58 protein-coding genes and 4 pseudogenes (1 of these 62 only partly in view) are annotated in these 55,086 nt (G+C 60.4%); 16 read left to right on the top strand and 46 right to left on the bottom strand.

Annotation, left to right across the window (positions count from 1 at the left end; translation table 11 throughout):
* The 11 genes and pseudogenes from AC3FOF_RS38035 to AC3FOF_RS37985 all read right to left on the bottom strand — a co-directional run.
* Positions 1-66, bottom strand: the beginning of a protein-coding gene (locus AC3FOF_RS38035; RefSeq protein WP_488729563.1) for a DUF3440 domain-containing protein. 1,158 nt of this gene lie to the left of the window's left edge; 66 of the gene's 1,224 nt are visible here — the first part of the coding sequence; it begins with the start codon at positions 64-66; its stop codon lies off the left edge, out of view.
* A 1,497-nt stretch (positions 67-1,563) separates the two neighbouring features.
* A complete protein-coding gene (locus AC3FOF_RS38030) occupies positions 1,564-2,130 on the bottom strand; it encodes a phasin family protein (RefSeq protein WP_488729562.1) in 567 nt (188 codons plus the stop codon).
* Positions 2,131-2,391: 261 nt separating this feature from the next.
* Positions 2,392-2,631, bottom strand: coding sequence for a hypothetical protein (locus tag AC3FOF_RS38025; RefSeq protein ID WP_488729561.1), 240 nt, complete (start codon positions 2,629-2,631; stop codon positions 2,392-2,394).
* A 129-nt stretch (positions 2,632-2,760) separates the two neighbouring features.
* Entirely contained in the window at positions 2,761-3,258 is a 498-nt protein-coding gene (locus AC3FOF_RS38020; RefSeq protein WP_488729560.1) for a CzcE family metal-binding protein, read from the bottom strand.
* 345 nt (positions 3,259-3,603) lie between these two features.
* Complete coding sequence (locus tag AC3FOF_RS38015) at positions 3,604-4,371, bottom strand: class I SAM-dependent methyltransferase (RefSeq protein ID WP_488729559.1); 768 nt, start codon at positions 4,369-4,371, stop codon at positions 3,604-3,606.
* Positions 4,372-4,656: 285 nt separating this feature from the next.
* The gene (locus AC3FOF_RS38010; protein ID WP_488729558.1) at positions 4,657-5,055 is read right to left on the bottom strand and encodes a hypothetical protein; all 399 of its coding nucleotides are present in this window, start codon (positions 5,053-5,055) and stop codon (positions 4,657-4,659) included.
* A gap of 821 nt (positions 5,056-5,876) precedes the next feature.
* On the bottom strand, positions 5,877-6,071 hold the full coding sequence (locus tag AC3FOF_RS38005) for a heavy-metal-associated domain-containing protein (protein WP_488729557.1): 195 nt from the start codon (positions 6,069-6,071) through the stop codon (positions 5,877-5,879).
* Positions 6,072-6,347: 276 nt separating this feature from the next.
* Positions 6,348-6,597: pseudogene (locus AC3FOF_RS38000) on the bottom strand (MerR family DNA-binding transcriptional regulator).
* A gap of 67 nt (positions 6,598-6,664) precedes the next feature.
* Complete coding sequence (locus AC3FOF_RS37995) at positions 6,665-6,826, bottom strand: glutaredoxin family protein (RefSeq protein ID WP_488729569.1); 162 nt, start codon at positions 6,824-6,826, stop codon at positions 6,665-6,667.
* A 91-nt stretch (positions 6,827-6,917) separates the two neighbouring features.
* On the bottom strand, positions 6,918-9,491 hold the full coding sequence (locus tag AC3FOF_RS37990; RefSeq protein ID WP_488729556.1) for a heavy metal translocating P-type ATPase: 2,574 nt from the start codon (positions 9,489-9,491) through the stop codon (positions 6,918-6,920).
* Between the two features lie 528 nt (positions 9,492-10,019).
* Complete coding sequence (locus tag AC3FOF_RS37985; protein ID WP_488729555.1) at positions 10,020-12,551, bottom strand: heavy metal translocating P-type ATPase; 2,532 nt, start codon at positions 12,549-12,551, stop codon at positions 10,020-10,022.
* Positions 12,552-12,668: 117 nt separating this feature from the next.
* Here AC3FOF_RS37985 and AC3FOF_RS37980 point away from each other — a divergent pair, with 117 nt between their 5' ends.
* On the top strand, positions 12,669-12,902 hold the full coding sequence (locus AC3FOF_RS37980; RefSeq protein ID WP_488729554.1) for a hypothetical protein: 234 nt from the start codon (positions 12,669-12,671) through the stop codon (positions 12,900-12,902).
* Here AC3FOF_RS37980 and copD read toward each other — a convergent pair.
* Genes copD through AC3FOF_RS37960 form a run of 4 tightly spaced genes read right to left on the bottom strand, consistent with a single transcriptional unit; the run spans position 12,891 to position 17,254 of the window.
* Positions 12,891-13,808 carry a copper homeostasis membrane protein CopD gene (gene copD, locus AC3FOF_RS37975; protein WP_488729553.1) on the bottom strand — a complete coding sequence of 306 codons (918 nt, stop codon included), beginning with the start codon at positions 13,806-13,808 and terminating at the stop codon, positions 12,891-12,893. The two genes, AC3FOF_RS37980 and copD, sit on opposite strands and share 12 nt — an antisense overlap.
* Positions 13,809-13,815: 7 nt before the next feature.
* Positions 13,816-14,202, bottom strand: a complete 387-nt coding sequence (gene copC, locus AC3FOF_RS37970; protein WP_276265297.1) for a copper homeostasis periplasmic binding protein CopC — start codon at positions 14,200-14,202, stop codon at positions 13,816-13,818.
* 38 nt (positions 14,203-14,240) lie between these two features.
* Positions 14,241-15,383 (bottom strand): copper resistance protein B, encoded by a 1,143-nt coding sequence (locus tag AC3FOF_RS37965; RefSeq protein WP_488729552.1) that lies wholly within the window; start codon positions 15,381-15,383, stop codon positions 14,241-14,243.
* Positions 15,384-15,400: 17 nt separating this feature from the next.
* Positions 15,401-17,254: a copper resistance system multicopper oxidase gene (locus AC3FOF_RS37960; protein ID WP_488729551.1), complete on the bottom strand. Its 1,854-nt coding sequence runs from the start codon at positions 17,252-17,254 to the stop codon at positions 15,401-15,403.
* 203 nt (positions 17,255-17,457) lie between these two features.
* Between AC3FOF_RS37960 and AC3FOF_RS37955 the strand changes: the two genes are divergently transcribed.
* Entirely contained in the window at positions 17,458-18,144 is a 687-nt protein-coding gene (locus AC3FOF_RS37955; RefSeq protein ID WP_276265300.1) for a heavy metal response regulator transcription factor, read from the top strand.
* Positions 18,141-19,553, top strand: a complete 1,413-nt coding sequence (locus tag AC3FOF_RS37950; protein WP_488729550.1) for a heavy metal sensor histidine kinase — start codon at positions 18,141-18,143, stop codon at positions 19,551-19,553. Before AC3FOF_RS37955 ends, AC3FOF_RS37950 begins: the two co-directional genes overlap by 4 nt.
* 158 nt (positions 19,554-19,711) lie before the next feature.
* Here the strand turns inward: AC3FOF_RS37950 and AC3FOF_RS37945 are convergent, their stop codons facing one another.
* Together AC3FOF_RS37945 and AC3FOF_RS37940 are read right to left on the bottom strand one after the other, a co-directional pair.
* Complete coding sequence (locus AC3FOF_RS37945) at positions 19,712-21,250, bottom strand: Fic family protein (protein ID WP_488729549.1); 1,539 nt, start codon at positions 21,248-21,250, stop codon at positions 19,712-19,714.
* 536 nt (positions 21,251-21,786) lie between these two features.
* Complete coding sequence (locus AC3FOF_RS37940) at positions 21,787-21,987, bottom strand: hypothetical protein (RefSeq protein WP_488729548.1); 201 nt, start codon at positions 21,985-21,987, stop codon at positions 21,787-21,789.
* Between the two features lie 289 nt (positions 21,988-22,276).
* Here AC3FOF_RS37940 and AC3FOF_RS37935 point away from each other — a divergent pair, with 289 nt between their 5' ends.
* Together AC3FOF_RS37935 and AC3FOF_RS37930 are read left to right on the top strand one after the other, a co-directional pair.
* On the top strand, positions 22,277-22,519 hold the full coding sequence (locus AC3FOF_RS37935) for an antitoxin (protein ID WP_488729547.1): 243 nt from the start codon (positions 22,277-22,279) through the stop codon (positions 22,517-22,519).
* Positions 22,516-22,908: a type II toxin-antitoxin system VapC family toxin gene (locus AC3FOF_RS37930; protein WP_488729546.1), complete on the top strand. Its 393-nt coding sequence runs from the start codon at positions 22,516-22,518 to the stop codon at positions 22,906-22,908. The genes AC3FOF_RS37935 and AC3FOF_RS37930 overlap by 4 nt, the downstream gene beginning before the upstream one ends.
* A gap of 352 nt (positions 22,909-23,260) precedes the next feature.
* Here AC3FOF_RS37930 and AC3FOF_RS37925 read toward each other — a convergent pair whose 3' ends face one another.
* The 7 genes and pseudogenes from AC3FOF_RS37925 to AC3FOF_RS37895 form a co-directional block, all read right to left on the bottom strand.
* The gene (locus tag AC3FOF_RS37925) at positions 23,261-23,611 is read right to left on the bottom strand and encodes a hypothetical protein (RefSeq protein WP_488729545.1); all 351 of its coding nucleotides are present in this window, start codon (positions 23,609-23,611) and stop codon (positions 23,261-23,263) included.
* A 13-nt stretch (positions 23,612-23,624) separates the two neighbouring features.
* On the bottom strand, positions 23,625-24,674 hold the full coding sequence (locus AC3FOF_RS37920) for a hypothetical protein (RefSeq protein ID WP_488729544.1): 1,050 nt from the start codon (positions 24,672-24,674) through the stop codon (positions 23,625-23,627).
* A 360-nt stretch (positions 24,675-25,034) separates the two neighbouring features.
* Positions 25,035-25,211 (bottom strand): hypothetical protein, encoded by a 177-nt coding sequence (locus tag AC3FOF_RS37915; protein ID WP_488729543.1) that lies wholly within the window; start codon positions 25,209-25,211, stop codon positions 25,035-25,037.
* Between the two features lie 129 nt (positions 25,212-25,340).
* The gene (gene hfq, locus AC3FOF_RS37910; RefSeq protein ID WP_488729542.1) at positions 25,341-25,631 is read right to left on the bottom strand and encodes an RNA chaperone Hfq; all 291 of its coding nucleotides are present in this window, start codon (positions 25,629-25,631) and stop codon (positions 25,341-25,343) included.
* Between the two features lie 266 nt (positions 25,632-25,897).
* Positions 25,898-26,152: an Ig-like domain-containing protein gene (locus AC3FOF_RS37905; RefSeq protein ID WP_276265305.1), complete on the bottom strand. Its 255-nt coding sequence runs from the start codon at positions 26,150-26,152 to the stop codon at positions 25,898-25,900.
* Positions 26,153-26,210: 58 nt separating this feature from the next.
* Positions 26,211-26,501: pseudogene (locus tag AC3FOF_RS37900) on the bottom strand (addiction module antidote protein).
* Positions 26,502-26,538: 37 nt separating this feature from the next.
* A complete protein-coding gene (locus AC3FOF_RS37895; RefSeq protein WP_488729541.1) occupies positions 26,539-26,964 on the bottom strand; it encodes a DUF2442 domain-containing protein in 426 nt (141 codons plus the stop codon).
* A 147-nt stretch (positions 26,965-27,111) separates the two neighbouring features.
* Between AC3FOF_RS37895 and AC3FOF_RS37890 the strand changes: the two genes are divergently transcribed.
* Positions 27,112-27,447: a helix-turn-helix domain-containing protein gene (locus AC3FOF_RS37890; protein WP_488729540.1), complete on the top strand. Its 336-nt coding sequence runs from the start codon at positions 27,112-27,114 to the stop codon at positions 27,445-27,447.
* 304 nt (positions 27,448-27,751) lie between these two features.
* Here the strand turns inward: AC3FOF_RS37890 and bcsP are convergent, their stop codons facing one another.
* The 8 genes and pseudogenes from bcsP to AC3FOF_RS37850 all read right to left on the bottom strand — a co-directional run bounded on the left by bcsP (position 27,752) and on the right by AC3FOF_RS37850 (position 33,443).
* Positions 27,752-27,922: a cellulose biosynthesis protein BcsP gene (bcsP, locus tag AC3FOF_RS37885; RefSeq protein ID WP_488729539.1), complete on the bottom strand. Its 171-nt coding sequence runs from the start codon at positions 27,920-27,922 to the stop codon at positions 27,752-27,754.
* A gap of 122 nt (positions 27,923-28,044) precedes the next feature.
* Positions 28,045-28,842, bottom strand: coding sequence for a hypothetical protein (locus AC3FOF_RS37880; RefSeq protein ID WP_488729538.1), 798 nt, complete (start codon positions 28,840-28,842; stop codon positions 28,045-28,047).
* Positions 28,843-29,126: 284 nt separating this feature from the next.
* Positions 29,127-29,339, bottom strand: a complete 213-nt coding sequence (locus AC3FOF_RS37875) for a hypothetical protein (protein ID WP_488729537.1) — start codon at positions 29,337-29,339, stop codon at positions 29,127-29,129.
* A 299-nt stretch (positions 29,340-29,638) separates the two neighbouring features.
* Complete coding sequence (locus AC3FOF_RS37870) at positions 29,639-29,971, bottom strand: DMT family transporter (protein ID WP_488729536.1); 333 nt, start codon at positions 29,969-29,971, stop codon at positions 29,639-29,641.
* Between the two features lie 210 nt (positions 29,972-30,181).
* Positions 30,182-30,364, bottom strand: a pseudogene (gene hfq, locus AC3FOF_RS37865) (RNA chaperone Hfq); the annotation flags it as partial.
* A 279-nt stretch (positions 30,365-30,643) separates the two neighbouring features.
* On the bottom strand, positions 30,644-32,362 hold the full coding sequence (locus AC3FOF_RS37860) for a M12 family metallopeptidase (protein WP_488729535.1): 1,719 nt from the start codon (positions 32,360-32,362) through the stop codon (positions 30,644-30,646).
* 480 nt (positions 32,363-32,842) lie between these two features.
* Complete coding sequence (locus AC3FOF_RS37855) at positions 32,843-33,019, bottom strand: hypothetical protein (RefSeq protein WP_276265311.1); 177 nt, start codon at positions 33,017-33,019, stop codon at positions 32,843-32,845.
* 187 nt (positions 33,020-33,206) lie between these two features.
* The gene (locus AC3FOF_RS37850) at positions 33,207-33,443 is read right to left on the bottom strand and encodes an RNA chaperone Hfq (RefSeq protein ID WP_488729534.1); all 237 of its coding nucleotides are present in this window, start codon (positions 33,441-33,443) and stop codon (positions 33,207-33,209) included.
* Positions 33,444-34,908: 1,465 nt separating this feature from the next.
* Here AC3FOF_RS37850 and AC3FOF_RS37845 point away from each other — a divergent pair.
* A complete protein-coding gene (locus AC3FOF_RS37845) occupies positions 34,909-35,484 on the top strand; it encodes a hypothetical protein (protein ID WP_488729533.1) in 576 nt (191 codons plus the stop codon).
* Positions 35,474-36,808 (top strand): DUF2135 domain-containing protein, encoded by a 1,335-nt coding sequence (locus AC3FOF_RS37840; RefSeq protein ID WP_488729532.1) that lies wholly within the window; start codon positions 35,474-35,476, stop codon positions 36,806-36,808. The genes AC3FOF_RS37845 and AC3FOF_RS37840 overlap by 11 nt, the downstream gene beginning before the upstream one ends.
* Positions 36,809-37,064: 256 nt before the next feature.
* Here AC3FOF_RS37840 and AC3FOF_RS37835 read toward each other — a convergent pair whose 3' ends face one another.
* The 5 genes from AC3FOF_RS37835 to AC3FOF_RS37815 form a co-directional block, all read right to left on the bottom strand.
* Entirely contained in the window at positions 37,065-37,370 is a 306-nt protein-coding gene (locus AC3FOF_RS37835) for a HigA family addiction module antitoxin (protein ID WP_488729531.1), read from the bottom strand.
* A gap of 13 nt (positions 37,371-37,383) precedes the next feature.
* Entirely contained in the window at positions 37,384-37,662 is a 279-nt protein-coding gene (locus AC3FOF_RS37830; RefSeq protein WP_488729530.1) for a type II toxin-antitoxin system RelE/ParE family toxin, read from the bottom strand.
* A gap of 100 nt (positions 37,663-37,762) precedes the next feature.
* Complete coding sequence (locus AC3FOF_RS37825) at positions 37,763-38,371, bottom strand: hypothetical protein (RefSeq protein ID WP_488729529.1); 609 nt, start codon at positions 38,369-38,371, stop codon at positions 37,763-37,765.
* 141 nt (positions 38,372-38,512) lie between these two features.
* Complete coding sequence (locus AC3FOF_RS37820; RefSeq protein ID WP_488729568.1) at positions 38,513-39,478, bottom strand: ParM/StbA family protein; 966 nt, start codon at positions 39,476-39,478, stop codon at positions 38,513-38,515.
* 98 nt (positions 39,479-39,576) lie between these two features.
* Positions 39,577-39,819, bottom strand: a complete 243-nt coding sequence (locus AC3FOF_RS37815) for a hypothetical protein (protein WP_488729528.1) — start codon at positions 39,817-39,819, stop codon at positions 39,577-39,579.
* Between the two features lie 296 nt (positions 39,820-40,115).
* Here AC3FOF_RS37815 and AC3FOF_RS37810 point away from each other — a divergent pair.
* From AC3FOF_RS37810 to AC3FOF_RS37795, 4 genes and pseudogenes are all read left to right on the top strand, one after another.
* Positions 40,116-40,748: pseudogene (locus AC3FOF_RS37810) on the top strand (BRO-N domain-containing protein); the annotation flags it as partial.
* 263 nt (positions 40,749-41,011) lie between these two features.
* On the top strand, positions 41,012-41,287 hold the full coding sequence (locus AC3FOF_RS37805; RefSeq protein ID WP_488729527.1) for a hypothetical protein: 276 nt from the start codon (positions 41,012-41,014) through the stop codon (positions 41,285-41,287).
* Between the two features lie 15 nt (positions 41,288-41,302).
* Positions 41,303-42,433 (top strand): integrase domain-containing protein, encoded by a 1,131-nt coding sequence (locus AC3FOF_RS37800; RefSeq protein ID WP_488729526.1) that lies wholly within the window; start codon positions 41,303-41,305, stop codon positions 42,431-42,433.
* A 42-nt stretch (positions 42,434-42,475) separates the two neighbouring features.
* Positions 42,476-43,099, top strand: coding sequence for a hypothetical protein (locus AC3FOF_RS37795; protein ID WP_488729525.1), 624 nt, complete (start codon positions 42,476-42,478; stop codon positions 43,097-43,099).
* 246 nt (positions 43,100-43,345) lie between these two features.
* Here the strand turns inward: AC3FOF_RS37795 and AC3FOF_RS37790 are convergent, their stop codons facing one another.
* From AC3FOF_RS37790 to AC3FOF_RS37765, 6 genes are all read right to left on the bottom strand, one after another.
* Positions 43,346-44,395 (bottom strand): porin, encoded by a 1,050-nt coding sequence (locus AC3FOF_RS37790; RefSeq protein WP_488729524.1) that lies wholly within the window; start codon positions 44,393-44,395, stop codon positions 43,346-43,348.
* A 196-nt stretch (positions 44,396-44,591) separates the two neighbouring features.
* On the bottom strand, positions 44,592-45,137 hold the full coding sequence (locus AC3FOF_RS37785) for an SLOG cluster 4 domain-containing protein (RefSeq protein WP_488729567.1): 546 nt from the start codon (positions 45,135-45,137) through the stop codon (positions 44,592-44,594).
* A 40-nt stretch (positions 45,138-45,177) separates the two neighbouring features.
* On the bottom strand, positions 45,178-46,002 hold the full coding sequence (locus AC3FOF_RS37780) for an ABC transporter permease (RefSeq protein WP_488729523.1): 825 nt from the start codon (positions 46,000-46,002) through the stop codon (positions 45,178-45,180).
* A gap of 9 nt (positions 46,003-46,011) precedes the next feature.
* Entirely contained in the window at positions 46,012-47,118 is a 1,107-nt protein-coding gene (locus AC3FOF_RS37775; protein WP_488729522.1) for an extracellular solute-binding protein, read from the bottom strand.
* Between the two features lie 36 nt (positions 47,119-47,154).
* Positions 47,155-48,192 (bottom strand): ABC transporter ATP-binding protein, encoded by a 1,038-nt coding sequence (locus AC3FOF_RS37770; protein ID WP_488729521.1) that lies wholly within the window; start codon positions 48,190-48,192, stop codon positions 47,155-47,157.
* Positions 48,193-48,200: 8 nt separating this feature from the next.
* Positions 48,201-49,052, bottom strand: coding sequence for an ABC transporter permease (locus AC3FOF_RS37765; protein WP_488729520.1), 852 nt, complete (start codon positions 49,050-49,052; stop codon positions 48,201-48,203).
* Between the two features lie 170 nt (positions 49,053-49,222).
* Here AC3FOF_RS37765 and AC3FOF_RS37760 point away from each other — a divergent pair, with 170 nt between their 5' ends.
* The 3 genes from AC3FOF_RS37760 to AC3FOF_RS37750 all read left to right on the top strand — a co-directional run bounded on the left by AC3FOF_RS37760 (position 49,223) and on the right by AC3FOF_RS37750 (position 50,683).
* Positions 49,223-50,116 carry a LysR substrate-binding domain-containing protein gene (locus tag AC3FOF_RS37760; protein ID WP_488729519.1) on the top strand — a complete coding sequence of 298 codons (894 nt, stop codon included), beginning with the start codon at positions 49,223-49,225 and terminating at the stop codon, positions 50,114-50,116.
* A gap of 118 nt (positions 50,117-50,234) precedes the next feature.
* Positions 50,235-50,429, top strand: coding sequence for a hypothetical protein (locus AC3FOF_RS37755; protein ID WP_488729518.1), 195 nt, complete (start codon positions 50,235-50,237; stop codon positions 50,427-50,429).
* 14 nt (positions 50,430-50,443) lie between these two features.
* A complete protein-coding gene (locus AC3FOF_RS37750) occupies positions 50,444-50,683 on the top strand; it encodes a hypothetical protein (protein ID WP_488729517.1) in 240 nt (79 codons plus the stop codon).
* 27 nt (positions 50,684-50,710) lie between these two features.
* On the opposite strand, the gene AC3FOF_RS37745 is transcribed toward AC3FOF_RS37750, so the two are convergent.
* The 3 genes from AC3FOF_RS37745 to AC3FOF_RS37735 all read right to left on the bottom strand — a co-directional run bounded on the left by AC3FOF_RS37745 (position 50,711) and on the right by AC3FOF_RS37735 (position 53,885).
* Entirely contained in the window at positions 50,711-51,610 is a 900-nt protein-coding gene (locus AC3FOF_RS37745) for an SMP-30/gluconolactonase/LRE family protein (protein ID WP_488729516.1), read from the bottom strand.
* An 80-nt stretch (positions 51,611-51,690) separates the two neighbouring features.
* Positions 51,691-52,650, bottom strand: coding sequence for a Bug family tripartite tricarboxylate transporter substrate binding protein (locus tag AC3FOF_RS37740; protein WP_488729515.1), 960 nt, complete (start codon positions 52,648-52,650; stop codon positions 51,691-51,693).
* Between the two features lie 77 nt (positions 52,651-52,727).
* Positions 52,728-53,885: an alpha/beta hydrolase gene (locus AC3FOF_RS37735; protein WP_488729514.1), complete on the bottom strand. Its 1,158-nt coding sequence runs from the start codon at positions 53,883-53,885 to the stop codon at positions 52,728-52,730.
* Positions 53,886-54,258: 373 nt separating this feature from the next.
* Between AC3FOF_RS37735 and AC3FOF_RS37730 the strand changes: the two genes are divergently transcribed.
* Positions 54,259-55,076 (top strand): IS5 family transposase gene (locus tag AC3FOF_RS37730; protein WP_488728592.1). Its coding sequence is split into 2 segments (ribosomal slippage): positions 54,259-54,607 and positions 54,607-55,076, totalling 819 coding nucleotides; the frame shifts between segments, so codons are not numbered across the junction.
* Positions 55,077-55,086: the final 10 nt, after the last annotated feature.

Here is a 55,086-nt window from a genome sequence, read left to right as displayed (position 1 = left end):
GAAGATCAGCCGTATCCGGGATTTGGCGGCTTCATAGACATTGATGTCGTAATACTGCTTCGTCACTATCACCCCGTACGTCGCATCGACCCGAGTCGAGGCGACCAATGTAAGCGGGCGCTCGAATGCGGCACGGCCCGGACAGGTTCGTCAACTCCTGACGCAATAATAACGGAACGTTACTCGTATTACAAACGCTTACAAAATCTTTGTGTTCCTGGTTTGATGACCATGGGTGGGCTGCCAACAATCGAAGGCCATGCTGACGCATAGGCGTGTTATTCTGCAAGGAGGTGGCGATTGAGGCATATGTACCGATACTTTCGAGAAGGCGGACGCAGTTATGGCGGTGCATGCATGAACCAATACCCATCCAAGGGCACTCGCTCAGACAATGGTAAGCGGCTACTTGGCGTATCACGCGCTTGCAACGAAGTCTCGGGCGCCCGTGGCATTTCGCTATCGCGTCACCAATCTTTGCCGGCGCTCGCTGCGGCGATGCAGCCAGAAAGATGCCATGACGCGGGCGCCGATGGCCTGACTCGCCGATGACTGGCTCCTGAAACCTCGAAGCCTTCATCCATGGCCCGGCGACAGATTCACCGTCGAACATCCAAGGTGAGAGCCCGATGCCTGAATTGGGCACGCCGGGATCTGTGCGAGGGGTGTCAAGTAATGGGCATTCCTACCGCGATGAACCGGAGTATCCAACGCATTGCCGCCTCTACGAGATGGCATTCGCTCCCAGGAAAGAGGGGCTGGGCCCAATGGACAGTTGAAAACTCATCGCTTGCGGTGCGACGACGCCCTGCGTCGTGCGTAGCGCGGATAGCGGGCGCCCAGCATGTCCGCTATCGCCTGTGGACGGCACCCGTCTTCTGGCGGGCACTCGAGCAGATGCGTATCCGCGCAGAAATGCAGGATCTCCTGCAGCAATCCTTCGCGGGGCGCGGGTGGGAAATTCAGGTGTCGGGCCTTTGTCCGTTGGCGGTAGCCCGCATGCGAGCCACCTCAAGCCTAATCCACGCCGCTTGAGGTGCGGCAGGTCAATACATTCTGTCTAGGTGTGCCGGCCAGCGTGGCGGCGAGGGCCTTGGCTTGAAGCTGCAGGGACTTCGTGTTTGTCATCTCGGGAGATATCCTCAGTCGGCTAGTTGACTGACATCTCCGAGTATCATCTGCGATGCGGCCGCTGCAAGCCGATGCCACCTCCGGCAGGGTTAGAGGAATTTCATCTCTTCCCATTCGGGGATGGCTTTTCGCAGCGGTCCGGCACGGACGCTGCGGCGTGTTCTCATTCGCCCTCATTGGAGGGCACAACAGCGGCTCCATATTCCGTTGCCACCGGTCTTCGCTCCTTTCTGCAGGTGCGCTGACTCGAAATGGTCCTGCGCCACGATCATCATTGCGATGTCCTCCAATGCGCAGGTCTGCGTGTTGGGCAGCAACCAAGTTGCGAAAGCGCGAGACGTCCCCGCCCCGCGGCCGGCCAACAGCATGTCTCAAGTCTCTTATTCTTCCGCAGCACGCAATGATATACGGAACTGCGCATTCCGTAGCGAGTTACGCCTTAGCTACCCGGGACGTCTGCGCCGTACGATGCCGCACGGCCCTGGTCGCCGCATCTGCAGCGGTATCGAAACCGTTCTCGGCAACCTGTACCGCTTGCTTGGTCGTCGACTGCACGGTTTCGTACAACGTAGTGGTTGCTTTGATAGCGGTTTGCACGGCAGCGAACACCGCCTCGGAGCCCGCAGGCCCTGCGTTTCCAACGCTTTCCACTAGGCTCTGGACTCCACGCTTGTTGGCCTCGTAGTGGGCTTCGGCGAGCTTGTCGAACTCGGCCCTTGTCGATGCCGCGATCTCGCGAAAATGGCGGCGATATGACAAGGACCTTTCAGCTATCGGTTGCAGTAGCTCGACGTGCAGTGCCATCAACTCCTGTGGGTCTTTGACCGACAAGGCCCGCTTCATGCCTTCCCGTGTCTCTGCTAACGTGGACCTCATGGTTTGGAGATTCAACTCAAGCAGTCTCTCAAAGCCATCGAAGGCCTTGCTCGTCAGACTAGCCAAGGTTTCGAAACTTGCCTTTTGCGCTTCCACGATTTTCTCTGGGGAAAACTGATTCATCTTTCATCTCCTTAGAACCTGTTTCAAAAAGAGAAGCTGGGCATTGCTAACTTGAAGGCGAACCTGTTAACCCCGTCCGTTGTGACGACAGGAGAGACGGGATGGCAAGCCTATCATCGACGACGAACTGTTGGGCACTGATCGAACCGACGCCAGCGGCACGCCGATCGCGGTCATCCTGACCGGGGCGAACCGTAACGACACTGCCTCATTTGCTGGCGCACCCTTCAGCGCGAGGAGCCTTCATCGTGAAATGAATTCTTAGGCGCCGTCGCTGAAGGTATCCCGAGAGCCCGCGGTGTGGTTACCACCATCCGTGAACGGATCACGGGTGCCCATCGCGTGACCACCGTCGGTGAACGGGTCTCGCGTGCCCATCGCGTGCCCCCCAACGGTAAAGGGATCGCGCGGCGAATTGACGCCAGCATTCGCGATGCCCGCGACGCCGCCAAGGGTCGCCACGATCAGTGCCACCAGAGCAGTTTTCTTCAAACTACGCATTCTATTACTCCTTGTTTCGATAGTGGCTCAGTGAGCCTGCACTTGCAGTGTAGAAAGATGTGCCCCACCAGGGCCTGACGATAGAATTACAAATGTGTCATGTTGGTACTCCTGGCGATCTGGCCTTCATTAGCCAGCCGTATAGAGCTTGCTACGCTCGATATAGACGCGCACGCCTTGAGCGTTGGGCATAGCCGGGAACAGGACGCCAAGATCCACGGATTTGCCGTGAATGAATTCGGCGAATGTCCAGGTGGCCTCCTGCGCGCCGCTGCGGAAGGTCACCGTGTCGCCCGACGCTACATTGACATACTTCAGGCCCGGGGCGAGCGTCACCGCGCGCGCGGCCGTGTTCGCCGGCGCCAGGCTACCGAAGAGCGCCGCTTGCGGCCCCAATGTCGTAACGGACTGCGCCGCGGTCATCGTGGGCGCCGCGCCGGAAACGGTGCGGGGTGCCGGCGTGCCGGCTGGTTCGGCGGCTTGCCGCCGCACGTGATCTGCCCAGTTGTCCCCGGCATTGGTTCTGGTCTGGTCCGTGCTCCACGCAGGGGGACTCAGAAGAATGGAAAGGGCCGACAGCGCCATTGCGGTAGAGACGGTCTTCCTGGTGTTCATGATGCGCTCCATAACGTTTCGAGGTGTAACCTCTTAAGTGTCATGATAGGGAGCCAACACTCACGCGGACGTTACCTGGGAATTACATCCACGTAAGCTCCCCGCATCCTCCGTCTCCCCAGAAATGGGTACGTCGGCGGGATCAAGGTCAAGAAACTCCGTTGCCAGAAGACGAGGGCGTCGGCCCGCCCGCGACGCTGCCGTGGTGGCACAAGCCAAGGCAACCCGTAACAACTCAAGGTGGTGCGCCCGCTCTCGCGCCACAGACGTGTGCCAGGCGATCGATTGAAACGCGGCCCGCGGAGTTCTCGTCGTTGACGCCAAACTCCGCAGCCCACGCGTGGTATTGCGTTCCCGCTACGAAGTCCAGCCCTTCTTCTTGGCCACCAGCAGCAGCGAGCCGCCTGCCGGGAAGCGCAAGCCGGCGCGTATCAGGTTGTGCTCGAGGGTGCAAACACCCCCTAGCACGCCGTTCATGGCCGACCCAATGCGAAACCCGTCGTCCATGGCATCGCCGGGCGGCTTGGCGCGCTGCCACACCCGGGAGATGGCCATCGCGGGCAGCAGCAGCGTCATGAAGGAGGTGACGGCCACAATTTCGAACCCGGCCGCCTCCACTTTCTTCACCAGTTCTTGGCGGGTATAGCGCCGCTTGTGCTTGGCCGCATCGTCCACATGGCTCCACAGCGACGGATGCTGGGGTACTGTCAATACGATCCCGCCATCGTTCCTGCACGCACGATACATCTCGGCCAAGACCTGGGCATCTTCCTCGACGTGTTCGATGACGTCAAACGCCCCCAGGACGTCGAAGGCGCCGCTATAGGGAATTGCACGGGCATCCATCTGCAAAAACAGGGCTTTGCATTTGCGCTGCCCCGTCTTCAGCGCGCGCAACGATGCCTCGCCGCCCACCAGGCGAGCACGCGGAAACCGGGCCTGGACCGCCCGCAGGTTCTCTGCGGTCCCGCAACCGACGTCCATGAACGAGCGCAGGTTCGGAAAGTAGCGCTGCAGCGCATCCAGGATCAGTTTGCGGCGATAGGCGAACCAGAAGTGTGTCGCTTCTAGCTTCTCGTATTCGACAAAGAGCGGCTCGTGAAAGCCATCATGGTCAACCATCATGGTGGGTGCCAGACAGAGCATGCCGGCAAGAACACGGGGCTGCCAACCGCACGCGGTGCACGCCCACACGTCAATCTTGAGCGGGGCCTTACATTGATTACAGATGCGCATCGCTGTCTCCGATATCGTGCGAGCGCGACTGTCAGATCGCACGCCGCACCATAGTTACCCTGCATTGCCATCGTGCATGGACGAGCAGGCAGGTGTGTTTCGCCTTCAGTCATAGGCCGAAGGACGATATCTACGAACGTGGGAGGTAGCCGCCCCAAAACCGCGTGGGCGGCGTCAGAGATGGCGGGAAGGCGGGCGCAGCAACGTCTCGGGCGTTGTGCTGGCAAATATCGAGAGGAGCGATGCAGGCAGCATGCCGTTCGCTGGTAACGCTTGCGTTCCCGCGAAGACAAAGATGGCTAGTGTCAAGGCTGCCGAGCAGGCAGAACAAGCATGGCAACCGCGCGCCTTGCCGCGTTCCTTGCTTGCCGGACAGTGATGCGACTTCGTATCGCAGTGTGCGTCAGTCTCGTCGGCGCTCGCCTTGCCAGCGGCGTGGATGGTGGTGAGCGTTGCGAAGAGAGCAGAGCCCTGCCGCAGCACGGTCAGTTCGTCGCACGAAAGGGTAGCCACCGCGCCAACGTTCTGAATTGGCAATGCAAATACAACGAGCCAAAGCGACAGGTAGCGCAACAGTCTTCTCATCCGGCGGCATCAAGCATCAATTGATTGCGGAGTTTATAGAAGCCGCCTGTCAGTCGAATGACGGGGACATGACAGACTCGGCGACCCTCCCGAGTCGAAGCCGCCGCGGCTCAAGTCGCAGCAGTAGCGCTGTGACGGGTGCCGTGGACTCTTGCTAACCCACGGCGGCGTCACGGTAAGCATGAGAAGGAAGCCAAGAAGCGACGCATTGTGCGACGGAGGGCATGCGGATTTTGCCTGATTAGCATCACGCTGCGGCTATCTCGCGTCGGCGTGCCGGTGGGCAATCGACAGGCGCGTGCCGGTGTTCAGTGGCCGCGAGAACCGTAAGCGCCATTGTGGCGACGACGCTCTGATTAGATGACTGGCGCACCATGGTCGGATAATGGTCGCGCGTATGAAACGCGATACTCCGTGCCAGAATCGGTTGCCGCAAAGAGGACCGATGTGTGAGCTCTGCTGCAACTATCAACGGTCCGGCACTGACTGCCAACTGCGGCGTCAGTGATCTACGTCGCGCTGCTGCCCGGCGGCACGGCTCCCCTTTGCGCTCAGCCCTAGTGGCCTAATCGGCCTCGCGCAAGTAGCTGAAAACCACCGAATGCGGCTGCAGCGCGGCCCTAAGTCCACCATGGCTAGCACCGCACTGCTGGCGTGATTGGCTGATCCGCCGCCTTGTCGGTGAAAGCGATCAGCAACTCTCCGCGAATGGCGGCGGTGCCGCAATGCCTTTCACCGCCACGCCGATCGCTAGAAGATGCTTGATGTGCATGAATATCCCTCTCCGATCAATCTGTCATCGCTTCGGGTCACTGCTTGTCCGGGTACCCGGCCTCGCTAAGAGCCGAGAGGAAAGCGCTCTCGTCCAAGGCGCTATCGACCCGAACTTCACGCGCGGGCGGGTCGGTTTCGATGCTGGCTTGCGGGTCGACGCTCAGCAGCGCCTTGGTGACGGACTTGGCGCAGCCGCCGCAGGCCATGTTTGGAATGTAGAAACGAAGCATCTTGATCTCCTGGTTGGTTACTGTGTCCGACTAATATGGGCTTTGACAGCGTGGTCATGTCAAACGTTTTTCGGCGAAATTTCTTACTTCGACTTCAATGGTGAGATTCTGGCCCCCGCGTTTGAGCGAGCTCGAGAAGGGATGACCATCGGAGAGCGTTGACCTCGATTGGATAAGAGCGAGGCTGAGAAAGCTGATGCGGGTTCACCTCGGCTCACGAATGAGTCACCGTGGCGGCGTGGCGAGGCGGGTGTGTCGACCCCAAACCGAGGCGTCCTAAAGGATCGGGCAATTCGGGCGGTCACTACCGTGGTAGCGATTGGCCAGGTGCTCGAGCGTTTGCGCCATCGCTTAAGCCAAGGTCGCGTGCGCGACGGATGAAGCGAAGGCTATGCACGTCCGGCGAGCTGTAATGTCGGTAGCCGGCATCAGAACGAATGGCTTTCGGAATCAAGCCAATCCGTTCGTAGTAGCGAATCATCTTCGCCGAGACGCCGGAGAACTTGGCTGCTTGACCGATATTCATCGTTCATTCCTCCTGGGGGACCAATCAGAACCCACCCGCAATCCGGGGGCTTGCCTACGCGCCGATGCTACCTTCTCACCCACCAAGATGATCGGTGCGACACGCACCCGGTGCGCGCCTTGGCTTCCGCCATGATCTCGGGGCCGGAGAGATCGCGTTCTTCGAATGCGATCCCCTCTCTCGCGAGCCAAGCCTTCAGCGTCCGGCAGTCGGGGCAAGTCGGTGTCATGTAGATGATGACTTGGGGATGAGATGCGCTAGCCATGACGGCCTCCTCCTTCTTGTTTTGGTGTTCAGTCAGGCGGCGTTTCGGCCCGGGGTCAATGGTCATTCACCAGGCGTGACTGGGGCGATGCCGTCCCGCTCCCCGGCGTCTCGGTGCCGGTTTCGACCGTCATGGGTGCCCGCAAGCGCTTGAGCCGGAGCGCGTTGCCGAGCACGAAGACACTGGAGAGCGCCATCGCGGCTGCGGCAAAGATCGGCGAAAGCAAGGTGCCGTTCACCGGGTAGAACGCGCCCGCCGCGACCGGGATCAGCACGGCGTTGTAGGCGAAGGCCCAGAACAGGTTCTGCTTGATGTTGCGGATCGTCGCCTGGCTGAGTGCGATGGCATTCGGCACGCCACGCAGGTCGCCCGACATCAGCACCACGTCAGCCGCCTCGATCGCCACATCAGTTCCCGTGCCGATGGCGAGCCCAACGTCCGCTTCGGCGAGCGCCGGCGCATCGTTGATACCGTCGCCCACGAAGGCGACCCGCGCGCCATGGACCCGGAACTTCTTCAGCGCTGCGACCTTGCCGTCGGGCAAGACCTCGGCCGCGACCTCATCGATGCCAAGCTGCCTGGCGATCGCCGCGGCCGTCGCCGCATTGTCGCCGGTGATCATCGCGACCTTGAGTCCAAGCGCGTGCAGCGCCTTGATCGCCTCGGGCGTCGTCTCCTTGATCGGATCGGCGACCGCGATCACCGCCGCCAAGCGGCCGTCGATCGCCGCGTAGAGCGGACTCTTGCCTTGCGCGCCGAGACGCTGGGCGGTCGGCAGCAAGCTCGCCACATCAAGACCGAGCTGCGTCATGAACCGGTCCGCGCCGACGGCGACCGTCCGACCGGCGACCTTGGCCGACACGCCGAAGCCCGGGGTTGCGTCGAAGCCCTCGATGGGTGCGAGCGTGATGTCCCGCTGCTTTGCGGCTACGACGATCGCTTCGGCGATCGGGTGCTCGGAACGGGTCTCAATCGCCGCAACGAGAGCGAGAACTTCGTTGTACTCGAAGCCCTCCGCGGGAACGAGGTCGGTCAGCTCGGGGCGTCCTTTGGTCAGCGTGCCGGTCTTGTCGAGAGCGATGACGCTCACATCGCGCAGCGCCTGCAAGGCTTCGCCCTTGCGGAAGAGAACGCCGAGCTCGGCCGCGCGGCCCGTACCGACCATGATCGAGGTCGGCGTGGCCAGCCCCATGGCGCACGGGCAGGCGATAATGAGAACCGCGACCGCATTGACAAGCGCGAAGGTCAGCGCCGGGTCCGGACCGAAGATCAGCCAGACCAGGAAGGTCAGCGCTGCCGCTGCCATCACCGCCGGGACGAACCACATGGTCACCTTGTCGACCAGCGCCTGGATCGGCAGCTTGGAACCCTGCGCTTCCTCGACCAGGCGAATGATCTGCGCGAGCACCGTATTCGCGCCGACCTGGGTGACGCGGAAACTGAAAGCGCCCGTCTTGTTGATCGTGCCGCCGACGACTTCGGCGCCCACCCCCTTAGCCACGGGCACCGGCTCGCCGGTGATCATGCTCTCGTCAACGTAGGAAGCGCCCTCGATGACCTTGCCGTCGACCGGAATCTTCTCGCCCGGACGAACGCGCACGACGTCACCGGTCGTCACCTGGTCGAGCGCAATCTCGACCGTATCGCCGTTGCGCTCGACGCGCGCGGTCTTGGCCTGAAGTCCGACGAGCCGCGTGATCGCCTGCGAAGTGCGCCCCTTGGCGCGCGCCTCCAGCGTGCGTCCGAGCAGGATCAAGGTCACGATGACCGCAGCGGCTTCGAAATAGACGTTGGCGGTGCCCTGCGGCAGCACTTCGGGGACGAAGGTCGCGACCACCGAATAGCCGTAAGCCGCCGCCGTGCCGACCGAGACCAGCGAGTTCATGTCGGGGGCACCGCGCAGCAACGCCGGTACGCCCTTGCGGAAGAAGCGCAGACCCGGACCGAACAGGACCAGGGTGGCGAGCGCGAACTGCACAGTCCAGCTCGTCTGCTCACCCAGAACACCCATCACCCAATGATGCATGGCGGGAACAAGGTGCGAGCCCATCTCGAGGATGAAGACTGGCAGGGTGAGGATGGCTGCAATGAGTAAAGAACGCCGCAGCGCCCGTGCCTCGCTCTCGCGTCGCTCTGTGTCCCGATCGCCTACATTCGCCGATTCGGCGGACAAGCGGCGGGGCTTGTAACCCGCCTGTTCGACCGCCGCTTCAAGGTCGGCCGTGGAGACGACGCCGGCAAGGTGGCGCACCCGCGCGCGCTCGGTCGCCAGGTTGACATTGGCATCGAGCACGCCCGGGATCTGTGCGAGCGCCTTCTCAACCCGGCCCACACACGACGCGCAGGTCATTTCCTCGATCGCGAGCTCGGTGGTCTCTTCGCGGACAGAGTAGCCGGCGCTCTCGATGGCGCGGACAGCCGCCTGCGCATCGGCCACGCGGGTGAAGGTGATGTCGGCGCGCTCGGTGGCTAGATTGACCGCGGCCATCTGCACGCCGGGGACCGCTTTCAGCGCGCGCTCGACGCGGCCGACGCACGATGCACAGGTCATGCCTTCGACCGGCAGGCTCAGGCGGGTGCCCAAGGACCTGGATGGATTGGCACCTTGTTGGAGGGCAACGGAAGCCATTGAACTACCCCTTGAATGTCTGTGTTGAAGCAGAGCTTAGAGATTCCCACCACGGGAAGGTCAAGGCCTGTGGGTGACTTCTTTCGCGAAGCGCAAGTTTGGCGTGCCGTCGGCCCCGCAACGCCAAGGGGAGCGGGTAATCGAGGCGATCTCTCCAAAGTTCGATGGCCGAGGCTGCGAGGAAGTAGACGGCAATGAGATGGTATGCAGTGGCCAGCGGGGCGTCGACGAGTGGAAACTGAGTGATGATCCCGACAATGAACCATCCCGTGGGGACGGAGAGCATCAGCCAGCGATGGATTCTGGGCCGACCGCTCTCGCTATGCATGCCGCCCCAGACCAGGACGCAGCCCGTGATGCCGAGCAGGAGACGAAGGTGCGCCCATAGCCATTGAGGCAGTGCGGCCCGCTCGCCCAGGGAGGGCAGGGTGGCGCCAACAGCCAATGTGCTGATTCGGCTCCCTTGGCCTCAACTCGAAGGAGCATTGGATTGAGCACAGATGTAAATCGCAGAGTCCTGGGTGGTTACTACTTTGTTCCACGCAGCCGCAGCGCATTGAAGATCACCGAGGCCGAGCTCAAGCTCATCGCCAGCGCCGCGATCATGGGGGACAGCAGCCAGCCGGTGACCGGGTACAGGACTCCGGCAGCAATCGGTACACCAATACCGTTGTAGATGAAGGCGAACATCAGGTTCTGCCGCATGTTGCGCACCGTGTCAATGGAGACTTCGCGCGATGCCGCTATGCCGCGCAGGTCGCCCTTGATCAAGGTGACCTGGCCACTGTTCATCGCCACGTCAGTGCCGGTTCCCATCGCCACACCCACATCGGCCCTGGCCAGCGCGGGAGCATCGTTGATGCCGTCCCCTGCCATGGCGACCACATGGCCTTCTTTCTGCAGCCGCTCCACCAGTGCCAGTTTGTCGGCGGGCTTGACTTCGCCGTGCACTTCATCAATGCCTAGCTTGGCCCCCACGGCCTTGGCGGTGGTGAGTCCATCTCCGGTTGCCATCACGATACGCAGGCCACTCGCGTGCAAGGTCCGGATGGCCTCGGGCGTGCTGGCCTTGATGGGATCGGTTACCGCCAGAATGCCTGCGAATTCGCCATCGACAGCCAGGTGCATGATGCTGGCACCTTCACCGCGCAGGCGCTCCCCGTCGGCTCGCAATGCCGACACAACCACGCCTTCCTGTTCCATCAGCGCTGTGTTGCCCAACGCCAGGCGCCGGCCCTCAACGGTGCCACGCACGCCAATACCACTTCCCGACTCGAAATCGACTGGCTTCGCCAGCTGCAGGCCCTTTGCGCGGGCCGCGTTGACAATGGCATCGGCCAGCGGGTGTTCACTGCCCTGGTCCAGGCTGGCCGCCAGCCGCAGCACTTCATCGGGAGTAAAGCCGGAGGTGGCAATGGCGGTGTCGAATGCAGGCTTGCCCTCCGTGAGGGTGCCGGTCTTGTCCACGATCAGGGTATCGACCTCGCGCATCCTTTCGATCGCGCTGGCATCGCGGAACAGAACGCCTTGTTTGGCGGCGCGGCCAGTGGACACCATCACCGACATGGGCGTCGCCAACCCCAGAGCACACGGACACGCGATGATCAGCACGGCCACCGCGTTGATCAGCCCGAACACCCAGCTCGGCTCCGGTCCGATCAGACCCCAGACCAGGAATGTGGCAATGGCGATCAGCACCACAACCATGACGAACTTGCCCGCCACCACGTCGGCCATGCGCTGCATGGGCGCCTTGGAGCGCTGGGCCGAGGCAACCATCTGCACAATCTGCGACAGCATGGTGGCCGCGCCGACTTTCTCGGACCGCATCACCAGAGCGCCGTTGGTGTTGAGCGTGGCACCGATCAGCTTGTCGCCGGCACGCTTGCTCACTGGCACCGGCTCTCCGGTGAGCATGGATTCGTCGACCGCGCTGCGCCCTTCGGTGACGACGCCATCGACCGGGACTTTCTCGCCAGGACGCACGCGCAGCAGGTCGCCGACATGTACATGATTGAGCGGCACATCTTCCTCACTGCCATCCGCGTTGATGCGTCGCGCGGTCTTCGGTGCCAAGCCCAACAGAGACTTGATGGCCGCGGAGGTCTGGGAGCGTGCTTTCAACTCGATGATCTGGCCCAGCATGGTCAAGGAAATGATGACCACCGCCGCCTCGAAATACACGGCCACGCGGCCCATCGATACGAACGAGTTGGGAAACACGCCCGGCGCAACGGTGGCGACGATGCTATAGACAAAGGCCGCAGCCGATCCCAGGCCGATCAGCGTCCACATGTTCGGGCTGCGGTGGGTGATCGATTGCCAGCCTCGCACGAAGAATGGCCAGCCGGTCCATAGCACCACGGGCAGGGACAGGACCAACTCAATCCAGGTCTGGGTCTGCATGTTGAACCAGCCCAGACGATGGCCAAACATGGCCAGGATGGCGACAACCAGCGTGAGCGGCAGCGTCCACCAAAAGCGCCGCTGAAAATCCTTCAACTCGCTGTTATCTTCCTCGTCCAGTGGAATGATCGGCTCCAGCGACATGCGGCACTTGGGGCAGCTACCCGGATGATCCTGCTGCACCTCGGGGTGCATGGGGCAGGTGTAGATCGTGCCAGCAGGCGTTTGCGCCGGCACGGCCGCGGATTCCGGCTGCGCGTGGTTCCCCGCATGATGGGCATGATGACCGTGGTGATGTGCTCCGCCCGAGCCATGCTGGGCCTCACTTTCAGGCACCAGATGCATCTGGCACTTGGGGCAGCGGCCGGGGTGGTCCTGACGCACTTCAGGGTGCATGGGGCACACATAGAACGCGCCAGCGTGCGGCGCTTCGGCCTGCGCAACGCTCACTACATAGCGCGCGGGATCGGCAATGAACTTGTCTTGGCAGCGCGTACTGCAAAACCAGTAGTGCTTGCCGTCCTGGGTTTCGCGATGAGGCGATTCGGATGTCACGCTCATGCCGCATACAGGATCCTTGGGCTCTCCATCCAGCAATGCGGATTCTTTCTGGGTGCCCACTTGCTCTCCGTGGTGATGCAGTTGATGATTCATGGCTATGCCCTTTGCATTTGCGACGCCGTTTTGATTCTTCACCTTCCTACCGCGTCAATGTCAAGCTTTTTCCGATGAGCCGTTTGCCATTGCCGTCACGATCGACAGCTGGCGCTCATGTTCATGGTCACGTCAACCGTGAGCGAGATCTTGGCCGGCTGCGGACTTAATGGCGCTGGCGGGCTCGCATGGCCGTCCATGCTGCCTGCGGCCCAGACCAGCATCGGCGACAGGCCCAAAGCCAGCAGCAACGGCTTGATCGTCTTGATGGAGCCTCCTTGGCGGTTGCTTAAGAGATTGGCAGGCGCAGCCTTGCTGCGCGGTTCCGGAAAACAGTGGCTACATGCCTGAGGGGGATAGGATGCCGAGCGAGGCGACGAGAGCCAGAATAAGCGTTGCCGCACTGGTCTCGAACATCAGACTGCGGCGCAAGCTAAGAGCGGCGGCGGCATGATCGCCTGCCCGTACGGCATGCTCCAGGCGCGGGCTCAAATGAAAGCGGTTAGCCGCGGCAAGGGCGAGCATGGTAGCGAACAGCGCCAGCTTTGCCACCAGTAGTCCGCCGTATGAGCTCAGTGACAACTCCGGCAAGACTGGACCGACAATCAACCAATAGTTCACGACGCCCGTGCTGACCAAGGTTGCGACGACGACCGTGCCCACCTGGGCGAAGCCGTTGGAGGTGCGGCTCAGTAACGCAACCTTGCCAGGCGTGGCGGACGGTTGGGACAACAGGACGAAGGCGAGCAGAGCGCCGACCCATGCACCGGCGGCCATCAGATGAGCGATATCCGAGCTCAGGTGAATGTAGCGTCGAATGCCATCATTCATGACGCCATGGCCGCCCCAGGCAAGCGTCGACAACGCGATGCCGCCCGCTGCAGCCAGAACGCCGAATTGAAACCCCGGCCGCTTGCGGACAAACAACACGACCAGCACGCAGAGGAGCAGGGCAACGAGCCGCACGGCCCAGGCCGCGCCAAACGCGGTGCCTGTCACGATCATTTCGAAGACATGGCCTTGCAGTTCGGCGTAGGACGCGGCACCGGTCATGGCCTTGGCCATGATGGCAATATTGGCCATCGACAGGATGATGCCCAGGGCCGCAACCATCATGCCGATCGTCAAAAAGCGCGCACCAGTTGGCGACGCCATTTCATCATGGCGCAGTGCGTACAAGCCAAACAGCGGCAAACCAAACAGCGCGGCCAGATCGAAATAGAGTGCGAAACGCACTGCAACAGTTGCCCAGTCCATCGGCGGATCACTTCACGGTGAACGCGATATTGCCGTTAATCGGGTGCGTGTCGGACGACACTGCACGCCAATCGACGCGGTAGCTGCCAGGCGCCAGCGTCTGGGCCGGGGTGATCACCATGGTCTTGGGATCGTCGCTGCCGGAAACCTTGGCGGCAACCTTCATCGACGCATGGTTGGCCATGCCAGGCATGCCGGTCATGACGAGGTTGGCTCCGGAGAACTGGGTCACCAGGTTCTCTGAGAATTTCAGTTCGATCTTCTGTGGCGAAGAAACTTCAGCCTTGTCGGCGGGCGAAGAAGACTCCAGCTTCGGATGCGCGAAGGCAGGGGAACTAGCCAGCACGGCAGCGACGGCCAGTGTGGCACGGATCGTGAAGCGGGGCGCTTGCATGGTGAACTCCAAATAAGAATGTGGGTTGAAAAACGTGGTTAGAACCACATGCGAACGCCCGCTACGAAACGGGTTTCGCCACTTCGGCCGCCTGAGGTGCGAACCATGTCGGCGGTATTGCCAAAGCTTTGGTACCGTTCAATGCCGATATACGGCGCGAACTGACGGCTGACCTCGTAGCGCAGACGCAGCCCCACGGCACCGCTGGACAGCCCGCTGCCCACGCCGACCTCCGGATCGTTCTTTCCGTAAAGATTGGCCTCGACTCTGGGTTGCAGGATCAGGCGCTGGGTAATCAGCAATTCATACTCGGCTGACAGGCGCAGCGCGGTGCGGCCTTCGGTGCCGATATAGCCGGTGGCATCGACCTCAAACCAGTATGGCGCCAGGCCTTGCACACCGAAGGCCAGCCAGTTCCGGGTCGGTCGGCCATAGCCGGCATCGTTGCGGATACCCAACTGTGTGTCCCAATAGGCGGAAATGGCATGGCCCCACAGCAGCTCGGTGCGGGCCTCCGGAATCCTGCGTTTCTCCGATTCACCCTCGGCCTTGATCACGAGGCGGTTAAAGCTGCTGCCGATCCACGCCTGCGCCTCATAGACAGCGGCATTGCTCTCATTTCCCTTGACCCATTCCAACCGGTCAACGAGTACTGAGGCAAACACGTGTTCGTCTGCCATGTGCAGTGAACGGTTTGGACCGATGGCATATTGGCCTACGCCGAGCTGATACCCACCCGAATACCCATGCGGATCGCGCGCGGCCGCAGGTGCGCTGCCACCCTGCATCTGCATGTCGCCATGATCCATGCCTTGCATTTGGCTGTGGTCCATGCCCTGCATCGAACCCATGCCTTGCATTTGGCCGTGGTCCATGCCCTGCATCGAACCCATGCCCTGCATCTGGCTGTGGTCCATGCCCTGCATCGAACCCATGCCTTGCATCTGGCTGTGGTCCATACCCTGCATCGAATCCATGCCTTGCATCTGGGCGTCCGTCGCCGCAGTGCCGCCAACCTTGTCCGAAGACTTCGATTTCGGAGCGGATTTCGCCTCCTGCGCAACGGCGGGCGACGAGGTTTTCGCTCGAACCTCTTCGGAGTGTGAGTGCTGAGCCCAAGCCGCACTCATGCCCGCGGACGCAAGCAAGGCGGCAAGTACTGTTCTTGTTGGTTTATCCATGTGCGTATCGGTAAAGGTCAGGCCACAACCACTTCGCGGAACATCCCGGCGTCCATGTGCAACATCAGGTGGCAATGCCACGCCCACCGGCCCAATGCGTCGGCCGTGACCAGAAAACTGATGCGTTGCGCTGGCTGCACGGCAATGGTGTGTCGTCGGGCCAAGAAGGCGCCATCCGGCGACTCAAGCTCGCTCCACATGCCATGCATGTGCATCGGATGCGTCATCATCGTGTCGTTGTGCAGAATGACGCGCAGCCGCTCGCCGTATTTAAAATGGACCGGAGTCGAATTCCCGAACTCCACCCCATCGAAGGACCAGGAGTACCGCTCCATGTTGCCGGTCAAATGCAGTTCCACTTCGCGCCCCGCACCGCGCTTGTCCAACGGGCCGCCAATGGTATGCTGATCAGCCAGTGTCAGAACGCGGCGTCCGGTGTCGCGCAAGCCAATGCCCGGGTCATCCAGATTGGTGCGCGCCATGTCGACACGCATATCGGTGGTGGCGCCGTACTCGGTCTTGGCGTGCCGAGCCTTGGTGCTAGGCACCTTCAGCGACGCCTCGGTCGCCATGCCTGCCATACCTGTCATGTCCCCGGCAGCATGCTGGCTGTGATCCATGGCTATTGCGTCATGGTTCATGCCGTGCATGGCCATGCTGCCATGGCTCATTCCGCCCATGGCGCCGTGATCCATGCCTCCCATGCTGCCCATCATGTCGGCCATGGTGAGCCACTGCGGCTTATCCACCGCGGGCACCGGCGCCGTCAGCCCGGCCCGGGTCGCCAGGGTGCCACGCGCGTAGCCGGTGCGGTCCATCGACTGCGAAAAAATGGTATAAGCCTCGTCGCGCGGCTCGACCAGCACGTCACAGGTTTCACCTGGTCCGAAGCGGAATTCGTCCACAGTCACCGGTTCAATATTCTGCCCATCGACTTGGACGACCTTGAGCTTGAGGCCAGGAATGCGCACATCGTAGAACGTGTTACCCGCGCCGTTGATAAACCGCAGACGGACCTTTTCGCCCGGCTTGAACACACCGGTCCAGTTGCCGGCGGGGGTGACGCCGTTAGTCAGGTAAGTCAGCGTGGCGCCCGAGAGATCCGCCAGATCGGTCGGGCTCATCCGCATCTCGTTCCACATCTTGCGCTTGGCGAGCGCACTCTTCATTCCCTCATTGGAGACGTCGCGGAAGAAGTCGATAGCCGTCGGTTGGTTGTAGTTGTAGTAATCGCTCTGAACCTTCAGTTTCGAGAGCACCCGCATCGGATCTTCGTCGGTCCAATCCGAGAGCAGCACCGTGTAATCGCGATCGGCTCGCACACCATCCACGCCAGTGGCCGGATCGATGACAATGCCGCCATACACGCCGGTCATCTCCTGGAAGCCCGAATGCGAGTGATACCAATAGCTGCCGGTCTGATCGATCTTGAAGCGGTAGGTGAAGGTCTCGCCCGGCGCGATGCCGGCAAAGCTGATGCCTGGCACGCCGTCCATCTCGAAGGGCAGGATGATCCCGTGCCAATGAATCGACGTGTGTTCGCGCAACCGGTTCGTGACCCGAATCGTCACTGTTTCGCCCTGGCGCCAGCGCAGCGTGGGCCCCGGCAACATGCCGTTAATGGTGGTGGCCACGCGCGGCGTCCCGGTGAAGTTGACCACCGACTCGCCAATCACGAGGTCGAATTCGGTTCCGCGCAGCACTGGTGCTGTGCCGGATAAGACATCTGCCGGTCGGCCTGACGGCTGGGCCCAGGCCGAACCGCCCAAGCCAGACAGCCCCGCCACCACTCCACCGGCGGCCAGGCCCTGTACAAAACGGCGGCGCTGCAGGTTAGGCAGAACAAGGCCAGACGGTCGATCACGTCGCATGAAATAGTCCTCTTTGCTTGAATGGCCGCGTCGGAAGGCGGCAGCAAGAGAGTAACGAGAGCGAGGCTACCGTCAACTTACCCAAACATTACATTCTGGTAAGGTTGGGATCATTCGGGAAGCGGCTGGGTAGACTACTCCCGCATAGAGTCGGCCCCAACGGGCAGGCACACAGTCCGAAGGAACAGGGGGGAGACTCGAAGATGAAGCTGCTGGTGGTAGAAGATGAATCCAAAACCGGCGAGTACCTGCGCCAGGGGCTGACCGAGGCTGGGTTCGTGGTCGACTTGGTCGCCAACGGGCTGGACGGACAGCACATGGCGCTTAACGAGTCGTACGACCTGATCATCCTCGACATCATGTTACCGGAGCTCGATGGCTGGCACATTCTGCAGGCAATTCGTGCCACGGACAACCCAGTGCCGGTGTTATTCCTAACGGCCCGCGACAGCGTGGCCGACCGGGTCAGGGGGTTGGAGCTGGGCGCTGACGACTATCTCGTCAAGCCGTTTGCGTTCGCGGAACTGTTGGCGCGCGTGCGCACGCTACTGCGCCGCGGGACCGTACAGCTGGCCATGGACCGCATTCAGGTGGGCGACCTCGTGCTGGATTTGGGCAGGCGCCGGGCGTCGCGGTCAGGGCGCCGCATCACGCTGACCAGCAAGGAATTCGCGCTGCTCGAGTTGTTCGCGCGCCGGCACGGTGAGGTGCTGCCGCGCTCGTTGATTGCCTCCCAAGTCTGGGACATGAATTTCGACAGCGATAGCAACGTGATCGATGTGGCCATTCGCCGCTTGCGGGCAAAGATCGATGACGACTTCGACACCAAGCTGATCCAGACCGTACGCGGCATGGGCTATGTGCTGGAAGCGCCGGAGGAGCAGCCATGACACATCGCCTGTCCCTGACGATGCGGCTGACCATTCTGTTTTCGCTTTCGTCTGCGGTGGTGTTGCTAGGGCTCGGCGTGGTCATCTGGCTGGCGATGGACCGCCACTTTGCCACCGAGGATTATGTGGTGCTCGGCGACAATATTCGCCTGATCGAAAAGATCGCGAAGGAAACGCCGGCCGAGCGATTGCCCCAGCGGCTTCAGGAAATGGTCGATCACCACCCTGGCTTCGTCGCTCAGGTGCAGACGGCACAGGGCCACAAGGTGTATGCGACCAAGGATTTCGATTTTGCGATTGCTTTCGAGGTAATCCCACGCGATTTGGCGAGTGACGATACCTTCGTCTGGCAGCAAGGCGAGCAGGAATACCGCGGCATGCGTGCGCAGGTGAGTGCGGCTGACCCGCGGATTGCGCCATTGCGCGTCGTGGTCGGCATGGACACGAAAATCCATGCGCATTTTATGCATGCGTTTCGCCATTCGCTGGCGTTCTATACGGCATTGGCGGTGGCCGCTAGCGGCCTCTTTGGTTGGTGGGCGGCGCGACGCGGACTGGTGCCCTTGCGCATGATGGCCACGCGAGCCAAGGGCGTCACGGCGAACAAGCTGGATGCGCGCATGCCGGTGGAAGCGGTGCCGGTGGAGATGGCAGATCTGGCGGCAACGTTGAATGCCATGCTGGAGCGACTGCAGGCTGATTTTCGGCGGCTATCTGAGTTTTCTTCGGACCTGGCCCACGAGTTGCGGACGCCGATTACCAACCTGATGACGCAGACGCATGTCGTGCTGTCGCAACCACGGGACGCCGCCAAGTACCGCGAGGTTCTTACCTCGAATGCCGAAGAATTGCAGCGCCTTGGCCGGATGGTCTCCGATATGTTGTACTTGGCCAAGATGGAGCACGGCATTACACTGCCCAACGAGGAAGCAATCGACGTGGCCGCTGAAGTGCAGGCGCTGTTCGAGTTCTACGATGCGCTGGCGGAGGACAAGGGCGTCAATCTGCGCCTTCACGGTCAAGCGAAGATTACCGGCGATCATCTGATGCTGCGCCGGGCGCTCAGCAACCTTCTGTCGAACGCGCTACGCTACACACCACCAGGCAAGGAGATCCGGGTCGAGGCGCGCGAGCAGGGCGGCAATACGACCATTGTGGTCGAGAATGAGGGCGAGGAAATCAGCGCCGAGTTGCTGCCTTTGCTATTCGACCGCTTCTTCCGTGCCGACAAGTCAAGGACGCGCGCCGATTCCGACAACGTGGGACTGGGACTTTCCATCACACAGGCCATTATGGTCGCACACGGCGGCTTGGTTTCGGCGGAATCGTCGGGCGGCAAAACGCGTTTCATCTTGACATTCCCGCGCCACCGAAATGTCGGTCGCAGTGGGGGGGCATCTGGAATTTGACCTCAATCGCTTCCCATTGCATGTACCGCGAGCCGGTCACCCCCGAGCAAGTCCAGAAGCAACGCGCGCAGCGACGGGCTGTGCCTATTGAGCAAGGGATGTCGATCGAAGAAAAGCCCGCTTGCGCGGGCTTTTCTTGCGGCGGATATTGGCGAAGCTTAGATAGCAGCTGGAGGGTTCTCCATGGAAGATCGGACGAACTCAGCAAACGGCCGTATGTCACCGTCGAAGCTGGCGGCATTGAGCGCTTCCATGTATTCCGCGCGGCGCGGAAGCTGGATGATCGTCCAGGGATAGCCCCCGGAGCCCAGCATCGCGTTCATCAAGAATCGGCCTAGGCGCCCGTTGCCGTCCATATAGGGATGGACGAACACGAAAACGAAGTGGCCGAGCACCGCTCGGACAGCCGCGCTCGGCTCGGCCCGGAGCTGCTTTATCAGCTCAGGCATCATTTGCCGCACGGCGTCTTTGGGCGGAGGGACGTGCTTCGCGTTCCTGATATACACTTGGTGCCCGCGGTAGCCGGCTAGATCTGCCGGGGTCAGAATCCCGGCATCGACGCTTGGAGCGAACAGCTGCCGGTACCATTGTGCATGGTCGGCTTGATATGCTTGGCCAGCATTTGCGCCGGTCAGGATCTTTTCGATGGTTCTCTTCACTTCGATGTGCGCGAGCCAATAGCCTCGCGCCGCCATCGCGTTCTTCGCGTCCTTGTCGGACTGGGATTCCTCGGGGTGCCAATCACCGTTCGCCACTTTGCTGATCAGCGCGTCGGAGACCTTGTAGCCCTCGATTGACAATGAGTGATATGCGTCCGTCTTGTAGACATCCTCCAAGGCACTCAAATAACCGGCCACGTCAGCAGGCAATCCGGGCTCCGGCGGGAAAATTTCCAGCACCCGCTCTCGCATATCCGCCCACATGAGCCGCACCCGCAGGGCCGCTGGCCCCGCCGCATCCTCGGACGAGATGGTATGCACAAACTCGAAGGGGTTTACCTCCGGCGCTGTATAGCCAGCCGCCTGCATCACGCCCAAGATGTCGTCCGCAATATCCTGGCGCCCTATGGCTCGAAACGCGCCAGCCAAGCGTCCTGCGAAATGGCTTCGTCCTTCTTCGAGAAGCACTCGGTTTAGTTCTGACGCGTCCGGTATCTGAGCGAGCACGATTTGCGCATCGCGCGGATAGCTTCGATAAAACGGTTGCTCGACTCGGCTGAGAGCCGTGGGTAGCCTCAAAACGGAGATGCCACGGACCTTTGTTAGCGCATCGACTGACGGCATCGCCTTCACCCTTAGGTCGAAGAGCGAATACCCATCCGGCAGCCGGATGTTGTTGTTGCTGCCCGTAAGGCTGTGGATGACGAATTGCTTGGGCAACACCGTTGTTCCCGCATGTAGCAAGATGGAGAGGTCCGGGGAGGCGTGCCAGTCGTTGCCAAAGCGGTGGGTTGCGTATGCTGCTAGGAAACTATCCATTGCCGCATACCAGGGGGTCGTATCTCCGGGCTTTTCTTCGGGCCGGCTCGCCATGTACCAACCTTTGATGACGGGCTGTATGAAGCCAGCCTTCTGGAGGGATTCGCGGTGGCGCCGAGAGAATTCGTCAGTCTGGAAGACGGAGGATCCCTTGTCTTGAAGCGCCTTAAGCGCCGCAAGTGCCTCGCTAAGTTGCCGTGCTGCTGGCGAAGTTGCCATCTCTCACCCTATGAAAGTGCGCTATGAGGCTAATAAATTGTTTTGCAAGTATTTTGTGTTTTGGTTATACACGTATTTTTTGTTATTCTATCACAAGTATTCTATGATTTTTAGTGACAAGTATATTGTGTTATGTCAGGACACGTAAATTATGTCTGGGTTGCCTAAGGAGCGTCTCAACCTGTCGAGGAAGGGAGTTGCGGCCTGGTGCCTGCGCAGGGATGCCTGACGGTCTCCCGCGGCCGTCCAGGCGGGCAAAGACGGTCGCAAGCTCGCTGGGAGGCGGCGATACAGGTGCCGCAGGCGGGGCAACCTTCGGGGCTGGGGGAAAGCGGGGCGGTGCTGGACGCGGCTCGTCTGCTGGGACGGCGCCGGCGACGGTTGCCGGTGTAGTTCGGCCCAGCGGACGGGTATGGTACCGGGGCGGCCAACGTCAGCCGACTAAGATGCCTGGCAGGAGCGGGCGATGAGGGCCTTGCTAGGCGCGCTGGGAGCGTGTGATCGCAAGGTGTTTGAGTGGCGGCCTCGGACGCCCTTCAACGCCTCTTGGCAATGGTGCTCAAGAGGTGGCGCCCGTGGTTGGTGAGGCGGATTTCGCTACGGCGGCTGTGTGCTAGCTGGTCCAACTGTACAAGCTGCCGATGCACGAGGGCTTTGATGTCAGCGGGGTCTAATTCGAGATTCTCGTTTGCGCTGTCGAGAAGCATCAAGGCGGCGATTTCATGAGGACTGAGCATCTTCGTCTCCTGCGAAGGGGATACGGTTGCGCGAAGGCCAGACAGCCGAGCAGCCGCGACATGGAAAGCCCACCCACTGTCTATCGACGCCCCTGACCTCGCAATGTTAGATACATTTCTTTACTGCGTATGACAAGAAAAAGTCAGCGGGTACCACCTGCAGATATAGGGACGTGACGGGCCGTCCAGGCTGGGCGATGTGGATGCTGGGACGGGCGCCGACGAGCAGATGCGTTGCGCGACCTGTTGGTATATACTTTTGCTATATCTCAATCGAAAGGAGTGACGCATGGATACTGCAAAGATCTTCTGGTCCGGTCGCTCGCAAGCTGTGCGGCTGCCGAAAGACTTCCGTTTTGAGACAAACGAGGTGCGCATTCGCCGCCACGGCAATGCCGTCATCCTTGAGCCGCTGGTTCAGGATTGGGCGTGGCTCGATCAGGTCGTTGGACCGCTAGACGAGGAATTCGCGCAGGCGGCAACTGAGCAGCCGGCTGAGCAGGATCGTCCGGCACTGGACTTCTTTAAATGAAGTTCCTGCTTGACAGCAATGCTGTCATCGCCCTCCTTCGGGGGCATCCCGGGTTTCTCGGCCGGTTGAGGCAACACCAGCCGCGAGATTTCGGAATCCCTTCCATCGTGGCGCACGAACTGTTCTATGGTGCCTTCAAAGGCCATCGCACTGCGGAGAACCTGGCTCGAGTCGAAGGGCTGCAATTCGAGGTGCTGGACTTTGACCGGGAAGATGCTCGCCACGCAGGTGAACTGCGGGCGGAGCTAACTGCTGTTGGCACGCCCATTGGTCCCTATGACGTACTGATAGCTGGACAAGCCAGAGCCCGGGCGCTGACTCTGATCACCCACAATACCCGCGAATTTCAACGGGTGGCAGGTCTGCGCGTCGAGGACTGGGAGAGTTAGCGCATCAGCCTGTCGAGGAAGGAGTTGCGGCTTGGTGCCTGCGCAGGGATGCCTGACGGTCTCTCGCGTCCGTCCAGACGGGCGAAGACGGTCGCCAACTCGGTGGGAGGGGGTGGTACAGGTGCCGCCGGCGGGGCAACCTTCGGGGCTGCGGGAGAGCGGGGTGGTGCGGGACACGGCTCGGCCGCTGGGACGGGCGCTGGCGACGGCCGTGACCGCAAACTGCCTGACCGCATCGCCTTTTCCGGTAGTCATTCCGCGAATAGATTGCAGCAACTCTGTAGCCAGAACACGCTCGGCGTTGCGAGTCAACAGATCGCCCACCATCGGTGGGACTGCCGCTGCGGTGGCGCTACAGCGCGGCAATCAGAGCGGCGACATCAGCGGCGACTTTGCCGAGTTTGACCAGCGCATCGGTGACGTCTGCCACTTTCCTCGCGGTTTGGGCTGCGGCTAAGGCCTCCTCGCCAGCCTTTTCCAACTGGTCTACGGAGGGCCGTACCGTTGTCAATGCGCTTTTGAGCATTGCAGTTTGTGCAGCAGTCACTGCAGCCTCCGCCTTGGCCAACTCTTCCTTTGCAACGTCATGAATTTCATCGCTCAGCGTTTCATCGTCGCGGACTTTCCTAACCATTAGCACCACGTGCCGAAGTTGCGCGAGAAGGAGAGCATTCTGGAAAATCTGTGCTTCGTTGACTGCCATGATTGCTCCTAGATTACTGCTTTCCGGCTACTGCCGCGTCGGCGCTGTTTGCCTTGCCGGCATCGCCTTTGGCGGCGCCGGCGCTCACTGCGTCATCTTGGTGCTTGTGCCGAACCACGCCGCCGGCCAAATTGTCGAGCCGTGCTTTGAGCGAGGCCAAGTCCTGCCGAATGGCTTCGGCTTCGTCATCGGCGGCCTTCTTTGCCACGGCCGCGTCATCGAACAGCACTCCCCGTTGGAAGACCAGCAGGTATTGGTCGTTAAGCTTGGAAGGCACCGTCTTTATGCCGGCGGCGGTCAGGTAGTCCTGCATAGGCGTTGCGTCGTCAAGCATGCCCGCCTCAGAGAGCTGGGCCCGGATCGCGGCCCGCTTGGCCGCCCGATCCTCTATCACACTTGCCACTGGGACCTTGGCGTAGGCGATGTAATCCGAGAAGTACTCCGCGAGTGGCGCCGCGCTCTTCGCGAAGGCTTTCACGTCTTTTGCCCGAATCGCGTCCGAAACACCTGCGGCGATCGACCCGATCTTCTTCTTGTCGTCGTCCGTCAGCTTCTCTTTGATGACCCTGGACGACTGCAGCAAACTCGCTGCTGTCTCCACGTCCTCAGCGACATCAGCAGCTGCCTTGCCAATGTCTTCTCCGGCAAGCTTGCCCATGGACGTGAAAGCTTTGGTGAACGCATCCGCCACCTTGACGCTGTCCTGGAGCACTTCGATCTGAGCGCGTTCACCGCCCCTGCCGTCGCTCCCGTCGAGGCACACCTTGTATTGGCTCGCGGCCTTGTCCGCCGCAGCCTTGAACGCTGCCGAATCGAGCGGTGGCGCATGGTTGTGTTTGGCCCGTGCACTATCCTGCAACGATGCCTCAAGGCGATCGTCAGCGCACCGTCCCTTACGCGCGGCGATTCCCTTAGCGAAGTACGAGCTCATCCGGGCGCCGACGGCCTGGCCTTGCGAGCTCACCTTCGCCGCGTCATCCAGGTAGTTGCAGCCACCGAGACTAGATACAGCGACGCCGGCGAGTAAGGTCGTAAGCCATAAATTCCGAATTGCGTTCATCATTCTTCGCGGGAAACCTCAGCGGTAAGGCTGGAGAGGGATAGCGCACGACGCGATGCGCCGCCCCTTCTGTCCGCTCTCCTTTGCGATATGCGCTACTAGTGAGTAACCGTATCCGTCGCGGGGTGATGGAGCCGCCGCACATCCAACCATCGGCATTTCTGCCGCAGCGGCTCAGTCGTCGCGATGACCAGGATCATTCTTAATGACCCACCGGACCGCGGTAACGAGGGCGGCGATGAGACCGGCAACGTATCCTGCTGCAGCTGCGAATTGCATCTTGAACCCCGTTAACGACAAATTATGAGGAACGACAGGTTGGGAAACTATTGCCCGTGAGAGGGGATCTCTGAGACTACGGAGCTAGTCAGCCTGCATGAGCAACTCGTGTGCCTTGGCCTTCTGCCTGCGCTGATGATCCTCCTGCTCTGCGATCACGCGCAAGGTCGCCTGCTTGAGCAGAGAGCCGTCAGTTAGCACTGAGGCGAACGATCTCAATTCCTCTAGCGAAATTCGAACCGGTTGGCTATCTGGCTGCATGTCGATTCTGCTTGAGAGCGAAAGGAAACTATTGGCCGCAAAGCACGGACTTGCAAGCTGGGCAACTTTAAAGGTAGGCAGATCCTCAAAACTCTGCGCTTGAAATAATTTGATGCTGACTCGCCGTCGTCAGTTTTGTATGGGACGGCGCGTTCGCATGACCACGGTGGGTGCCTTGGGATCGCTCTCGGAACCCGCGCCCGGCGGCCGGACAGGACCTTCCAATTGGACGGACGTGATGGCGTGCTTGTAAATCGCGTGTAAGCCGTCCGTCGTGTTCAGTAGCACAACAAAATTGTCGAACGACTCGATTGAACCTGCCAACCTGACGCCAGAGACCAGATAGACTTTGACACGCTTCTGCCGTTGCCGCGCGGCGTTTAGGAGCCAGTTCTGTGGGCCGACGGCGACATTTTCCATTTTAGGCTGGATGACTGGCAAAAGAATTCGCCGCTCTAGGATCGGCAACTTAACGGTGTTTCGACCGGACGGGGGCCTGGCGACGAATCCAGCATAGACGATTTAATGCGATCCCGATTCCAGCGTTGGTAGGGATTAATACAATGCGCTATCCATATATTGATGGCGTAAATGAGATGGGGGACGTTTGCTTTTGGCTGCGAAATCCTTAACGCAGAAATGGAAAAGCCCGCCGATGCCGGCCTTCTAAAACGCAGAACCGTCGCTCACTGAGTCGTGAAGCTCCAAGTCTTGTTGATCGGCTGGCCGTTGTTCGTGCCAACCAGCTTGGCGGTGTACGTCGTCTTGGCCGCCAGCGGCGCGTCGGGGATTAGCGCCACCACGTTGCTCGACAGCATCTTGTTCGGGTCTGTCGCGCTCGTGAGCAGTATCGCCTTGAGCGCCGCTGTTCCACCGGCGGGGGTGAGCGAGAACTCCGAAACGGTGAGGGTCTGATTGACCCTCACCGATGCGATGATCACTCGACCGGGGCGATTGGTTGAGAAATCGCGCCCTGGGATTGGGCTCGGCGTCTCACCGTCATGGATTCGAGTCACCCCCGAGCGCAGCACACACCCGGCTTACCGTGTCGAAGCGAGGTGCGCTGTCCGGCCGCAATGCTTTGTACAAGGCCTCGCGGTAACACCGGCTGACTTGGCGATCTCAGCCATTCCCCGGGGCACGCGCAATGTCGCCGAGTGCGGCCGCGAGGAGGGACGCATCATTTGCTTCCAGAATATCTGTTGGATATCCGGCGATCGCCGCCTCGCTGTCGAGATACGGCGCTGCGTCGAAGTTGGGGAGATGTTCCAAGTTGATGCGTCTACTCATGTCCCTTTTCTGTTTTGGTCAAAGGCATCGCCCAACGTCAAGCCGCAGCCAGGTTCTTGGGCTTTTTGGGACGCCCGCCTAATTTGCCATTTTCACGAGAAGCCGCTGCCTTGGCTTCGCTGGACGTGGCACCGCCAAGCTTGCCCATCTCCGCCGCCATCCATCGTCTTGAGCCTAAAAAACCTTCCAATAGAGCCGGAATGTACAAGTCAGCATCGAGCCGCGGAAAGTGAATGCCGAGACCAGATGGCGAAATTTCGGCATCCAGCAGGTCGGCAGGATGCGCGTGCTTTAGACCTTGTGCGTACTTGGGAGAGAAGGCCAACTCCAATCCGGTTGCAAGGGAAATCACAATGCGGGCAACGCGGCGATCGTAGCGCACGGCGACTACGGTCGGGAACGCCGCTTTCTTAGTGGCAGCCCGACGGCTTGCCGCCTCAAAGACATCGTTAGAAATGCTCATGAACGATCCTTTGCCGACGCATTCCCCCTCCTAGTGCCGTGAGGCTCAGGAGGGGGTCAAGTCGGCGGCAGCCGTCAGGCTGCCCGGCCTTTGCGCTGAATGTCTTTGCGCAGGTTGCACACGGTATTCTGCTGTTAAAGTCGTCTCATGCAAACTGGATACCGATTCCGCTGTTACCCGACGCCAGCACAGCAGGCTGCTCTGCTGCGCTGGATTGGTTGCCAGCGCTTCATCTACAACGCCAAGGTCGGCGAGGATCGATATTACCGAGCGTTCCAGCGCAAGACGCTCTGCTTGACGGGACAGCATCCACCCATCGATCAGGAATACGCACGCTACAAAGACCCGGAGCTGACGCCATGGCTCTCCGAGGTCCCGTCGCAAGTGCTGCGCAATGGCGCGGTACGCTGGAAGCAGGCCTACAGCCGCTTCTTCCAGAAGCTCGGTGGCCGACCAACGATTCAGCGCAAAGTCGGGCCGTAATCGGTCTGGCTCACGAGCGAGCTGTTCTCGTTCCAACCGATTGCCGACACGCCGACCGGCGAGACACGCTATCGCCTGCACGTCGGCAAGGGCAAGTTCCCAGTGGGCGAGATCGCCTATACAGCGCACCGTCCCCACGCGATGCCGGCGAGTATCACGCTGACGATTGACGCCGGCCGCTGGCACGTCTCGTTCAGCACAGATGACGGACCGCCGGCGGTGACGCCAGAAGAGGTCGCGGCCGAGTTGGCTACATGGTCCGATGGCGAGCTGCGCACCGCCGCGGTTGGCGTCGATCGGGGCATCACGGTGCCGGTCTATGCGGCAGCTCGTCCCATAGCTCAGCGCCCATTGAGGCCAACAGCGGCCAGCGCTCACGCGCCTGCAGGACCGAATCCTCACGCACGATTTGGCGATAGTCTTGGGGGTTGCCGCCAATGCGCTGGAACAGTTTCGATAGATCGTCGGAGTACATCGAAGAATTTCCTCGGTTGGGATTGAGACTTAGCGAAATTGTCCGCTCGTCCCGTGCCTTCGCAACCGAAGCAATACCCCGCATCGATGGGGATGGTCCGCATCCCCCGCAGTTTGTCGGGCCTACGCTGTAACAAAAGGGGAGCGCCCGAGATCATTCACGTGCCCGTCCGGCACGCTGGCGAAATTCTCTGCCAGCCACCGGCGATTGACGCTGATATCTTCGCTCGTCTCCAGAAACGCCAGTTCCTCCGGGCGCAATAGCGTCAGGGCCACCATGCGCACCTCGCCGTATGGCGTATCAAAAGTGGCAGGCACCGATTTCGCCGGTAGCCCGATGAGCACTCCGGCCTTGCCCTCTCCCGACAGCCATTCCAATGGGAGGCCCTTTACCTCCAACAGCATCGAGAGCACTCCATACCGTGCCAATAGGTCGAGACACTGGCCGTGGCTCGCTACGTTCTGGCTCACCTGATACGTCAGATCGAACAGCCACGAACGCGACATCTCTGCGATCTGCCCTCGGGCCTCCGCGAACACCTCAATTCCGAATCCGAGCGCTACCGGCGCAGCATTCGTCTGCTCAAACGGATCGGACAGGCCGTTGCTTGCCACGGCGGTCGAATCTGGCCTACGGATCACGCTCCAAGCTTGCCGCAGTGCCGGCCACGTCGGGCCGCCCATGAGAGCCGGATTGATCAGGGGCGCTAACACATCGGGTTCAAGCGCGCCGAGGCTGGCGTAGAACGCGTCTCGAGAGTTGGCAGTTGCTTCCAGCATTGCTTGCGTCGCGGCATCGCAATTGTCGCCAATACCAGTCGTCACTGGCGCGGCAGCGGACCCCAGAGCAGGATCCGGTGCGTGCGCATCCTGCTTCGTGTTTTGCTGCATTTCCCCCAACAGCCTTTCCCACCAGCGCATCTTTCCATCTCCGTGGCATGTCGAAGAATACCTTGCATCGTCTTCGCGCGGCGCAAGCGAAGGGCGATCCAGATTGCAGAAAGAGCGAGCGAATGTTGCTCGGGCAGCAATCGCCGATCCTCCAGCCGCTCAGTCGTCGCGATGACCAGGATCATTCATAATGACCCACCGGACCGTGGTGAGGAGGGCGGCGAGGAGAACGGCGACGTATCCTGCAGCAGCTGCGATTTGCATACTTGACTCCGCTCGAGACAGATTATGAGGAATGACTGGTTGGGAAGCTATTACTTGCGAGAGACGATCTTTGCGAGTGCGGAGCTGGTCGGCTCCGGATCCAGTCGATCGTGTGCTTTGGCCTCCTGCCGGCGCTCGCGATCCTCTTGCTCAGCAATGACGCGCAAGGTGGCCTCCTTGAGCAGGGACCCGTCAGTCAGAGTGGCGGCGAACGATCTCAATTCCTCGAGCGAAATTCGAACCGGGTGGCTATCTGGTTCCATGTCGACTCTGTGTTGGAGCGTAAGGAAACTATTGTCCTCAACGCAAGGCACTTGCAAGTGCGATTGCCTTAATGGTGCGCAAATATCACAAATCTTGCGCAAGCGAGATTTTTTCTGCGGGCTGGCCGCCCTCATTCTCGTATCGAACGGCGTTTTCGCACGACCACGACCGGCGTCTTGGGATCGCTCTCGGCGCTCTTGCTCGCCGGACGGACAGGATCGTCCAACTGGATGGACGTGATGGCGCGCTTGTAGATCGCTATTTGCGCGCTGACCTGATGCAGGTACTGCGTTCGCAATTATCGCGCGCTGACATTTAGAGTGACGACTCCGATCACGATGAAGGCGAAGCCCAGCAGGCGTACGGCATGGGCCGGTTCGTTGAAGTAGAGCATCCCGACCAGCGCGGTAAGCGCCGTGCCGCTACCGGCCCACACGGCATAGGCGAGGCCAACTTCGAGGTGCCTCACCGCCAGGGACATGAGCCAGATTGCCGCGCCATACAACAGGAAAACGGCGACGGACGGAAGCAGGCGGGTGAATCCGTCTGCGAAGCGCAGCGCGATTGTGCCTGCAACCTCCGCGACGACACTGGCTGCGATGAGCAACCACGGGAAGACCTGTGAGTTCATGGCGCACCGTCTCAAGTTGCGCGCTTGTACCGAGCGCGATCATGAGATTGGGAGCGGTACCCCAGGGAAGCAAACATCTTATCTCATGCGGGCCTGCCGTCCTCAGTCTCTTATGAGACGGCGCTTTCGCACGACCACGATCGGCGCCTTGGGATCGCTCTGGGAGCGCTTGCTCGCCAGATGGCCAGGGTCGTCCAACTGGACGGGCGTGATCGCGTGCTTGTAGATCGCGTGCATGCCGCCAGGTGTGTTCAGTAGCACAACTAGTCTGTCGAACGACTTAATCTTGCCAAGCAACCTCGCACCGGATACGAGATAGACCTGCACACGCCTTCGTTCCTTGCGCGCGGTGTTTAGGAGCCAGTCCCGGGGACCAACGGCGACATGTTGCATTTGATGCTGGTGCTTAACGAAAAAAAGTCGCCGTCCAGGGAGGGGGTGGCGACTTAAAGGAACGTCGACCGAGCCGGGGAGCCTAGCGACGAGTCCAGCATAGACGATTTGATGCGATCTTTTTTCCGCCTTTCGTGGGGATTAATTTTCTGCGTAATTTCTATATTGGTAGCGCAAAAAGAGATGCCAATATTTCGAGTTGGACTTGCGAAGCGGGTATGAGCGAGACGGCGGTACTGTCGGCTGGAGCACAGCGTTGGGCGCCGCCCGTCCCAATGACTAGAGTCTGAAAGCGGGGTTCCAGTTTCGGTTTTGCGTCTTGTAAATGAGGCCAAGGGCTCCCGTTGTGTCGGTATAAAACAACTCCAATTGATTCTCTAGAGGCTGAAATTTCACTCCCAAGGCACTACCTGGTTGTGCGGCACCTCCAGCCGTGAGAGGAACGAGCGGCTTCCAAGTGCCATTTTGTGCCTTCCAAAGCAAATTGACCGCACCGTTTGTGCCGATGGTAAAGACTTCAAGCTGGTTATTGGGTGGGTAAAACGACGCAACTACCTCCTTTCCCGGAACGCCAGCTTGCGGCGGACTGATGCCAACAGGCGGATTCCAAGCACGGTTCTGCGCTTTCCAAACGACGTTTACCTTCCCCGCATTATCCACAAAAAAGGCTTCGAGTTGATTGTTTGGCGGGTAGAACTGCAGAGTGATTCTTGCGCCGGCAGGCGTGATATTGCCGGGCGAAATACCGACCGGTGGGTTCCATGCCCCATTATTAACCTTCCAGGCGACACGGATACCTCCATCATTTGCTGCAAACAGCGCTTCAAGCTGGTTGTTAAGCGGATAGAATGCTGCACTAATACCGCCGCCTGACGGAGCTAGGTTTGGCGCGCTAATCTTTGCCGGTGGCTTCCATTGCCCGTTCTGAGCTTTCCAAAGAACACTCAGAGCTCCATCTACCCCAACATACAAAACCTCAAGTTGATTGTTCAGTGGATAATAAACGGCACTTAGGTCGCCTCCGGCGCGCAACGTGTTGGGTGGAGTGAGGCGGATCGGCTCGGACCAAGCGCCATTATTGGCCTTGTAGGATACGTAAATGGCTCCATCATTTCCTGCATAAAACGCTTCCAATTGGTTTCTCAACGGGTAGTTAACAACAGAAATATAAGCATTACGCGGAAGAAAATTTTGCGCAGATAGAAATACCGGTCCTTTCCAAACTGAATTGTTTATTTTCCAAACGAGGCCCAGCGCACCCGTGGGACTTACAAAAAGTGTCTCTAGCTGCTTACTATCCCCAGAAATATAAGATGCCATTGAAGGCCCAGCGCCGGGAACGGGTGCAGGCCCCTTACCGTACAAAATGTTGGCGCCGATCCTATCAAGGTCGCTGAGTTGCCCGTTACCATTCCAATTAGGATTGCAGTAATTCATGACCGAAGCAGTGTCGTATGGCGTGACGTTGAAATCAGGATCTGTACCCTGGTGGGCCAAGGTACAGTTGAACCTATCCGAACGGTTGTGTTCATGGGCTATGCCAAGGGCATGACCAAACTCATGTACCGCAATAGCCTCGATGCAGAACTGGGTTCTTGGTTGACAAAAGGCGCTACTGAACGTGTTGAATGTGAAGTTAAGTTGCATACCGTTGGCCTTGCCGTCAAGGTGGTTCCCCAAGCCCTCGGTGTGTGGGTTATTGTCAATGATCTGTATGCGTATACCTCTGGAATTGGCGGCGCATTGTCCCCATCCAGTAAAACGGACGGCAGAGGCTGTTTCCCACGTGCGTTGCACGGCCTGCTGCACCCAGCCGCGCTGCTGTCCATCATTGCCGGGGTTTTCCCAGCAGACCGGGATCTGGTCTGAAGGCCAAACGCTTTGTCGTTGAATGCTGAGCGGTTCCCGCGCAGTTCCTATTGTTTCCGCGCGAGAATTTGCCGCCACCGTGAATAGCCAAAAGACAAAAACTAGGGCAGTTTTTAGTTGGTGACTCATGATATTCTCCAGTCGCGCCCCGGTAGTCGGAGTAGCCGAGCAGTCTCGGAGCGTCGGACGTGCTCGGCTGTGACCTAAGACGCCCAGGAGTAGGCCTAGTTATGGGCTGTTCAACTCGCTCCGCATAAATCTAAGCGACAAAGGCAGCCTGTCAAATTAGATATAATTTACATCAGATGTTATGGATTTGAATTTCGTGTCAATGATGAAACTTTTGGCGTGAGACGGAAAGCCTAAATGCCATCTCCCGAGCGCGCCAAGTAAGTGTATGCGCGGCTACGGCCGGACCAATCAAGTGAATGATTTATCGTTAAGACTTCCGTGGAAGACGTCGCCTGAGATAATGAACGCGATGGCGCTCGCTGCAGCTTCGCCAATAAGTACGATCTGAGGTGCGGAGGTGCATGCAGTAGCTGTTGCGAATAGCATAGTCGGCTCCACCTGTGCGAGAGGTGGATCCTCGCGGCACGTCTTGCCCGCTTAGTCGGGCTGCATGCGCAGCTCCAGCGCTTTCGCCTCCTGCCGACGCTCACGATCCTCTTGCTCAGCAATGACGCGCAAGGTGGCCTCCTTGAGCAGGGACCCGTCAGTTAGCGTGGCGGCGAACGATCTCAATTCCTCGAGCGAAATGCGAACCGGGCGGCTATCTGGCTCCATGTCGATTTTGCTTGAGGGCGAAAGAAGACTATTGGCCGCAACGCAATGCCTTGCAAGCGCTGTGGCCGTAATGGTGCGCAAATTGCACAAATTGTGCGCATGCGAGATTTTTTTGCTGCGGGCCGGCCGTCCTCACTCTCGTATGAGACGGCGCTTTCGCACGATAACGACCGGCACCTTGGGATTGCTACCGGAGCTCTTGTTCGCCAGAAGGCCAGGGTCGTCCCACTGGACGGACGTGATGGAGCGTTTTTCGATTGTGTGCATACCGCCAGTTGTCTTCAAGCAGGACAACTAAGTGGTCGAACGACTTGACCGTACCAACCAACCTGACGCCGGATACCAGACAAACCTGAACAAGTCTTCGCTCTTTGCGCGCGGCATTGAGGAGCCAATTCTGGGGACCGAGTGCGACATGTTGCATTTGGATCTGTACCGACTAACGAAAAAAATCGCCGTCCAGGGAGGGGCCGGCGACTTAAAGGAGTGTCGACCGAGCTGGGGGGCCTAGCGACGAATCTAGCATAGACGATTTGGCGAGATATCTATTCCAGCTTTGGAGGGGACTAATACAATGCGCCAACCATATATTTCTGGCGCAAAAGAGACGGAAGCCGTTTGCTTTTGGCAGAGCAATACTCATCGCAGAAAAGGAAGAGCCCGCCGAAGCGGGCCTTCCAGGACTCTACGACGACGCTCACAAAGTCGCGAAGTTCGATTACGAGTACGAGCGAACTAGACGGGTTTTCAGCGGCCAGGGGCGGAAAGCAAGGATCCAGATGCAGATCAATGGGCCGACTAGGGGGAGCAGCGCTATCAAGGCATAGTACCCGCTAAAGCGAGCGGCTATGAAGACTTTTCTGAACGGGAGGAACCACGATGCTTCGAAAAGAAGTAATCCTAAAAGATAAATCATCACAGCTGCATTTCCCGCATCTTGTTGATATTGCGAAAAGGACGGGTGTAGGCGCAGGGAGTTGACCTACACCCGCGAAAACGGCAACACCGAAGGGTTTATCCTGTTGCCGCCCGGAAGTTTGCCGCATCGCAGCAGTCTCCATACCCCTATTAAGTGGCGGGCACCGATCGGAGGGGTACGTGCGCACAGCAGCACTTTTCGCGTCTACCCTCGAAAGGAAAAGGCCTGCCGAAGTGGACCTGGGACCTACATGACGAAGGGCTTCGTCGCATCGCGAGTAACCAATCGCCCGTGACGACACAACATTGAACTCAGATTATCTAGTACGCGCACTGGCTGTCGTAACAGCGCAGCCTTTTACATCGTCGTCACAAAGACCGGTACTGTAAGCAGGAATGGTCGCCTAATCTAAAAGTGCCGCAGGACCATGTGGCACCTTCTACGTCCACCGTGGCGTATGGGTGGAGTCGGTAGCCGGAAGCTGGAAGCCTCCCGCTGGTGGTACCCGTCGCCGCCTGATATCTCCTGGCATCACCACGGCCCGCTTCGGCGGGCCGTGTTCTTTCCAGAGCGTGAGCTTGTTGACGATTCCCACGACGAGCCAATTCCGACGTCACGCTCACCACGCAATGCCCCAAATCCTCCCTGGCCTAACGCCTTCTGGATCTTCTGAACCGTCTTTTTCTGGCCGAGCGAGTACACATCCCAGATCGTAGCGGGAATCCAGCTGATCAGCGTGCTATCCAAAAACCGCACCGCCGCTCACAGCGTTGTGAAGCTCTAGATATTGATTCGGTACCGTATAGGCGCGAGCCTGCCTAGCCACTTGTCCGTTGGAGAGTCTGCTCCTGAGAGTTATTTTCCCCCGCTAACGTTGGGAGCGGTATCAGGTGGCTTTTCGTTACAGTGTTAGCTGTATGGAGCACTGAATGGCTATCGCAAGAATGGCCGAAACCACAGGGAGGAACTCATGAGGCTAAGACACCTCGTCGGCGCCGCTATGGCGGCTGCCGCGCTTTCGGCATGCGGAGGCGATGATACGAACGGCACGTCGCAAGGTAATCCATCAGCGGGTGGCAATCCGCCATCCGGCGGCGGTGCGCAAACACAATTGAGTACAGCAGACAAGATCAAAGCGCTTGAGCAAGCAGGAAAGCTACCAACGCTGGATCGCTCGTCGGATGTCAAAGGTCCTGATTTGAATGCGAACGGGATACGAGATGACATCGATGTCTGGATCGAGAAGCAGGGTCTCGGCAACGCTGAAAAGAAGGCGGTACAACAACTCTCCCGCGGACTTCAGGTGGCGCTCCTGGTCGACCTAACCAATCCGACTGCCATACGGGATGCGGCGGCAGCGAACAATCTCGCTGTCAAGTGTGTGATCACCCGCAGCCCGGACGCCGGGAGTGGATACAGGACCGTTACCGATCTGGAAAAGATCACGGCTAACACCAAGTCACGTGTTAAGGCGTACCTGGCCTACAACGCCACGCTGGACGGCACCGTTTCAAAATCCCCGGAAGGAGACGGCTGTGCAGAATAGATGCAAGTTTTCCCGCAAGCTGGTGGCATCGTTGCTGGCACTCTTTGTCTCGATGCCGTTACAGGGGTACGCGCAGACCTCCAATACAGACTTATGCGCGCCGAGCGGATATGTCCTTGGCTTCTTCAACGGTGTCTGGAATACTCGTTTGCAGGCAGAAGCCGGCCGGGAGGTGCTCGCCCGAACCGTAGGCCCTAAGTATAAGAACGAGGCGATCGAACCCGAACTCTTCTACAACACCTCTGGCACTGAGCCCAGCCGAAAATGGGTCAGCGGCTGGGAGGACATAGCGGAAGTATTCGATCAACGTTCTGCCGAAATGGACGGTATTCTGGGCACACGCTGGGAACTGTTCTGGGAAGTGTTGGGTGGAGATCAATCACTTTGGGATACGTTATCGGGTACCATATCGAGCGTTGAGGCTTTGAAGGCCGCTCTTATTCAAGTGATGCAGGCTAGGGCGGTCGCAACCCTCAGCGGCCTAGCCAGTAGCCCCCCCACAGCCGGTGATTATGCAATCCATGAGACACGGATCAAGGCATTGGCCACCGAGCGCAAGAAACTCCTCTTCGTAGCGCACTCCCAGGGCAATTTCTTCGTGAACAATGCCTACCAAGTGGCGCTTGGGCAGGTGAAGTCCAATAACGTCAAAGTTGTCCATATCGCACCAGCCTCAGGTACGTTGAATGGCCCTCATACGCTAGCCGCTATCGATCTAGTGATCAACGGCCTGCGCTTAACGCCTGGCAGCACGATTCCTGGGATCAATAGCTTCATTCCGCCAGCCCTTATTAAGGATTGGTCCGGGCACAAACTAGTCGAGACCTACCTCGATAGATCTCGTACTGCGCACGGCATGGTCCGCGAACAAATGCTGGCGGCTCTTGATGGCCTTGAAACGCCGGCCACGACCGGGAGTTCAGGTTTCTTCACCGTCACACTTACATGGGATGGCCCGGGAGACGTGGATCTGCACTCCTTCGAGCCAAATGGTTCGCATGTCTTCTACTCAGCGAGAGCCGGCACCGCGGGGTTCCTCGACGTGGACAACGTAGTGGCGAATGGTCCGGAGCACTACTATGCGAGCTGCGATGCATCTAAGCTGCTTACCGGCAAATATCGCTTTGGCATCAACAACTACGCTCGCGCGGCAGGAAGAACTGCCACGGTGCAGATCGCGAGTGCAGCCAACGGGGAGCTTCTGACAAAGGTGCTTGGCGTTGGCCCGGTGCTTGGTTCCGGTGGGAACAGCTCACCAATCCCCGTGTTTGAAGTCGTGATTAGCAAAGACCTAGCCGGGAAATACTCCATCGCTGCAAACTAGTACCAGCGCGGGGCCGCAATCCGGCCCCGCTGGTGGACCCGTGCACGAACGTCATGGTCGGCGCCCATCTATATTATATAGACGGAAGATCGGGCGCTACGGCAACTCGTGGCTGGCCGTCGGCGCCTATCACTCGGAGACGCCGGCGAACCGGGATGCCCATTGGCCGAAGATTAAGGCCACGGTGGAGAGCTGGACTGGGGCGGCGCGTTGAGCGGCACCGGCTGGACTTGGCCAGGTAGCGCTTGGGCGCGGGCTACGCCGGCTCGGGATGGAAAACGCGGATGCGCGGCGCGATCTTGTCCTTTAGCTCGCGTGTGACCATGCGCATGTCGTACTCGCTCTGGAGATTGGTCCAGTACCGCGGCTCCATCGCAAAAAAGAGCCCTAGGCGCAGAGCGGTGTCGGCGGTGATGGGCCGCGTGCCATGCACGATCTCGCTTATGCGGCTTGGGGGCACGTCAATATCAGCCGCAAGCCTTCGAGCCGTGATGCCCATCGGCCTCATAAACTCTTCCAGCAGAATCTCGCCTGGATGAATCTCATCTAGCAGTTCAGCCACGGTGATCTCCTTTTCAGTGATAGTCCACGATCTCGACCTGGTGCGCACCGTCCTCGAGCCAAACGAAACATACACGCCATTGATTGTTAATGCGGATGCTGTGCTGGCCTTTGCGATCTCCTTTTAGCGCTTCCAGTTGGTTGCCGGGCGGAATCCTAAGGCTGGCCAACTCGGAGGCCGCATGCAGCTGCAGGAGCTTGCGGCGGGCAACCCGTTCGATGTTCTTGAAGCGCCGCACGGCGCGGCTTTGGAACAGAGCGGCGGTGTCAATGCATGCGAACGTTCGGATCATTGCTTATGATGTTCTGTAAAACAGAATCTGTCAAGTGGAATTCTTGCCAGCGAAAAGCTGGCCTGGAAAGTGTCGTTTGCGTCTCAGTTGATCCGCTGCGCTAGACGGCCGGGTACTCGCCGGACGGCTGGATCTCGAACGGCTGTCCATCGGCGGCTCCCGTCTCCAGTAGCGCGCGAGCTTCACAGGCCCTGCGCAGATGAGGGTATCTCGCCGAGATCGCGTCAAGGATGCGAAGGCGCAAAGCCTTCCGCGCTTCCCCGATGCCAATGTGCCAACGATAGAGGTCGATCTCATACTCGAACACCCGCATCCTCCGCGCCAGCGCTTCTACCGCGGCCTCGGCGTCCGATAGCAAATATGATCGGCCGACGAGCAGTTCCTCCATCTCGACCTGGGGTACCTCGATGACGGTCTGCTGCGAAATTTCCATGATGAGAGCGCGCTTGCGCTCGAGCGTAGGAGCAACTTTGGCCGCCCGCTCACGGGAGGTCGCCTTGGCCCGGGCGAATGCACTGGATTCCTTGACCGCCAGGACTCGGTAGCGCCAATAGATGAGTGAGGGGCGGCCCGCATCCGTGAGACGGAAGGCATCATCGGCATCGCCAAGTAGTCTCTGGATGAGTGACTTGTTCCAGCCGCGCTCTATTAATTGGGCGACCGTAAAGTACCGATCAGCAGGGGGCGGTGGGGGGAGTAGCGATGACATGGGGATAGTTCCTTTCCGGATCGGAATGCGCGGAAGCGGCCAATTTCTTGCTGCAAACTGGCCGCACTTGGATGATTTCACTAGAAAAATCAGTGACTTGCGAGAGCCGGTTTTGCCCGCCGTGGGCAAAAACCGCGTCGGCTAGGTTGGGGAGGACGTCGATTTTTGTGCCCCCCAGAGGTAGAAGCCATTGGCGTTCGCCATGAGCGCATTCGGCACGGTCCGGATGATATGGGTCGCAAACCGCTTGCGGATCGCCCCTTCGAAGAGCGTTAGCGCCCCGCCGGTCAGGACGACGTTGTCGTAGTTGCCTGCCTTTAACCGCATAGCAAACTGATCAACCACTTCATTAGCGAGTTCCCGCGCCTTCGCGTGAAACAGGCGCATATCCACTTCGCCCAAGCCGGTGAGCGTGAGGCTATCCCGCTGCAGTGCCAATTCAGCAGTAGGGTAGTCGACGTGTATCCCGAGCGCCTTCGTCATCGTGCGGGACAGGGTGAGAATGATCGAGGACATGCCACCAGGTAGCGCATCGGATTGGTCGTAGATCGGCTTGGCGCCGCGTGCGGAATACCAGTCGAAGGTCCGCGCGCCTGGATCGATCACGAGGTTGAAGCGGTCACTGGCGATGTGGCTTGAGTTGCCGGTGCTCTTCGCCCACGAGAGGAGGCTGCCAACCGGTCGAGGGACGACTTCGACAATCTCGACCATGACGTCCACTTCTCTGCCGTAGGTACTTTGGAGTGCCGTTGGAACTGGCACACTAAGCGGCTTTCCCTCGTAGGCCTCACGCAGGGCGGCGCGCCGGAATACAAAGTTCGAAACCGGTAATCCCAATACCAAGCTTCCGATCGTCCGCCGTACCACCCCCGTTCTCCGAAAGACATAGTGCAAGGCGCCGATCACTTGAGCCCGATACTGTGGCAGGCAACAGTAGTCGTCCGCGACAAGCGGCTCCTGCGTGTGCAGGTGCGTGTCGGGCCCGACCAGGTAGTGAGTTCCGTCCACTCGAACGCGCACTTCATCAAGACTGGTAGCGGAATGATCGAGCTTGTACTGGTCAGACGCCTTTTCCGTTCCCTCGCACTTGACCCGTGCCGGATAGATTAGATCGCCGCCTGCCTAGACAGCCTTTAGATTGCCGTAGCCAACGTCGAGACCGAGAACGAAACGGGGAGAGTTCTGATTGAGCATGGTTTTTCTTCCTAGAAGATGTGCTTGTCGAATATAAAGTCATCGACCACCGGCGCAACTGTCGATTGCGCCATTGGAACGCCCAGCATTTGCCTCTGCTCCAGGATCGCGTAGGCCTGGATGAGTAGCGATTTGGCGTACTGCGCCCGCTCTCGTCGGCCCTTACCTTTGGGAAATTCGAGGAGACGAAAGAAGAGCGGACCGTCCTCGGGAGAGACCGACATCTCGACGCAAATGTTTGATTGTTTTCGCATGAGTCTGGCAGTTCGTATTTATCTCCGAACTGATCCTTGCTAATGGCATAAATGGGATTGGAATTGCAAGCGAATTTGGTTTCGGCGCACCCGAAGTTTCGTTGTATAAATATTGGGCGGCGCGGATCGCGATGCGCCCCATTAACCTTGGAGGAAATCGCATGGCTGTTCATCAACTTTATGAGTCGTTCGGCGACAGGCAACGGCGGGCGGACGAGGTTGTACCCTTCGCGTACGGCGAGGCAACTGTGCGTTCCATGCTCGATAAGGATGGCCAGGCATGATTCGCGGCGCTAGACGTCTGCAATGTGCTCGGCTACGCCAATGCTCACGCCGCAATTGCCAGTCATTGCGACACGGAAGACGGATCCCTCGTGAAACGCGAGGTGTCTACATCGACCGGTCTCAAACCGGTGAATTTCATTGACGAAGGAAACCTCTACAACCTGATCTTTGCCAGCAAGCTACCTGCCGCCAAGGCCTCTCGCCGCTGGGTAACGCGTGAGGTGTTGCCTGCCCTGCGGACCCGCGGTGTCTACACGCTCAACGAGGCACAGCCGGTGGCGCCACTGACTTTCCCGCAGGAGCTGCTGCAGGACGCCTACGTGGCCGTAGGGAAGATGCCGCATGCCCTCGGGTTGGCACAGGCCGAGGTGCGCAGTCTCAGGCTCGACTGTCTCGCGAAGGACATGGAGATCCAAGCGCTGCTGGGAGCGGCCCAAAGCCAAGGTGCGATGGTCGCCGCAAAGCTCGCGCTCCTGCACCACGCGGCCGTGTTGCATTCGCAAGGACGCTCGTATGCGGAGATTGCCTATGTCCTGAGAATCGAAACTGAGCAAGCTCAGAATCTGGTGATCACTTGGACGACTCTTTCGAAGTTCGACCTCGTGCCGGCGCTGGAAGCATCGGCGTACTCTTCCCTACGGTGACATGCGATTTCTCTCGATAGCGGAACGAATCGCTGCCGTGCGGGCCGTGCGGCCGGCGTCGGGCGTCTCCGGCGCCAGGCCCCCGGGCGGGCGAGGTGTTGCCGGTAAGCCCGGTGCTCGGCGTGGCGGGGACGATGCGGACACCGGTACCGCAGGCAGGGACTTCACCACCGACGGCGGCCACGAACCGCCTTGGACGACCGCGCCCGGGCCGACTGGCCATGGTGGGCAGTTCGATGGCGGTGGGGCGAGCGGCGACTGGGATGACTAACGGCACCAAAAACGCAGGACTTGCTATGGCAAGCGGAAAGAGGGGCGAAAGCCCGACCAACACGATCAAGGCGGTGGTGGCGCTCTGCACCGTGCTTGCCGTCGTCATCCTGGCGGTCATATTGCTTTGGCCCGAGCTTGCCGAAAAGCTAGCAGCGATCGCATTGCTGTTGGTTGGGCTTCTGGCCGCGCTGTTCTTTGAGCTGCACGATGGGAGGATTGCGGTGTGCCGCCGCAGCGGACGCGCGGATCCGCCCGTCGACCCCTGACCTTGGAATACCAGTGTGATCACAATCGACTACGCCGCGATCGCCGAGCGATCCGGCCTGCCGCCGTCCTTCATCGACGCCTTCAAGCTGCTCGCCGGCCAGCACCTCAAGAAGATCCGCAGCCCCGCCCGGTTGAGCGACAAGCCGGTCTCGTTCGAGACCCAGTATCGGCGTGTCGTCAATCTGCTAGCGGCATTCCGCGAATTACGGGAAGACGGCTATCGCTTAACCAGCCCCTGGAACCTCAAGCTGAAGCACATCGAGCACCTTGTGCGCAAGTGGGTGCTGGAGCTGAAGCAGGCCCCAGGGACGGTGGAGAACAAGCTGACGTACCTGCGCACGATTGCCGCCTGGATGGGCAAGCACAACCTGGTCGGCAAGCTTGACGACTATGTCGAACGTCCTGATGACTACCGGCGCACCGACTTCGCCGAAGTTGAAAAGACGTGGGATGCGAGTGAGGTGGACGTGGATGGCCTGCTGCGGAAGATCGAGCAATCCGACCGGCATGTCGCAATGCAGCTGAGGCTTCAGGCTGCCTTCGGTCTTCGGAAGAAGGAGTCCTTCCTGCTCAAGCCGCATCGACTGACAACGCGCGGGAAACTGCGCGTGGACGACGGAACGAAGGCAAATCGGCCCCGCGAGGTGCAGATTGAGTTCGAAGCACAGTACAAGCTGCTCGTTGACGCATGTCGGCTTGCCAATAGCATAGGCGGGACGACGATTCCAATCGAGTACAGCCTGGACCAATGGCGCAATCACTATGACTATGTCTTGAGAGTCCATAGGGTGACAAAGCGCGAGCTGCAGATCACCTCGCACGGATTGCGGCACCAGTACCTCAATGGCCTGTACCACCGGGTGACCGGGGAACGTTCGGCGATCCAGGGGGGAACGAAGCCCTCGGACGCCATGCACCGTGAGGGGATGCGGCGGGTTGTCGAGGCCGCGGGCCATTCCAGGGAATCCAAGAGTAACGCTTACCTGGGCAAGCATACGCCGGCGCGCCGGCAGCCGCCGTCACGCGATGCGGTCAGGGCTGCGTTCGATAGCTGCGGTCAGGAGAAGAAGGCGGCAGCGGCCAGGCTGGGGATCTCACGGCAGGCGCTGTACCGCATCCTGGCGAAGTCACCGAGCCATCAATAACCTCATGGCGACTGATCGTCGCCGACCAACCTGGAGAAGGACATGCACGAGAACCGCGAATACACGGATGGGGAGCTTGCCGAAATCCTGGCAAAAGGTATCGGCGTTGAGGCGTTGGAGAGCTGGCCGCTGGCGTCCTTGCCGGAATATGTCATTGGCGTTGCCAGGGCCGAGGCAGCCCGTGAAGGCGGCGACGACTTTGGGCAATTGGACGATGCGCTTCGCCCGCGGCGCGCGCTGCGGACTCAGTGGGGCATGCTGGCGGTCGATCATTATCGTGACTGTGACGGGCACACCGTGGCGATCCTTGGCTATCTCAAAGCCGACCCCTATCTGGAGTTGCCTCACTTGAGGAAAGAGGGGGAGACGGTCGGGATCTATCTGAGCGACCTGATCAGCGATGAACTCGTGACGTCGGTTGATCAGAGCCTTTTTAACGATGGGCTCGACGGGGCGGAAAACGACGATACGGGACAGGTCTTCTGTCTGATCGGTATCGACGAACCGGGCGATCCACTGCCGTTCGGCGAGCTTGGGAAGGCGCTCGGCCGTTGGCTCGAGGAGGCAGGGATAGAGCGACTGGCGGAGGCCTGCCAGAAGCCGGACTACCTGCGCAAGATTGATTGGTCCTCTGGCTTGCCAATTTCGCAGCTGCTAGCCCATTGATCTGTAACAAGCGATCGCGCTACCTCAACGCGGGGACCTTGATATGCCGAGAACGCAATTCATGCCGGCGGTGACGACCTTGGTCCCGCTTTCTGTCGCGGCGACCCTTGGTGCCGTCATCTCGCATCTAGTCCATGCGATCTGGCCAGAACGGGCAGCCCACGTCGAGTCGGTGCTTCGTGAGCACCTCCCCGGGAAGAGGCAGGGACCGCCGACGTTCTAAAGGAGCTTCGGCGGGTAGGGCGGTCAGAACTTATGCCGTAAGCCTGCGGTGACGCCAAGGCGGCTGCCGTGGCCGTACATTGGGGTGGCGAAATTTGTCTGCCCACCCAACGTGCGCCACGCGTCAGAGAGTGTGGTGTAGTCGGCTTCCAGATATACGTCGGTACGCTTGCTCAACGTGTAGTCGAGCATTAGGGCACCAGTGAAGCGGTTGCCCGCATCTGTGCCATGCTTGAGGCGGTCGTACGTGCCCATTGCGATGAGCGACCAGGCAGGCGTAAAGGCATACTTGATGCCCGTATAGATCGCGTTGTTGCGATAGTCCGCGGCGCCGACCTTGCTATTAGTGTAGCCGAGGTAGAGCGTGGCGGGGCCAGCGCTGTAAGCGCCACCGACGGTCCAAACCTTCTGGTTGCTGTTCGGCACCGCCACGCCATAGTAGGAGGTGATATCCCGCATGACCTGGTAGCCACCGGCGATCATGAAGGGGCCCGCTGCGTAGCTCAGGCTGGCGCCGTCGGAAGACGATTTGGCGATGCTGCCGGCAACTTCGCCGAAGGCATGCTGTGCGGCCACGCTTAGGCTGCCAAAAGTACCCGTATACTTGAGCATATTGTCCTGGCGCACTCCACCGGTATACGGACCGCCCTGGAAGCCTACAATAGCGAGACTGGCCAGCGCCATGGCGTCGTAGCTGGCCATGACCTCGTGGATGACCGTGAACTGTCGACCCAGGGTGACGGCGCCGAAGTCGCCCTGCAATCCGATGTAGGCCTTGCGGCCGAACAGCCGACCGCCTTGCTGGCTCACCCCGGTATCCGGTGCAAATCCGGATTCGAGGACAAAGAGGGCCTTGGTCCCGCTGCCGATGGTTTCGCTGCCGTGAATGCCCCAGCGACTGCCCGTCAGCACGCCATCGCCCATCTGCAGCTTACCGTCGCCAGTGGCATTCTCGTTGGTGGTATAGCGAATCGTATTATCGAGAAGCCCGTACAGCGTGAGATTGGATTGTGCCATTGTCGGCATTGCAATCACGCTACCCGTTACAAGTAGTGCCGTTAATTTGTAGTTCAAGATTTTCCTCCATCTCAAAAATATGCGAAAACACAAATAAAAGGCGTGAGTCTGGCCATGGGTAATGGAAATTCCATTTCCCTGCTCTGATAAACACACCGATTTTTCTTGAACCTGACTCGCCGGTTCAAAAGAAAACTACCAAGTGCCTGGAATCAGGCGGACTACGCATTTCCCTCGCGTAAGGTCAGCCGAGTCAGCCGATTGCAACGTTTCGACAGGTGCCGGAATCCCTCCTGGACGGTTCCGCCAAAGATGCCGACGCGAGGCAGTCTGCAAGGCAGACAAGCAGGGAGTCGATATCGTCGAATCGCTCCGCGCCGCGTACCTGCGGCGCATCGAGCATGGTGAAGACCCGCTTGCCCCACTGCAGGCCCAGGGCCATCTCGGACAGGGTGCCGAGCCCGCCCCCCACCGCGACCAGACACAGGGATGCACGCGCGATCAAGGCGTTGCGCGTGATACCCATGCCTGTCGGCAAGGCTACGGTGAGGAACGCATTGGCGGCCGTGGCGTCGTCCTCCGGCAGCAATCCGATGGCGATGCCCCCTGCTTCCACACAGCCGCGGGCAGCGGCCTCCATCACCCCGCCCTTGCCGCCACAGAGCAGCGGTATGCCACTCCTGGCCAGCGCGTAGCCGAGGACTCGCGCAGCATTGAGCTGCTGCACCGTGGCCTCGCGCGGCCCGATCACGCCAACCGGCATGGTGTGCCGCGCCGGCCCGGTCTGCCGGTTGGCCATGCACTCCAGCGCCAGGAGGGCAGCGCCGGACAATCCGGTACTAGCGTCGGCGGACAAGGCATTCTCCAAGTGCAAGCACGCAGGTGCACAACGCTGTCAGCAGCAGGGACAGGGCGGCGGCCTGCGGGAAGTCGGTCTGTCCGTCGGAGAGCTTCAGATAGATCAGCAACGGCAGAATATTGATTTGCGTTCCAGCGAGCGCGAGCGCGGTGCCATAGGTGCCGAGCGCAATGGCGGTAACGAGGCACCAGGCAGCGGCGATCGATGGCCAAAGCTCCCGCAGCGCGATATCGATCAAGGCGCGTTGCGGCGACGCGCCGAGGGTGAGCGCGGCTTCGATCGGGCGCCGGTCCAGATTGGCAATCGCCGGGTACAGCATGAGCGCGACGCGCGGAATCAGGTAGTAGGCATAGGCCGCTACCAGCCCTGCGGTGGTATAGATCAGTGTACCGACCGCGGCTGGATCAGCACCTGCGAGCGCCAGTACGTTCGTCACGAAGCCGGCGCGTCCAAAGGCGAGGATGAAGCCATAGGCGATCACCAGCCCGGAGAAGGCCAGCGGCACGCCAAGCAATGCCAGAAGCCAGCGGCGCCGCGCGGCCGGCTGCCCCGCCAGCATCGCTGCCAGCGGCAAGCCCACCGCGATCGATACGGTGCCCGCTGCCAGCGCCAGCAGCAGCGAGTTGCCGAACGCACTGGCGACGAGCGGGTCCTGCGCCAGCGCCATGAGGCCGACGCCGCCGCCCTCGCCGCTCGACGCCACCAGCGCGGCGAGCGGCAGGAGGAAGAAGAACGCCAGCAGCAAGGCGGCCGGGACCGCGCCAAAGCGGCGTATGAGGCCGCAGTTCATGGAAGAAGCATGCATCGCTTCACCTTACTTGGCGAGGGCCGCCTGTGCCCACAAGCGATCCACCTCGGCCTTCTTCGCCGCGGCCTTCACCACGTCGAGCGGATGCACTTGCGGTGCATCGGGCATCTTCGCCCGGATATCGGCAGGCAGCGGTACACCGGGTACGGCTGGACGGACATAGCCCTGCGCGAACAAGGTCTGGCCGACATGGCTCATAATCAGATTCAACCAGAGCTTGGCCGCATTCGGGTTAGGCCCGCTCTTTACCAGGCTGATCGCATACGGCGCCGAGACGCTCGCTTCCTTGGGAATCACCACTTCGACGGCATCGCCCATGCCGTCGGTATGCTTGGCCTTGAGGCCGTCATTCTCGTAGCCGATCAGGATCGGGATCTCACCCTTGACGAACTTCGCATAGGGCGTGGTTCCCTCGATGCGCATCACGTTGCCCGCCTCGCGGAGCTTGCCGAAGAATTCAGCGCCGGGCGTCGGGTTATCGACATTGCCGCCGAAGGCATAGGCCGCAGCGAAAACCGCAACCTGCCCCTGCCCGGTCGAGCGCGGATCCAGATAAACCACCGCATTGCGATACTCCGGCTTGAGCAGATCGGCCCAACCGCGCGGCACTTCCTTCACCAGTTTCTTGTTGACCAGGAAGGCGATGTTCAAGGAATGCACCGTGAACCAGCGGCCGTCCTGCTCGCGGAATACCGGCGGCAGCTTGTCGAAATTTTGCGGCTTGAATGGCGCAACGACATCCTTGTTTACGGCGTCGAGCGCGGAGGCCGCAAAGTAGTACGCGGTGTCGGCCTGCGGACGGCGGCGGGCCTTGTCGAGCGCCACCACGGTGGCCGCTGAGCCGATGTCGTTGTAGGTCAGCTCGACCTTCGGATAGCGCTTCTTGAACTCGGCGAAGAGAGACTTCCAGTTGGCCCACTCGGGCCCGGTATCGAAGGATACGACCAGCCCTTCATCGGCGGCCTTCGCGTAGAGCGCCTCCTCGCCCGGATAGAGCGCCTCCGCGGGGGCGGCGTGGGCAGCCGGCGCGGCGATTAGCGTCGCCAGCGCGCAAACAAGTCCAACAGCCTTGAGGATTCGCGACGGGGGGCGGTGATTTTCAACGGTAAGCATTGTGATACTCCAGAAAACAAGGTGAGTTATTGGGGGTCATACGCGCGATGCCGGCAGCACGCGCAAATGCTCGGGCGCGATGGCGATGCGATGCGTGGCAAGCTGTCGCCCTTCGCACAGCAACGGCTGCGACGCGCCATGGGGAAGGAAGTCATAGCGGCACGTCGCGCCAAAGTAGCGCACATCGCCCCGATCGCCGCTCAAGCGGTTCAGCGTGCCTTCGGGGGGATCCGGTTGCACATGCTCGGGGCGGACCAGCACGTCAACCTCGTCCCCCGAACGAAAAGCGCCGGTCTCGGCAAACAGCACAGCAAAGGAGATATCCACGGAGCCCGACGCGACGACGCGCCCCGGCATCACGCTGGAATGCCCGACGAAGCGCGCCACCTGTGCCGAAGCCGGCCGCTCGTACAGGCGCTGCGGCGTGTCCACTTGCAAGACGCGGCCGTCATCGACCACCGCCACGCGGTCAGCGATACTCAAGGCCTCGTCCTGATCGTGGGTGACTAACAGCGTGGTGGCATTGCAGGCCCGCTGCAATGTGCGGATCTGGTCGCGCAGTTGCTGGCGGATGCCTGCGTCGAGCGCGGCAAGCGGTTCGTCGAGCAGCAAGACCTGTGGTGCGAACACGAGCGCGCGGGCCAGCGCCACGCGCTGTTGCTGCCCGCCAGACAGCGAGGCGGGATGCCTTTCGGCATGCTCGGCCAGACCGACGCGCTCCAGCATCTCGAGCGCGCGCGCACGGCGCGCAGCATAGCCGACGCCGCGCATGCGCAGGCTGTAGGCCACGTTGTCTATCACGCTCAGGTGCGGGAAGATGGCGTACTGCTGAAACACCATACCGACCTCGCGACGCCAGATCGGCACGCCCAGCATATCCTTGCCATTGATGGCTATGCGCCCGCGATAGCCATTCAGCAGCCCTGCGGTAAGGCGCAGCAGGGTCGACTTGCCGGAGCCGCTTCGACCCATCACGGCCAGCAACTCCCCTTGCGCGACAGACAGCGTTACGGTGTCGAGGCCACGCTGCGCGCCAGCGTATGCAAAGCTCACGTTTGCGAATTCGAGACTCATGGTTCCCTCTATTTCAATCGTTGAACCGTATTGACCGATATCAGCGTCGCGAGGATCGCCAGTCCGAGCAGCACGACGGTGGCGGCGCAGGCCATGCCCGTGGCACCGTAAAAGGCCTGCAGCAACACCACGGGATAGTTGCGGTAGCGAAAGCCGGCGATCAGGTTGGAGACCTGGAACTCGCCGATCGACAGCGCGGACACCATGACCAGCCCCGAGAAGAGGCTATGCCTGAGATTGGGCAGAACGACCGTGAAGAACTGCTTCATCGGCGTTGCGCCCAGCGTTGCCGCACAGGCCTCGAGACGGGCGAGATCGAGATGGCGCAGATCGCTGAGAAGCGTCTGCACCAGATACGGCAGCGTCAGCACAGCATGCGCGGCAATCAGCAGTGGCAGCGATCCGAGCCAGGGCAGCGTATCGCTGCTGAATACGAGGATGTAGCCGAAACCAAGGGTTAGCGCGGGAACCGCTACCGGCAGCAGCGTGATGAGCCGCGTTGCCGTGCCGCGGCCGGCCAACGAGCGATGATGCAGCGCGTACGCGAGCGGCAGTCCGACTGCGGCGTTGGCGCAGCAGCAGGCCAGCGCAACGATCAGGCTCACGCCAAAGGCCTGCCGGAAGTTCGTGTTCCCGGCCAGCTCCATGAACCAGCGACCGGTGATGCCGCTCGGCAGCAGCGTGTTGGTCCAGATCTCTCCCAAGGCCCCGATCAGCAATAGCGCGATCGGCAAGCACAGATAAATCGAGAAGAGCGCAAAGACGAGAATGAGCGAATAGCGCCACACGGATACGTTTCCAGCCCGATCGAGCCGAGGCGGAACGTCGGACCGCATGGCCGGCGCGGTGGGAGTATGCATGGCGCATTCCTTCTATGGAAAGACCGCAACAGGCATGGCGCCTGATCGACTGCGGCACGGGACTTGGAAGTTGACGCATTGTTCCAATACGACATGACGTGGTCATGAAGAGGACGTACAAAAGGCGCACGCATCTATGCGCATTTGGAACAGCCCGACAGAAGACACAGATGAAACACCTGTATCCCAGCATGATCGAATTGCTTGCCTTCACGAGTTCGGCAAAGCACCTGAGCTTTTCACGGGCGGCACGTGAACTGGGCCTCACACCCAGTGCAGTCAGCCGACAGATGGCTAATCTTGAGACCTACCTGGGCGTTCAGCTTTTCGTTCGCGATGGCCGCCATCTCGCGCTCACGCGGTCCGGCAATCTGTACCTCGCGCGCATCGCCGAGCCGATGCGCGATATCGGCGGCGCGTCACTCGAACTATTCGCGTCCCGGGTGGAGAGCGATCTGCTGACGATCGCCAGCGTACCGACCTTCACCACGAAGTGCTTGATTCCCCGCCTGCCGGGCTTTCTCTCTACCACGCCTGGCGTCACCATCAGCTTTTGTCGCCACCTTGCCCACGGCGATCCCTTCCCGCTGGATCTGGACGCGGCGATCCGCTACGGAAACGGCAACTGGGAGGGAGTGGTCAGCGACTACATCGGCGGGCGCACCTTCGTGGTAGTGTGCGCGCCGGACTTTCGGGACCGGCATCTCCTGCGCCACCCACAGGATGCGGCGCGCCTGCCCCGCCTCCTGCATGGGCAGGCGGAGGACGTCTGGCGCGAGTGGGCCGAGCACTATGGCGTGCGGAACATGTGCGCGCTAGCGGGACCTCGCTTCGAGCAATATTCGGTCTTGATCCAGGCAGCGCAGGCGGGCCTCGGGCTAGCGCTTATCCCCGCATTGCTGGTAGGCGACAACCTGGCGGCCGGATCGCTGATCGAACCACTGGCGGCGCCCATTGATGTGGAACATGGGCACTATCTCTGCTATTTCCCTGAACGTATCGAAACGCGGCCCCACTTGAAACGCTTTCGCGATTGGCTGCTGTCTCAGGCGACCGAGTGCTGACCATCGTGTGCCGGTGCGGTCATGTGGGGATGCGGGGAACTTACGATTACCGGCTAGTTTGCAGTGGCAATGTTCGTTAGATTTGTCTGCGGAACTGATTGGCCGGCAAGTGCGGACCATGATCGTGGTCATGCCTGAGGAGACCAAGCGCAGTGCCTACCTCGGCCGGCACGCGTCTAAGCAGCGGAAGCCGGTTATCGAGAATAGTCTGCACGGCATTGAAACGCGTGGGCAGGAGAAGAAGGCCGCAGCGGAGGTCCGAACGAAAGACATGGCCGCTGGAAGCTATCAATGCAAGCTTGGCAAGCTATAGTAGCCGCGGCCGCCATGGCTGTCCCTCTCGCCGCCGGCGCCGCAGCCGCAGACATACGCGGGCTGGACGCGGACGCCAATGGGATCCGCGATGACGTCGATGCCTGGATTGCCGGGGAGCGCTTCTCGGGGCCGCAGCGTCTTGCTGAACAGCAGCTCGCGCGTGCGCCTGAGGCAACGCTCCTGCTGGATCCGGGGAATGCTCGCGCGGTGCGGGATGCGGCCGGTGGCGGTATCTCTCAAGATTCGCTCTAGCTAGCGCGAAGGCGGAGCCCTGCCGGGTCAGGCGTCGAGTCCCGCCTCGTCCAGGTCCGCGAACAGGATCGTGCCGGTCTCCGATTCGGTGACGAACAATTTGCGCCCCTGGAATGCCAGATTGGTCGTGGTAGCGCCCGCCGGGCTGGCCAGGATGGCTTCCGGCTCGCCGCGCTTGCCGAGCACCCACACGCAACCCAGGCTGGCGTGGGCAACGAACAGGCGGTCGCGGCCATCGATGGCCATGCCGTCGGGGCCACTGGTGCCATAGAAGGTGAAGAACTGCCCCACCTTGGACACGCTGCCATCCGCCTGCAATGGCACGCGCCAGATGCAGTTGCCACGGGTGGCGGCCACGAACAGCACTTTTTCGTCGCAGGACAGCGCCAGCCCGTTGGGACTCGGCACATTGCCAAGCAGCAGATCGAGCCGCCCGCCAGCGCGCAGCCGGTAGACGCGGCCGGTGGGATCGTGCAGGCCGGTCTGGCCCTGGTCGGTAAAATACAGGTCGCCGTTGCGGGCGATCACCAGGTCGTTTACGCCCTTGAACTGCTCGGCATTGCGGCGGCCCAGCAGGGTGCTCACTTCCCCCGTATCCACCTGCACGCGCAATAGCCCGTTGCGGTAGTCGGCCACCACCAGCTCGCGCTCGCCGAGGAACTTCATACCGTTGGGCTCGCCGTTGTACTCAGCGACTAGCGACCACGCCCCGGCCGGTGAAATGCGAAAGATACGGCCGAATGGGATGTCGGTCACATAGAGGTTGCCGGCGGCGTCGAACACTGGCCCCTCCAGGAAGCTGTCGATACAGGCCCCGCCCTTGTTGGCGTCGGCCCATTCGGAATGTACGCCGGTCTTGCGGAAATGCATGGGCATGGCCGAGAAAACCTGCAGGGGAACCTCCCGGGGCACCGTTCTGAAGTACATGGTCGTTCCTTTTTCTCTCTGAGACGCGCTGGAGGTGCTGGAGGTAGCGGTGGCTGCCCCGGCCCATGCCAGCATTCGGCCTACTCCGCTTTCACATCGGCGGATTTTGCCACCTGGCTCCACAGCGCGGTGTCGTCCTTGATGCGCCGGGCGAAATCCGCCGGGGCAATCCCGCCCGGCTGCGCGCCCATGCTGGTCAATCGTTCCTTTACCTCGGGACTGTTCACGCTCTTCTGCACTTCCACCTGTAACTTTGTCACCAGCGCCGGTGGCGTGCCCCTGGGCGCGGCCAGCCCGAACCAGTTGACGACCTTGTAGCCCTTCAGTCCGGCTTCGGCAAAGGTCGGCACATCCGGTAGCGCAGGCACGCGCGCGCCCCCGGTGACCGCCAGCGCGCGGGCCTTGCCGCCCTTGATCTGCGGCACCGCGGTCGGCGTGGCCGTGATCAGGATATCCACGTTATTGCCGATCAGGCCCATCAGCGCATCGCCGGCGCCCTTGTACGGGATATGGGTGAGCGTGACTCCAGCGTCTTTCTTGAACACCTCGGCGGACAGGTGCGTCGAGCTGCCAGCGCCGCCGGAGCCGAAATTGAGCTTGCCCGGATTCTGGCGGGCAAATGTGATCAGCTCCTGCAGGGTTTTGAAGCGGGAACCCGTTGGCACGATCAGGATCACCGGCGTCTGTGCAATCGTGGTGACAGGTACCAGATCGCTGTTGTAGTCCCAGGGCAGCGTCTTGAACAGCGACGGCAGCATGGTGTAGGTGGTGTCGTTGGCCAGCAGCGTATAGCCATCGGGCGCGGAACGCGCCACCTGCAGCGTGCCGATGGTGCCGCTGGCACCGGGCTTGTTCTCCACGAAAAAGGACTTGCCCATGCTCTCAGTAAGCTTCTGCGCCACTTGGCGGGCAACGAAATCAGTGGTACCGCCGGCCGTGTACGGTACCACGATGCGCACTGGCTTTTCGGGCCAATCCTCTGCAAGGGCCGGGAGGCTGGTGCTCGCCAGGGCGATGACTAGGCAAAGCTTCTGAAACATGACTATCTCCTTCTGTTATTTCGGCGCCCGTTTCTGTTTACAGCTTTTTTGAGGCAATGAGCCCGGAAAAATGGCGATCAACGGACGTTGGCTTGCATCCACTGCTGCAACCAACTAGCGATATCTAGATTGTTCTTCTCCAGCATCATCATGTGGCCGTTACCTTTGATGCCGAGATTTTCCAGGCGCCAGAACGTAATTGTCGCGCCGGCTTGCGTCAGGTATTTCGCGGTGCAATGATCATAGACCGCGTGATAGGACGCTTCGCCCACGGCGATCAGGATCGGGATGCCGGCCAAGTTGGGTAGTTGTCGTGCAGGCTCACGCTGGCGAAAGCACCTTGCCAAGTTTGGCGAGTCTGGCTGCTCTTCCTGCTCTAGTGCAAGGTTGCCTGCCAGTCCGACTGGTGGGTCGTAGTTCAGAGGGATATCGGTTGGTCCCCACGGGCGAGCCTTCTGCTCGTTGGATACCGCGTTCTGTGCTGGCGGACCGAGTGGTTCGACTGCGACAATGCCTCTGACCGCTTGCGGTCGCGCGTCGGCAATTAGCCAGCCAAAGGCTCCAGCCTGCGAATGGGTGAGCAAGATCGCGGGCCCGATGCGGTCAAGCAACGCTGCCCCTGCGGCCTGTACACGCCGCTGCGTCTCTGCATTGCTCGCCAGATATTCCACCTGGGTCGCGTAGAAGGCGTCAAAGACCGGATCGCCGCGCCTGCCGGATCCTGGCCATTGCGTATGTTGTTTGGCCTGCGGCCAGTTCCCTAGCGTAGCGCTGGCGGTGAAGAGTTTCTCGATCGCCGGCACCGGGAAGTTGGCTAGCGCTCCATCCAGGCCTGGATGCCAGGCGGAGCGTCCTCGCGCCGGCTGGTCTACCAAGTAGACGACATACCCCTGCGATAGGAAATAGTCGGCCCATCCAGGCCGGCCATCTGGCGTCTGCAGCCAATTGGTACCTGTCTGCGCCGCACCGTGGAACATCACCAGAGGGTACTTCTGAGTGATGCGCGCAGGCGTCAACTGTTCCACATACATCTGGCCCTGCATGACCTCCTTGCCAGCCTCCCCGGTATACCCGCCACCCATATAGAAATAGCTGCGAATTACCGGCTGGGTAGCCAATACTGAAGGCTGGGATCGACTCGCATTGGCCTGACCATGGCAGAAGCCGAACAACGTCGAAAGCAGTACAAACGCAGATACCGTCGCGCGTCGGAAGCGCGAGAATAGCGTCACCATGAGGTCTCCATCGTATTGTTAAGGGCGGCTACGGTCGAATCTAAGCTATAGCGGATCGCCCAACAATCAATGTAAACCCGGAACGACGTTCTATACTACGGAATCGCGGAGTAATATGTGAAGAAGCAGCGCGTAGCCAAGGGTTGGCCGCAAATCGCAAGTATCTGAAGCTTAAGATCTTTGCGAATCCCGGCCGACCCTCAGCATGCCCTGAGAGTCGCCAGGACTTCGTTCGCATTGTGCCGGGCTCAGCTCTGGACGGCAGATTCTGGTCTTGGGGTACTAAGAACCTGTTTCAAAAAGACCAGCTGGGTACTGTTAACCGCAAGGCGAAGCTGTTAACCTCGTCCGTTGTGACAACAGGATAGAGAGGATGGGCAAGCCGATCATCGACGACGAATTGTGGGCATTGATCGAACCGCTTCTGCCGCCAGCCAAGCCGCGGCGATTCCGGTATCCGGGTCGTATGCCGGTGTCGGACCGGGCCGCATTGACCGGCATCCTGTTTGTGCTGAGAAGCGGCATTCGCTGGAACGAACTACCCATCGAAATGGGCTGCGGCTCCGGGGTCAGTTGCTGGCGGCGGCTGCGCGACTGGCAAAGCGCGGGGGTATGGGATCGCCTGCACGAGATCTTGCTGGCAAAGTTGCGTGCAGCGGACCGCATCGATTTCTCGCGCGTCATCATCGACTCCTCTTCAGTTCGGGCGGTTGGGGCGGGCCAAAAACAGGACCGAACCCCACCGACCGCGCGCGACCCGGTTCCAAGCACCACGTCGCTACCGACGCCAACGGCACGCCGATTGCGGTCATCCTGACCGGCGCGAACCGTAACGATATCACCCAGCTTTTGCCTCTGATCGAAGCGATTCCTGCGATCCGGGGATGTCGAGGCCGTCCCTTGCGCAAGCCAGGTCGGATCTACGCAGACCGCGCATACGACCACGACAAGTATCGTCGACCGCTTCATGCTGCCGGCATCCCGACTTCGATCGCCCGGCGTGGTCAGCCCCACGGTAGTGGACTCGGCAAGATCCGCTGGGTCGTCGAGCGTACTCATGCCTGGTTGCACGCATTCCGTCGTCTGCGCACCCGCTTCGAGCGTCGCGCAGACATTCACGAAGCTCTTCTCAAGCTGGCCTGTTGCCTTATTTGCTGGCGCACCCTTCAGCGTGAAGAGAGTTCATTTTGAAATGAGTTCT

The sequence above is a fragment of the Cupriavidus sp. 96C5-1 genome, from assembly GCF_057798855.1.
This window is presented reverse-complemented; position numbering and strand designations above follow the sequence as displayed.

What these genes read in the sequence shown, in the direction of transcription:
- AC3FOF_RS38030 (WP_488729562.1), bottom strand. Translation starts at nt 2,130, where the DNA reads ATGAATCAGTTTTCCCCAGAGAAAATCGTGGAAGCGCAAAAGGCAAGT.
- AC3FOF_RS38025 (WP_488729561.1), bottom strand. Translation starts at nt 2,631, where the DNA reads ATGCGTAGTTTGAAGAAAACTGCTCTGGTGGCACTGATCGTGGCGACC.
- AC3FOF_RS38020 (WP_488729560.1), bottom strand. Translation starts at nt 3,258, where the DNA reads ATGGAGCGCATCATGAACACCAGGAAGACCGTCTCTACCGCAATGGCG.
- AC3FOF_RS38015 (WP_488729559.1), bottom strand. Translation starts at nt 4,371, where the DNA reads ATGATGGTTGACCATGATGGCTTTCACGAGCCGCTCTTTGTCGAATAC.
- AC3FOF_RS38005 (WP_488729557.1), bottom strand. Translation starts at nt 6,071, where the DNA reads ATGCTTCGTTTCTACATTCCAAACATGGCCTGCGGCGGCTGCGCCAAG.
- AC3FOF_RS37995 (WP_488729569.1), bottom strand. Translation starts at nt 6,826, where the DNA reads ATGACACCGACTTGCCCCGACTGCCGGACGCTGAAGGCTTGGCTCGCG.
- AC3FOF_RS37990 (WP_488729556.1), bottom strand. Translation starts at nt 9,491, where the DNA reads ATGGCTTCCGTTGCCCTCCAACAAGGTGCCAATCCATCCAGGTCCTTG.
- AC3FOF_RS37985 (WP_488729555.1), bottom strand. Translation starts at nt 12,551, where the DNA reads ATGAATCATCAACTGCATCACCACGGAGAGCAAGTGGGCACCCAGAAA.
- AC3FOF_RS37980 (WP_488729554.1), top strand. Translation starts at nt 12,669, where the DNA reads ATGTTCATGGTCACGTCAACCGTGAGCGAGATCTTGGCCGGCTGCGGA.
- copD (WP_488729553.1), bottom strand. Translation starts at nt 13,808, where the DNA reads ATGGACTGGGCAACTGTTGCAGTGCGTTTCGCACTCTATTTCGATCTG.
- copC (WP_276265297.1), bottom strand. Translation starts at nt 14,202, where the DNA reads ATGCAAGCGCCCCGCTTCACGATCCGTGCCACACTGGCCGTCGCTGCC.
- AC3FOF_RS37965 (WP_488729552.1), bottom strand. Translation starts at nt 15,383, where the DNA reads ATGGATAAACCAACAAGAACAGTACTTGCCGCCTTGCTTGCGTCCGCG.
- AC3FOF_RS37960 (WP_488729551.1), bottom strand. Translation starts at nt 17,254, where the DNA reads ATGCGACGTGATCGACCGTCTGGCCTTGTTCTGCCTAACCTGCAGCGC.
- AC3FOF_RS37955 (WP_276265300.1), top strand. Translation starts at nt 17,458, where the DNA reads ATGAAGCTGCTGGTGGTAGAAGATGAATCCAAAACCGGCGAGTACCTG.
- AC3FOF_RS37950 (WP_488729550.1), top strand. Translation starts at nt 18,141, where the DNA reads ATGACACATCGCCTGTCCCTGACGATGCGGCTGACCATTCTGTTTTCG.
- AC3FOF_RS37945 (WP_488729549.1), bottom strand. Translation starts at nt 21,250, where the DNA reads ATGGCAACTTCGCCAGCAGCACGGCAACTTAGCGAGGCACTTGCGGCG.
- AC3FOF_RS37940 (WP_488729548.1), bottom strand. Translation starts at nt 21,987, where the DNA reads ATGCTCAGTCCTCATGAAATCGCCGCCTTGATGCTTCTCGACAGCGCA.
- AC3FOF_RS37935 (WP_488729547.1), top strand. Translation starts at nt 22,277, where the DNA reads ATGGATACTGCAAAGATCTTCTGGTCCGGTCGCTCGCAAGCTGTGCGG.
- AC3FOF_RS37930 (WP_488729546.1), top strand. Translation starts at nt 22,516, where the DNA reads ATGAAGTTCCTGCTTGACAGCAATGCTGTCATCGCCCTCCTTCGGGGG.
- AC3FOF_RS37925 (WP_488729545.1), bottom strand. Translation starts at nt 23,611, where the DNA reads ATGGCAGTCAACGAAGCACAGATTTTCCAGAATGCTCTCCTTCTCGCG.
- AC3FOF_RS37920 (WP_488729544.1), bottom strand. Translation starts at nt 24,674, where the DNA reads ATGATGAACGCAATTCGGAATTTATGGCTTACGACCTTACTCGCCGGC.
- AC3FOF_RS37915 (WP_488729543.1), bottom strand. Translation starts at nt 25,211, where the DNA reads ATGCAGCCAGATAGCCAACCGGTTCGAATTTCGCTAGAGGAATTGAGA.
- hfq (WP_488729542.1), bottom strand. Translation starts at nt 25,631, where the DNA reads ATGGAAAATGTCGCCGTCGGCCCACAGAACTGGCTCCTAAACGCCGCG.
- AC3FOF_RS37895 (WP_488729541.1), bottom strand. Translation starts at nt 26,964, where the DNA reads ATGAGCATTTCTAACGATGTCTTTGAGGCGGCAAGCCGTCGGGCTGCC.
- AC3FOF_RS37890 (WP_488729540.1), top strand. Translation starts at nt 27,112, where the DNA reads ATGCAAACTGGATACCGATTCCGCTGTTACCCGACGCCAGCACAGCAG.
- bcsP (WP_488729539.1), bottom strand. Translation starts at nt 27,922, where the DNA reads ATGTACTCCGACGATCTATCGAAACTGTTCCAGCGCATTGGCGGCAAC.
- AC3FOF_RS37880 (WP_488729538.1), bottom strand. Translation starts at nt 28,842, where the DNA reads ATGCGCTGGTGGGAAAGGCTGTTGGGGGAAATGCAGCAAAACACGAAG.
- AC3FOF_RS37875 (WP_488729537.1), bottom strand. Translation starts at nt 29,339, where the DNA reads ATGGAACCAGATAGCCACCCGGTTCGAATTTCGCTCGAGGAATTGAGA.
- AC3FOF_RS37870 (WP_488729536.1), bottom strand. Translation starts at nt 29,971, where the DNA reads ATGAACTCACAGGTCTTCCCGTGGTTGCTCATCGCAGCCAGTGTCGTC.
- AC3FOF_RS37860 (WP_488729535.1), bottom strand. Translation starts at nt 32,362, where the DNA reads ATGAGTCACCAACTAAAAACTGCCCTAGTTTTTGTCTTTTGGCTATTC.
- AC3FOF_RS37855 (WP_276265311.1), bottom strand. Translation starts at nt 33,019, where the DNA reads ATGGAGCCAGATAGCCGCCCGGTTCGCATTTCGCTCGAGGAATTGAGA.
- AC3FOF_RS37850 (WP_488729534.1), bottom strand. Translation starts at nt 33,443, where the DNA reads ATGCAACATGTCGCACTCGGTCCCCAGAATTGGCTCCTCAATGCCGCG.
- AC3FOF_RS37845 (WP_488729533.1), top strand. Translation starts at nt 34,909, where the DNA reads ATGAGGCTAAGACACCTCGTCGGCGCCGCTATGGCGGCTGCCGCGCTT.
- AC3FOF_RS37830 (WP_488729530.1), bottom strand. Translation starts at nt 37,662, where the DNA reads ATGATCCGAACGTTCGCATGCATTGACACCGCCGCTCTGTTCCAAAGC.
- AC3FOF_RS37825 (WP_488729529.1), bottom strand. Translation starts at nt 38,371, where the DNA reads ATGTCATCGCTACTCCCCCCACCGCCCCCTGCTGATCGGTACTTTACG.
- AC3FOF_RS37815 (WP_488729528.1), bottom strand. Translation starts at nt 39,819, where the DNA reads ATGCGAAAACAATCAAACATTTGCGTCGAGATGTCGGTCTCTCCCGAG.
- AC3FOF_RS37805 (WP_488729527.1), top strand. Translation starts at nt 41,012, where the DNA reads ATGACTAACGGCACCAAAAACGCAGGACTTGCTATGGCAAGCGGAAAG.
- AC3FOF_RS37795 (WP_488729525.1), top strand. Translation starts at nt 42,476, where the DNA reads ATGCACGAGAACCGCGAATACACGGATGGGGAGCTTGCCGAAATCCTG.
- AC3FOF_RS37785 (WP_488729567.1), bottom strand. Translation starts at nt 45,137, where the DNA reads ATGGCCAACCGGCAGACCGGGCCGGCGCGGCACACCATGCCGGTTGGC.
- AC3FOF_RS37780 (WP_488729523.1), bottom strand. Translation starts at nt 46,002, where the DNA reads ATGCATGCTTCTTCCATGAACTGCGGCCTCATACGCCGCTTTGGCGCG.
- AC3FOF_RS37775 (WP_488729522.1), bottom strand. Translation starts at nt 47,118, where the DNA reads ATGCTTACCGTTGAAAATCACCGCCCCCCGTCGCGAATCCTCAAGGCT.
- AC3FOF_RS37770 (WP_488729521.1), bottom strand. Translation starts at nt 48,192, where the DNA reads ATGAGTCTCGAATTCGCAAACGTGAGCTTTGCATACGCTGGCGCGCAG.
- AC3FOF_RS37765 (WP_488729520.1), bottom strand. Translation starts at nt 49,052, where the DNA reads ATGCATACTCCCACCGCGCCGGCCATGCGGTCCGACGTTCCGCCTCGG.
- AC3FOF_RS37760 (WP_488729519.1), top strand. Translation starts at nt 49,223, where the DNA reads ATGAAACACCTGTATCCCAGCATGATCGAATTGCTTGCCTTCACGAGT.
- AC3FOF_RS37755 (WP_488729518.1), top strand. Translation starts at nt 50,235, where the DNA reads ATGATCGTGGTCATGCCTGAGGAGACCAAGCGCAGTGCCTACCTCGGC.
- AC3FOF_RS37750 (WP_488729517.1), top strand. Translation starts at nt 50,444, where the DNA reads ATGGCTGTCCCTCTCGCCGCCGGCGCCGCAGCCGCAGACATACGCGGG.
- AC3FOF_RS37745 (WP_488729516.1), bottom strand. Translation starts at nt 51,610, where the DNA reads ATGTACTTCAGAACGGTGCCCCGGGAGGTTCCCCTGCAGGTTTTCTCG.
- AC3FOF_RS37740 (WP_488729515.1), bottom strand. Translation starts at nt 52,650, where the DNA reads ATGTTTCAGAAGCTTTGCCTAGTCATCGCCCTGGCGAGCACCAGCCTC.
- AC3FOF_RS37735 (WP_488729514.1), bottom strand. Translation starts at nt 53,885, where the DNA reads ATGGTGACGCTATTCTCGCGCTTCCGACGCGCGACGGTATCTGCGTTT.